The sequence below is a fragment of the Acetobacter pasteurianus genome, from assembly GCF_009914215.2.
In the GTDB taxonomy this organism is placed as follows: domain Bacteria; phylum Pseudomonadota; class Alphaproteobacteria; order Acetobacterales; family Acetobacteraceae; genus Acetobacter; species Acetobacter pasteurianus.
On the sequence record NZ_CP039846.2, the window covers coordinates 2,048,187 to 2,105,857 of the forward strand.

At 51.0% G+C, this 57,671-nt stretch carries 45 protein-coding genes, 1 tRNA gene and 1 riboswitch (2 of these 47 cut by a window edge); of the genes, 21 read left to right on the forward strand and 25 right to left on the reverse strand.

Features of this window, described 5'->3' with window-relative positions:
• The 4 genes from ribB to FCN51_RS23105 all read left to right on the forward strand — a co-directional run.
• Nucleotides 1-470 carry the end of a 3,4-dihydroxy-2-butanone-4-phosphate synthase gene (gene ribB, locus FCN51_RS23090; RefSeq protein ID WP_038506681.1) on the forward strand. It extends 844 nt beyond the left edge of the window, so the window shows 470 of its 1,314 coding nt (coding positions 845-1,314); the start codon falls outside the window, past its left edge; the stop codon is at nt 468-470.
• A gap of 37 nt (nt 471-507) precedes the next feature.
• Complete coding sequence (gene ribH, locus FCN51_RS23095) at nt 508-993, forward strand: 6,7-dimethyl-8-ribityllumazine synthase (protein WP_003630055.1); 486 nt, start codon at nt 508-510, stop codon at nt 991-993.
• A gap of 69 nt (nt 994-1,062) precedes the next feature.
• Nucleotides 1,063-2,073 (forward strand): lysylphosphatidylglycerol synthase domain-containing protein, encoded by a 1,011-nt coding sequence (locus tag FCN51_RS23100; RefSeq protein WP_160256980.1) that lies wholly within the window; start codon nt 1,063-1,065, stop codon nt 2,071-2,073.
• 114 nt (nt 2,074-2,187) lie between these two features.
• On the forward strand, nt 2,188-4,782 hold the full coding sequence (locus tag FCN51_RS23105) for an MMPL family transporter (protein ID WP_160256981.1): 2,595 nt from the start codon (nt 2,188-2,190) through the stop codon (nt 4,780-4,782).
• Nucleotides 4,783-4,885: 103 nt separating this feature from the next.
• Here FCN51_RS23105 and FCN51_RS23110 read toward each other — a convergent pair whose 3' ends face one another.
• From FCN51_RS23110 to FCN51_RS23135, 6 genes are all read right to left on the reverse strand, one after another.
• A complete protein-coding gene (locus tag FCN51_RS23110) occupies nt 4,886-6,145 on the reverse strand; it encodes an NAD(P)/FAD-dependent oxidoreductase (RefSeq protein WP_003624558.1) in 1,260 nt (419 codons plus the stop codon).
• 101 nt (nt 6,146-6,246) lie between these two features.
• Nucleotides 6,247-6,483: a DUF3297 family protein gene (locus FCN51_RS23115; RefSeq protein ID WP_003624557.1), complete on the reverse strand. Its 237-nt coding sequence runs from the start codon at nt 6,481-6,483 to the stop codon at nt 6,247-6,249.
• A 101-nt stretch (nt 6,484-6,584) separates the two neighbouring features.
• Entirely contained in the window at nt 6,585-7,349 is a 765-nt protein-coding gene (locus FCN51_RS23120) for a hypothetical protein (protein WP_160256982.1), read from the reverse strand.
• Between the two features lie 42 nt (nt 7,350-7,391).
• The gene (locus FCN51_RS23125; RefSeq protein WP_003624555.1) at nt 7,392-8,354 is read right to left on the reverse strand and encodes an efflux RND transporter periplasmic adaptor subunit; all 963 of its coding nucleotides are present in this window, start codon (nt 8,352-8,354) and stop codon (nt 7,392-7,394) included.
• A gap of 15 nt (nt 8,355-8,369) precedes the next feature.
• A complete protein-coding gene (locus FCN51_RS23130; protein WP_003624554.1) occupies nt 8,370-8,570 on the reverse strand; it encodes a DUF1656 domain-containing protein in 201 nt (66 codons plus the stop codon).
• A 1-nt stretch (nt 8,571) separates the two neighbouring features.
• The gene (locus FCN51_RS23135; RefSeq protein WP_003630061.1) at nt 8,572-10,656 is read right to left on the reverse strand and encodes an FUSC family protein; all 2,085 of its coding nucleotides are present in this window, start codon (nt 10,654-10,656) and stop codon (nt 8,572-8,574) included.
• A 312-nt stretch (nt 10,657-10,968) separates the two neighbouring features.
• Here FCN51_RS23135 and FCN51_RS23140 point away from each other — a divergent pair, with 312 nt between their 5' ends.
• Entirely contained in the window at nt 10,969-12,117 is a 1,149-nt protein-coding gene (locus tag FCN51_RS23140) for a metallophosphoesterase family protein (protein WP_160256983.1), read from the forward strand.
• The gene (locus tag FCN51_RS23145) at nt 12,114-14,819 is read left to right on the forward strand and encodes an AAA family ATPase (RefSeq protein WP_310255998.1); all 2,706 of its coding nucleotides are present in this window, start codon (nt 12,114-12,116) and stop codon (nt 14,817-14,819) included. The genes FCN51_RS23140 and FCN51_RS23145 overlap by 4 nt, the downstream gene beginning before the upstream one ends.
• Here FCN51_RS23145 and FCN51_RS23150 read toward each other — a convergent pair.
• Nucleotides 14,803-16,269 (reverse strand): carbohydrate porin, encoded by a 1,467-nt coding sequence (locus tag FCN51_RS23150; protein ID WP_160256984.1) that lies wholly within the window; start codon nt 16,267-16,269, stop codon nt 14,803-14,805. The two genes, FCN51_RS23145 and FCN51_RS23150, sit on opposite strands and share 17 nt — an antisense overlap.
• A 134-nt stretch (nt 16,270-16,403) precedes the next feature.
• Here FCN51_RS23150 and moaB point away from each other — a divergent pair, with 134 nt between their 5' ends.
• Complete coding sequence (moaB, locus tag FCN51_RS23155; protein ID WP_185368938.1) at nt 16,404-17,042, forward strand: molybdenum cofactor biosynthesis protein B; 639 nt, start codon at nt 16,404-16,406, stop codon at nt 17,040-17,042.
• Nucleotides 17,035-17,613, forward strand: coding sequence for a DJ-1/PfpI family protein (locus FCN51_RS23160; protein WP_003630066.1), 579 nt, complete (start codon nt 17,035-17,037; stop codon nt 17,611-17,613). Before moaB ends, FCN51_RS23160 begins: the two co-directional genes overlap by 8 nt.
• A gap of 55 nt (nt 17,614-17,668) precedes the next feature.
• Here the strand turns inward: FCN51_RS23160 and folE are convergent, their stop codons facing one another.
• The 3 genes from folE to metZ form a co-directional block, all read right to left on the reverse strand.
• The gene (folE, locus tag FCN51_RS23165; RefSeq protein ID WP_003624543.1) at nt 17,669-18,280 is read right to left on the reverse strand and encodes a GTP cyclohydrolase I FolE; all 612 of its coding nucleotides are present in this window, start codon (nt 18,278-18,280) and stop codon (nt 17,669-17,671) included.
• Between the two features lie 40 nt (nt 18,281-18,320).
• Nucleotides 18,321-18,791, reverse strand: coding sequence for a Co2+/Mg2+ efflux protein ApaG (gene apaG / locus FCN51_RS23170; RefSeq protein WP_003624542.1), 471 nt, complete (start codon nt 18,789-18,791; stop codon nt 18,321-18,323).
• A 120-nt stretch (nt 18,792-18,911) separates the two neighbouring features.
• On the reverse strand, nt 18,912-20,120 hold the full coding sequence (metZ, locus tag FCN51_RS23175) for an O-succinylhomoserine sulfhydrylase (RefSeq protein WP_003624541.1): 1,209 nt from the start codon (nt 20,118-20,120) through the stop codon (nt 18,912-18,914).
• Between the two features lie 110 nt (nt 20,121-20,230).
• A riboswitch (SAM riboswitch) is annotated at nt 20,231-20,310 on the reverse strand.
• A 94-nt stretch (nt 20,311-20,404) separates the two neighbouring features.
• Here metZ and FCN51_RS23180 point away from each other — a divergent pair.
• The gene (locus tag FCN51_RS23180; RefSeq protein WP_160256985.1) at nt 20,405-21,904 is read left to right on the forward strand and encodes a mannose-1-phosphate guanylyltransferase/mannose-6-phosphate isomerase; all 1,500 of its coding nucleotides are present in this window, start codon (nt 20,405-20,407) and stop codon (nt 21,902-21,904) included.
• Between the two features lie 45 nt (nt 21,905-21,949).
• Here FCN51_RS23180 and mutT read toward each other — a convergent pair whose 3' ends face one another.
• The 3 genes from mutT to FCN51_RS23195 all read right to left on the reverse strand — a co-directional run bounded on the left by mutT (nt 21,950) and on the right by FCN51_RS23195 (nt 25,039).
• Entirely contained in the window at nt 21,950-22,942 is a 993-nt protein-coding gene (gene mutT, locus FCN51_RS23185) for an 8-oxo-dGTP diphosphatase MutT (protein ID WP_003624539.1), read from the reverse strand.
• The gene (locus FCN51_RS23190) at nt 22,935-24,053 is read right to left on the reverse strand and encodes an aromatic ring-hydroxylating oxygenase subunit alpha (RefSeq protein WP_003624538.1); all 1,119 of its coding nucleotides are present in this window, start codon (nt 24,051-24,053) and stop codon (nt 22,935-22,937) included. Before FCN51_RS23190 ends, mutT begins: the two co-directional genes overlap by 8 nt.
• A gap of 116 nt (nt 24,054-24,169) precedes the next feature.
• The gene (locus tag FCN51_RS23195) at nt 24,170-25,039 is read right to left on the reverse strand and encodes an ATP-binding protein (protein WP_003624537.1); all 870 of its coding nucleotides are present in this window, start codon (nt 25,037-25,039) and stop codon (nt 24,170-24,172) included.
• A gap of 147 nt (nt 25,040-25,186) precedes the next feature.
• Here FCN51_RS23195 and yajC point away from each other — a divergent pair, with 147 nt between their 5' ends.
• A complete protein-coding gene (gene yajC / locus FCN51_RS23200) occupies nt 25,187-25,552 on the forward strand; it encodes a preprotein translocase subunit YajC (protein WP_014457073.1) in 366 nt (121 codons plus the stop codon).
• A 27-nt stretch (nt 25,553-25,579) separates the two neighbouring features.
• Here the strand turns inward: yajC and FCN51_RS23205 are convergent, their stop codons facing one another.
• On the reverse strand, nt 25,580-27,850 hold the full coding sequence (locus tag FCN51_RS23205) for a primosomal protein N' (RefSeq protein ID WP_160256986.1): 2,271 nt from the start codon (nt 27,848-27,850) through the stop codon (nt 25,580-25,582).
• Between the two features lie 83 nt (nt 27,851-27,933).
• On the opposite strand from FCN51_RS23205, the gene FCN51_RS23210 reads away from it, so the two are divergent.
• The 3 genes from FCN51_RS23210 to FCN51_RS23220 are packed head-to-tail and all read left to right on the forward strand — an operon-like array spanning nt 27,934 to nt 30,807.
• Nucleotides 27,934-28,881 (forward strand): tyrosine recombinase XerC, encoded by a 948-nt coding sequence (locus FCN51_RS23210; RefSeq protein ID WP_160256987.1) that lies wholly within the window; start codon nt 27,934-27,936, stop codon nt 28,879-28,881.
• Between the two features lie 7 nt (nt 28,882-28,888).
• Nucleotides 28,889-29,875 (forward strand): prolyl aminopeptidase, encoded by a 987-nt coding sequence (gene pip / locus FCN51_RS23215; protein WP_160256988.1) that lies wholly within the window; start codon nt 28,889-28,891, stop codon nt 29,873-29,875.
• Nucleotides 29,872-30,807: a retropepsin-like aspartic protease gene (locus tag FCN51_RS23220; protein WP_160256989.1), complete on the forward strand. Its 936-nt coding sequence runs from the start codon at nt 29,872-29,874 to the stop codon at nt 30,805-30,807. The genes pip and FCN51_RS23220 overlap by 4 nt, the downstream gene beginning before the upstream one ends.
• 53 nt (nt 30,808-30,860) lie before the next feature.
• Here FCN51_RS23220 and FCN51_RS23225 read toward each other — a convergent pair whose 3' ends face one another.
• Nucleotides 30,861-31,388: a hypothetical protein gene (locus FCN51_RS23225; RefSeq protein WP_185368936.1), complete on the reverse strand. Its 528-nt coding sequence runs from the start codon at nt 31,386-31,388 to the stop codon at nt 30,861-30,863.
• A 135-nt stretch (nt 31,389-31,523) separates the two neighbouring features.
• Nucleotides 31,524-32,897: an ammonium transporter gene (locus FCN51_RS23230; protein ID WP_020944218.1), complete on the reverse strand. Its 1,374-nt coding sequence runs from the start codon at nt 32,895-32,897 to the stop codon at nt 31,524-31,526.
• A gap of 478 nt (nt 32,898-33,375) precedes the next feature.
• Here FCN51_RS23230 and FCN51_RS23235 point away from each other — a divergent pair, with 478 nt between their 5' ends.
• The 3 genes from FCN51_RS23235 to FCN51_RS23245 all read left to right on the forward strand — a co-directional run bounded on the left by FCN51_RS23235 (nt 33,376) and on the right by FCN51_RS23245 (nt 39,024).
• Entirely contained in the window at nt 33,376-35,109 is a 1,734-nt protein-coding gene (locus tag FCN51_RS23235) for a glycosyltransferase family 61 protein (RefSeq protein WP_160256990.1), read from the forward strand.
• 260 nt (nt 35,110-35,369) lie between these two features.
• On the forward strand, nt 35,370-36,758 hold the full coding sequence (locus FCN51_RS23240; RefSeq protein WP_160256991.1) for a glycosyltransferase: 1,389 nt from the start codon (nt 35,370-35,372) through the stop codon (nt 36,756-36,758).
• A gap of 280 nt (nt 36,759-37,038) precedes the next feature.
• On the forward strand, nt 37,039-39,024 hold the full coding sequence (locus FCN51_RS23245) for a hypothetical protein (RefSeq protein ID WP_160256992.1): 1,986 nt from the start codon (nt 37,039-37,041) through the stop codon (nt 39,022-39,024).
• A gap of 73 nt (nt 39,025-39,097) precedes the next feature.
• Here FCN51_RS23245 and FCN51_RS23250 read toward each other — a convergent pair whose 3' ends face one another.
• On the reverse strand, nt 39,098-40,468 hold the full coding sequence (locus FCN51_RS23250; protein ID WP_160256993.1) for a hypothetical protein: 1,371 nt from the start codon (nt 40,466-40,468) through the stop codon (nt 39,098-39,100).
• A gap of 240 nt (nt 40,469-40,708) precedes the next feature.
• On the opposite strand from FCN51_RS23250, the gene FCN51_RS23255 reads away from it, so the two are divergent.
• The gene (locus tag FCN51_RS23255; RefSeq protein WP_160256994.1) at nt 40,709-42,268 is read left to right on the forward strand and encodes an SGNH/GDSL hydrolase family protein; all 1,560 of its coding nucleotides are present in this window, start codon (nt 40,709-40,711) and stop codon (nt 42,266-42,268) included.
• A gap of 89 nt (nt 42,269-42,357) precedes the next feature.
• On the opposite strand, the gene FCN51_RS23260 is transcribed toward FCN51_RS23255, so the two are convergent.
• The 4 genes from FCN51_RS23260 to groES form a co-directional block, all read right to left on the reverse strand.
• On the reverse strand, nt 42,358-44,589 hold the full coding sequence (locus FCN51_RS23260; protein WP_160256995.1) for an HAD-IIIC family phosphatase: 2,232 nt from the start codon (nt 44,587-44,589) through the stop codon (nt 42,358-42,360).
• Nucleotides 44,590-44,632: 43 nt separating this feature from the next.
• Nucleotides 44,633-46,636 carry an HAD-IIIC family phosphatase gene (locus tag FCN51_RS23265; RefSeq protein ID WP_160256996.1) on the reverse strand — a complete coding sequence of 668 codons (2,004 nt, stop codon included), beginning with the start codon at nt 46,634-46,636 and terminating at the stop codon, nt 44,633-44,635.
• Between the two features lie 367 nt (nt 46,637-47,003).
• Nucleotides 47,004-48,644, reverse strand: a complete 1,641-nt coding sequence (gene groL, locus FCN51_RS23270; RefSeq protein WP_003625762.1) for a chaperonin GroEL — start codon at nt 48,642-48,644, stop codon at nt 47,004-47,006.
• A gap of 53 nt (nt 48,645-48,697) precedes the next feature.
• Complete coding sequence (gene groES, locus FCN51_RS23275) at nt 48,698-48,991, reverse strand: co-chaperone GroES (protein ID WP_026019247.1); 294 nt, start codon at nt 48,989-48,991, stop codon at nt 48,698-48,700.
• A 210-nt stretch (nt 48,992-49,201) separates the two neighbouring features.
• On the opposite strand from groES, the gene FCN51_RS23280 reads away from it, so the two are divergent.
• Both FCN51_RS23280 and FCN51_RS23285 read left to right on the forward strand, forming a co-directional pair.
• Complete coding sequence (locus FCN51_RS23280; RefSeq protein ID WP_160256997.1) at nt 49,202-49,870, forward strand: dienelactone hydrolase family protein; 669 nt, start codon at nt 49,202-49,204, stop codon at nt 49,868-49,870.
• Between the two features lie 143 nt (nt 49,871-50,013).
• Entirely contained in the window at nt 50,014-50,217 is a 204-nt protein-coding gene (locus FCN51_RS23285) for a cold-shock protein (RefSeq protein ID WP_003625755.1), read from the forward strand.
• A gap of 19 nt (nt 50,218-50,236) precedes the next feature.
• On the opposite strand, the gene FCN51_RS23290 is transcribed toward FCN51_RS23285, so the two are convergent.
• The 3 genes from FCN51_RS23290 to efp all read right to left on the reverse strand — a co-directional run bounded on the left by FCN51_RS23290 (nt 50,237) and on the right by efp (nt 54,769).
• A complete protein-coding gene (locus FCN51_RS23290) occupies nt 50,237-53,215 on the reverse strand; it encodes an ATP-dependent DNA helicase (protein ID WP_201762574.1) in 2,979 nt (992 codons plus the stop codon).
• A 111-nt stretch (nt 53,216-53,326) separates the two neighbouring features.
• Nucleotides 53,327-54,157, reverse strand: coding sequence for an inositol monophosphatase family protein (locus tag FCN51_RS23295; protein WP_080587156.1), 831 nt, complete (start codon nt 54,155-54,157; stop codon nt 53,327-53,329).
• A 45-nt stretch (nt 54,158-54,202) separates the two neighbouring features.
• The gene (gene efp, locus FCN51_RS23300) at nt 54,203-54,769 is read right to left on the reverse strand and encodes an elongation factor P (protein ID WP_003625750.1); all 567 of its coding nucleotides are present in this window, start codon (nt 54,767-54,769) and stop codon (nt 54,203-54,205) included.
• Nucleotides 54,770-54,928: 159 nt separating this feature from the next.
• On the opposite strand from efp, the gene FCN51_RS23305 reads away from it, so the two are divergent.
• Nucleotides 54,929-55,018: transfer RNA gene (locus FCN51_RS23305), tRNA-Ser, on the forward strand.
• 530 nt (nt 55,019-55,548) lie between these two features.
• On the opposite strand, the gene FCN51_RS23310 is transcribed toward FCN51_RS23305, so the two are convergent.
• On the reverse strand, nt 55,549-56,124 hold the full coding sequence (locus FCN51_RS23310; protein WP_003625736.1) for a DedA family protein: 576 nt from the start codon (nt 56,122-56,124) through the stop codon (nt 55,549-55,551).
• Nucleotides 56,125-56,481: 357 nt separating this feature from the next.
• Here FCN51_RS23310 and FCN51_RS23315 point away from each other — a divergent pair, with 357 nt between their 5' ends.
• A protein-coding gene (locus FCN51_RS23315) for a UbiH/UbiF/VisC/COQ6 family ubiquinone biosynthesis hydroxylase (RefSeq protein WP_160256998.1) crosses the window boundary here: on the forward strand, nt 56,482-57,671 show its 5' portion. 61 nt of this gene lie beyond the right edge of the window; the window shows 1,190 of its 1,251 coding nt (coding positions 1-1,190); its start codon is at nt 56,482-56,484; its stop codon lies off the right edge, out of view.

A 57,671-nucleotide genomic window follows, 5' to 3' on the forward strand; every position in this document is an offset into this window, starting at 1 on the left:
GTGTGACAGGTGATGCCCTTGGGTCCCTGCGGTGCGATTGCGGTTCACAACTGCACGCGGCCCTTCGGGCCATAGGGAAGGCGGAATGTGGCGTGCTGGTTTATGTGCGCGGGCATGAAGGGCGCGGCATCGGGCTGGTCAACAAAATCCGCGCTTATGAACTACAGGATGCCGGGCTGGATACGGTGGATGCCAACCATCGGTTGGGTTTTGCAACCGATGCCCGAGATTGGCGCGCAGCTTCGGGCATATTGCGCAGCCTTGGCGTAGGCGAGCTGGATTTGCTGACGAACAACCCGGATAAAGTGCGCGCTCTGGAGGCACGTGGGTTTATGGTGCGCCGCCGGATTGGGCTGGAAATTCCACCCACACCGCATAATCGCGCCTATCTGGAAGCCAAGCGCCGGCGCATGGGGCACCATCTTGGGCAATTTGTTGCCGTTGATGCCGAACCGGATGCGGTTGTCTGATTTTTAAACTAAGTGAATGATTAAAGGTGTTTGACTAATGGGTACACGTTCCCCCGTTTCCTTGCCGGATCTCAAGGCACTTTCTCCTGCACCGCGTCTGGCCATTATTGTCAGCCGGTTTAACGAAGTTGTAACCGGCGGCCTGCGTGATGGTGCTATTGCGTGGCTGGCTGAACATAACATTACTGTGAAAGACGGTGATGTGTTTGCGGCTCCCGGTGCCTTTGAAATGCCACTTCTGGCACAGACACTTGCCAAAACAGGCAACTATGAAGGCGTTATCTGCCTTGGTTGCGTTGTAAAAGGGGATACAGCGCATTTTGAATTCATCAGCCTAGGCGCCACAATGGGCATTCTTCAGGCCTCTTTGGCTACGGAAACGCCTATCGCCTTTGGTGTGTTGACAACTTATACAGAAGAGCAGGCACAGGTACGCTCTGCTGATGATATCCACAACAAAGGGCGCGAAGCCGCTGCAGCGTGTGTGGAATCCCTGGCCTTACTGCGCCAGATCAAAGGCTGAAAAAATGAGCTGTGTTAGGCTGCACCAACCGAAAGTGTAAAAGCCAAGCCAAAAAAGGATGGAGGAAGCATGAAGCGGGTCACTCTCATTGCCGGGATTTTCGGTTTGGGGTTGACCCTATGGATGCTGGCCCAGTTTGGGGTGTCCTCCATTTTTTCTCTGGTTATGACAGGCGGTTGGGGCATTTTGGCTGCCATTGCCTTTCATAGCGTACAGGTTTTTCTTTCTGCTTCCGCTTGGCGCACCATTGCAGGCCGCACTTTTGGCCCGGTTCTGCCGTTAAGAGCCTATTTTATGCTTCGCTGTGTACGAGAGGGCATAAATAATCTTCTCCCCGTTGCGCAGGTTGGCGGGGAGGTTATGTCCTCCCGCCTGTTGGCCCGTCGTGGTTTGGGCCTGAAGCATGCGGCAGCCGCAACAATTTGCGATCTGACAATCGAGCTGCTCAGCCAGGTGGTATTCACCCTCAGCGGCTTGGTCATGTTGTTGTTTCTGGTCAAACGCACTGCCGTGACAGACCGCCTGCTGGAAAGTGCACTGGTGCTTTTGGCCATAGGTGGCGGCGTATTTATCAGCCAGTGGCTTGGGGCTGTAGCTTTCATAGAAAAATTGCTTATCCGCATTGCCGCTCATCTGGGGTGGAGCGGTGTTGATAGTATTCGCGGCCTTAATAAGGAAGTGCTCGCGCTGTATAAATCAGGCCGCAATGCGGTTACGGGCCTGATATTGCAGTTTTGTGCATGGGCTTTAGGGGCTGTTGAGGTGTGGCTGATTCTGCACTTCATGGGGCATGGGTGCTCTCTTGCTACCGGATTTGTGATCGAAGGTGTGGGGGAAGCCGCTAAATCGGCCGGGTTTGCCGTGCCCGGTGCCCTTGGTGTGTCAGAAGGGGGCTACATTATGGTTGGCAGCCTTTTTGGTATGCCGCCTGCTGTTGCCATTGCGCTTTCTCTCATCAAACGTTTGCGTGAAATTGCTTGGGGTTTGCCCTCTCTTATATTGTGGCAATGGCTTGAGCATTCGTGGCGTCCTTATGCCGAGCGCCTGCGCAAAATGCCCTTTTCCCGCACGGGTCTGTAAAAAGGAAAACAGAGCCCTGCTTACATCATCACTTGCTTCTGGCTGGGGGGTTGGGCAAACCATGACAGCCCTGTCTGCTTGGGCTGTGATTATTTTGGGATCCTGTCGTTCATCATGCTGTTTGCACCCATAGGTCGTTTCATTACGTTCTGCGCCCGCCATGCCTGGGCTGTTGTGGCGTTGTTTCTCGTGCTTTCGGGGGCAGGCGTTTACGCTGGCATGACCCGTCTGGGAGTAACGACAGATACCAGCAAAATGCTTTCCCCCCGTTTGGAGTGGAAGCAGCGTTCCGATGAAATGGGGCGTTTGTTTCCCCAGAAGGAAAACCTTCTGGTAGCTGTCATTCAGGCCAAAATGCCAGAAGAGGGGCAGGAAACAGCGCGGGAACTGGCAGCCAAGATAAGTGCTGATCATACACATTTTTCTTTTGCACATAGGCCAGATGCCAACCCGTATCTGCTGCGCAATGGCTTGATGTTTCTGGAGCCTCAACCGCTTTCTCAGGTGTTGAATGATACCATTACAGCGCAGCCATTCTTGGCGGCGTTGGCGCAAGATCCTTCAGCACGTGGGTTGTTTGGTGCTCTCTCCCTTATGGCAGAGGGTGTAAAACAGGATCAGGCCAATCTGTCTGGCTTTCAGGCACCTTTGTCTGGGTTTGCCAATACGCTGGAACAGGCTGTGGCTGGGCATGCTGAGGCTATGTCCTGGCAGCAACTTTTGGGCGGCAAGCTTTCTGATCTGGCTGGTAACTACCAGTTCGTTATCACCAAGCCGATCTTGGATTACGGGTCCTTTCAGCCGGGTGGCGCCGCGGCAGATGCCATGCGGCAGGCTGTGAGTTCTCTGGAATTTGTTAAAAATGGGCACGCCAAGGTTTACCTGACCGGGCAGGTGCAGTTGGATGATGAAGAATTTGCAACCGTGGCAGAAGGCATGGTGGCAGGGCTTCTGGGTTCTCTGGCACTTGTCACCCTGTGGCTGACGCTTGCTGTAAGAACATGGCGTGTGGTGCTGCCTATTGTGGTCACGCTTGTTGTGGGCCTGTTGCTGACAACCGGTTTTGCTGCGGTGGCTGTTGGTACGCTCAACCTGATTTCCGTGGCATTTGCTATTCTATTTGTTGGCATTGCGGTGGATTTTGCCATCCAGTTTTCTGTGCGCTTCCGTGCTCAAACACCTACGCAGCCGGGTGAAGAAGGCGTTTTTGAAGCCCTGCGCCTGACGGGTGAGGAAACAGGGCATCAGATTCTTGTCGCGGCTCTGGCAACGTCTGCTGGGTTTCTGGCCTTTACGCCTACAGCTTTTTTGGGTGTTGCCCAGCTTGGTCTTATTGCCGGTATTGGCATGCTGGTGGCCTTTATCTGCACCACCACGCTTTTGCCTGCGTTGTTGAAAATCTGCCATCCACCACTTAACTGCCCCAGCATGGGCTATGCGTTTATGAAGCCGGTGGATATTAAAATCCGCCATACGCGCAAGCTGCTTCTGGGCTTCTTTACGCTGGTAGCTCTGGTGGGTTTGGCTCTGGTACCCAGCCTACAGTTTGATGGTGACCCGCTGCATACCAAAAATCCGAATTCGGAAGGGATGCGCGCTCTTAAACTGCTGATCAACAACCCGCAGAGATCTCCTTACAGTGCAGAGCTTCTGGTGCATTCTCTTGCGGATGCAGAAAAAGAAACCACGCGCCTTTCTGGTCTGCCCGATGTGAATGATGTGATGTGGCTGGGTTCCTTTGTGCCAACCCAGCAGCAGCAGAAACTGGCCCTTATTCAGGACGCTGCTTCCATTCTGTTGCCAACGCTTATTGTGCCACAGCCAAAAGCAGCCCCAACAGCGGATGATCTGCGTAAATCCGCGCATGATACATCTGTTGCCTTGGCGGGTGTGCTGGATAAACTGCCAGCGCAGGATCCGCTACGTCGTATTCAGGCTGCTCTGGCCAAGCTGGCAGAAGCTCCAGATGCCACAGTGCAGGCGGCTAATACCGCATTGGTCCGCTTTCTGCCGACAGAGCTGGATCAGCTACGCACCATGCTTCAGGCAACACCTGTGAGCATTAAGGACGTGCCCGCTGAAATTGCAGATGATTACCTGCTGCCAGATGGCCGGGCTTTGGTGGAAGTGCATCCTAAGGGTGTGATGTCCAATTCCGGCGCGCTGCGTAAATTTGTGGCTTCTTTGCAGAAAGTAGAGCCGCAAATGGCTGGCACAGCGGTTGATATTGTGGAAAGCGCACGTTCCATTGTGAAGGCGTTTGAACAGGCAGCCGGTGCAGCTATTGTGATGATTGCCGTTATTCTCATGCTGGCTCTGCGCCGCGTTAAGGATATGGCGCTGGTGCTGGCACCGCTGCTGCTTTCCGCCTTGATGACGGTTATTCTGATTGTGCTGCTGCCCGAAACCCTAAACTTTGCCAACATTATTGCATTGCCTCTGCTGCTGGGGGTTGGGGTTTCCTTCAACATCTATTTTGTCATGAATTGGCGGGATGGCGTGAAGTATCCGCTGGCTTCTCCCACCGCGCGTGCTGTGTTGTTCTCTGCCCTTACAACAGGCACGGCCTTTGGCTCTCTGGCCCTTTCGCATCATCCGGGCACGGCGAGCATGGGGCGGTTGCTGCTGCTTTCTCTGGGTTGCACGCTGTTGGCCACGCTTGTGTTTGTGCCAGCCCTGCTGCCCAAGCGGCCTATAGACGAGGCCTGATAAAAACAGGCCCCAAGAACTGGGTAACAAAAAAGCCCCCCGAAAATATCGGGAGGCTTTTTTTATGTCCGCTTTCTGAAAGAAAAATCAGAAAGGCAGGTGCTTACTTCTTCACCCATTCAGGATGGTGCGGCATTTCAATATCACGCCCCTTCAACATCATATCCCAGTAAACACGTGGGAATACGGTTGTCTTCAGGAACCAGGCAAAGCGGCTAGGCTTGCGCTGATCGTAAGGGAAGCTGGGGGCAGGTTTGCCGCCGTACAGGAACTCCGCCAGAATAACCTTGCCGTAGGCAACGGTCAGCGGGCAGGCACCGTATCCATCGTAGCTGCCTGTCAGTGGCTTGCCATCCAGAGATGCCAGAACGTTTGCTGTGACTACCGGGGTTTGCGCACGGGCAGCGGCCATGGTTTTGGCGTTGGAGGTGCCAATAACATCGCCCATACCAAAGATGAACGGATACTTGGTGTGCTGGAGCGTGCTGGGGTCTACATCCAGCCAGCCACCTTCATTTGCCAAGGGGCTTTTCTTGATAAAGTCTGGGGCGCTCTGTGGTGGGGTGACATGCAGCATGTCAAACTCTTTCACCACATTTGTAACTTTGCCATCTGGCCCGGTAACGGCAAAGGTTGCCTTGTGTTCCGGCCCGTTTACGGCAATCAGCGTGTGTTTGTACAGCACGTTAATGCCGTAATAGTCCACGGCTTCCTGCAAACCGGGGCGATAGTAACCAACGCCAAACAGTGCATCACCGGTCATGCAGAAATCTACATTGGTGCGGTTAAGCGTGCCCTGCTTGCGCCAGTAATCAGATGCCAGATAGGCGATTTTCTGCGGTGCGCCTGCGCATTTGATAGGCATGGGCGGCTGGGTGAACAATGCCGTGCCGCCGGAAAGGGACTGAATGCATGTCCATGTATATTCCACGGTATCTTTGGAATAGTTACTGCACACGCCGTTACGGCCCAGCGTATCTGTCAGGCCTTCAATCTTGTTCCAATCAAGCTGGAGACCGGGGCAAACAATCAGGCGGTTGTAAGCAACGGTGCGGCCATCTTCCAGCGTCACCATGTTATCATCTGGCTGGAAGGATGCCGCAGCAGCACGCAGCCATGTGCAGCCTTTGGGAATAACGCCACCTTCCTGATCCAGCGTGCTCCGCAGCTTCATTACGCCGGCACCAACCAATGTCCAGCCTGGCTGATAGGCATGGGTGGTTGCGGGGTCGATAATGGCAATATCCAGTGTGGAGCGTTCACGCAACAGGCGCGCTGCAACGGCAATACCGGCCGATCCACCACCCACGACAACAACAGTGTAGCGTAGATCTGGTGTTGTGGAGTTTTCTGTTTGAGTCATGGAAGTCTCCCTGAATCTCACGTTGACGTGGGTGCACTATCCCAAACATCTACAATTTAATAAAGTATTTAATTGTATTTGGGATATGTGTGGAGGGCAGGTCAGTCCTTGACCCACACTTCAACCGGGCCACTCAGCTTCATGGTAAGGGGGTTGCCACGCCGGTCTACCGTTTTGCCTACGGCCACACGCACCCAACCTTCGCTGATGCAGTATTCTTCAACATTTGTTTTTTCTACGCCCTTAAAGCGCACGCCAATGCCCCGGGCCAGCAGGTCTTCATTATAAAAAGGGCTTTCCGGGTTTACGGAAAGGCGGTCGGGCAGGGTATCAGACATTTAGAGAGTCCTTGATATATCGGTTAAAAGTGCACCGACGTTTTAAGGGCTTTCATATTGAAAGACCATGCTCGATCCGCATTTACAGCGCAGAATGCGGGCTAGTGGTTGCCTTGGGTTGAGGTCACAACAATTTTCCCTTTGCCATCACGCTCTGTGGCCAAGGTGCCGGTGGCTTTATCCACTAAAATATTGCCTGCATTTTCAACATGCAGGGCCGCCACGGATGTTTCACCGTGAAATACAGCATCTGCTGTGCTGTTGGATGTAATTTCCAATGCTTCCAGCGTGCCTTGCTGGGCCGTAAAGGCAGCTGAGCCGCCAATATAAACAGCCAGAGCCGGGGCTTGCACTTTCCCGATATTGAATGGGGCAGAAAGCGTAGAACGCAAGCGTGCAGAGTCCGCCAATACAGGAATGGTAATGGCTCCTGTGGAATCAGACACAACATTCAGTTCCGCAGCACGCCCTAGTGTTACGGTTCCACTACCAGCCTGAAGAAAAACAGGGCCTTTACGGTCATCCACCTGAATGGATGCTTTGCCTGTGCTGGTAATAACCAGCGGCATATTCGGCGAGGTAGTGAGCGTAAGATAGGTATCTGCCCCACAGCTTTGCCCTATAACAGATAGGCTGCCATCCGGGTTGGCAGTTAGTTGAATGCCTGCAGGCCATTGACCATTTTCTGGTTCAGGCCGCGTTACGCCTTTTTGGGCGCGGATATGCAGGCTCTTCAGGCAGGGCGCTGCAATATTAAGCGTTGGGCTTTGGTTTTTTTCTGCCCCACAGGCAACGGAGGGCAGAAAAATTGCTAGGCAGAGAGCCGTTGCAGCGCAAACTTCTGAACGAAAAAAAGAATACAGCATGCCTTCTTTCTGCCAGTGCCTGAGGGGTGCGTCTATCCTGTTTTAATGGCGTAGCCCACTGCCACCTGTGCCACCCATTAAGGCATCGTGCATACGGTCCAGTGCCTCAGTAAGTGTATCATGCGCACGTTTGCCTTTGCTGCCCACAACAGTCACCGTGCTGGTCATGCCAGCGGCCAACTGGGTGCCGGGGGGGATGCTGTCTATCTGCACGCGTACGGGAATACGCTGTGCTAGCCGCACCCATGTATAAACCGGATCAACCGATGGCAGGCCCTGTGTTGCAGTGGCTGCGTTGGCCGTGGCAATGCCGCGTGTAAGGCTTACCACATGGCCCCACATGGGTTCACGATACCCCATAAGGTCTAGCCGCACGCGGTCTCCAACATGGATGGAGCGGATTTTTGTTTCCTCAAAATACCCATCCACCCAGTAAGATGAGGCATCAATCACCTCAACATTGGATTTACCAGCCGTTGCGTAATCACCCACACGCATAATGAGGTTGTTGACGTAACCCGTTACCGTGCTGCGCACATATGTACGATCAAGGTTGATTTTGGCTTGGGAAAGATTGGCCAATGCCTGCGCATAAGCGGCTTTGGCAATATCTGCCGTGGCTTGATAAACCTGCTTTTCTTCGCGGGAGGCCGCAGCATCTGTCAGCTTGTCACGACGGAATTCCTGCGTGTCTTTCAGCGCCATATCCGCTTTGCGCTGGTTGACCACAGCCGTTGCCGTTGCCAGCGCGACTTTGAAGTCAAACGGATCAATTTCGTACAGAATGTCTCCAGCATGCACAAACTGGTTGTCCCGCACGCGCACAGCAATAATCTGGCCAGAAACACGCGGGGCAATGTCTGCAACCTGTACACGTACTTGTCCGTTTCGGGTCCAGGGGGCGGCTGTGTAGTAATCCCACAGTACGAAGCAAACAACGGCTGCAATGGCAAGAATGGTCCCCGTTGTGATAAACTGCAGGACGCGGCGGGCGCGCTCAAACACGGTCGGAAAGCCCTTTCACAACAAAATGGTGTAAAGGCCGATAAGGCATATCAGAATGCCAAATTCAGCCAGAGGCAGGTTCCATACCACGCGGCGGGCACGTACTTTGGATAGAACCGGGTTAAGAGCCAGCAGGGTGGCAATAGCCAATCCGGCATGGACAACAAAGGACGAAACAAGCAGCCCGCCTATGTCCAGAACAGGGCGTAATTCCATGTTAGCGGGCCTTCCATTGCTGATCTGGCACAGGGATAAGGTCGTACAGATGCAAAGCGGAACGGTTGTGTTCCAGCAGATGTATAGCGCCAACCATGGCAGATACGGCGGCAAGGGCAGTTGCCATCTGGCCATGAGGCAGGTTGATGGAATGGTCCAGCAAAACGCGTGCTTTGCGCTTCATGCGGTAAAGCGCTGAATCTACGTTGTAGATAATGGTGGCACGGTAGGCAGATTCCGCATCCAGCCGGATGGCGGGAATGGTGGCGGCACGTTGCAGGTGGCGGCGTGCACGTGCCAGTTCCACATTCAACTCATCCAAACTGGCGAGGCGTGAGAAAACACGCTGCTTGGCCTTGTTGTTGGGGAGGTAGCGGTTCCATTCCAGAATGCGGCACAGCCGATCATAATGGCGGCTGATCAGGGCAGAACCGGCTTGTTCACCATGCCCTTCAAACTGAAGCAGCAGATCGTGCCCAATGGTAATGCCAACCCTAAAGCGCCTGCCCGTAGCGGAAGGTGGTAGCAGCAGCACCAGTGAAATAAAGATGATAATAGCTGCAAACAGGTACAGCACGTTGCGGTCTATAAACGCAGAAGGCTCGTAGTTTTGCTGGTTGGCTACACCCAGAATAACAAAGAAGAAAACGCCAGCGTTAAACCCGATCGTGGCTGTTTTGGGGTTCATCAGTAGTAGACAGCCGCCAAAGATAATCGGGAGAATGGCCATTGCCAGAAAAGGCATGTCTGCGCCGTGGGGTAATACGCCAAAGTTCAGCACTGCAGCCACGGCAATAGCCAAAGGTGTGCCAATAAGGGCACCCATGCCAAAACCGCGCGCATTATAAGTGGTGGCCGCCAAAGTGAGAATAATGGCCACCTGAGAAAGCGCGCTATAGGTGGCAGGAATATCAGAGATAATGCAAAGCCCGGCCGCAACAGAAAACCCAATCAGGGTTCGCAGGCCGTTGAGGAGGGCTGCGATAACATCATGATGCTGATCGATCTTGAGTTCCGGCGCCTGTGTGCGGGCACGCTGTCCATGTTGGAGCGCATCTATGCCATCTGCCGCCCATCGCGCATCAGATAGAAGCGCCATGGAGCGTTCAATCAGCCATGCTTCATCTAGCGTTGGCCCAAGCGAGGCTTCCTCTGCGTGGGCTTCCTTGGCCAGATCTTCCAGATCATGCACAGCCTGAAGGGGGGATTCTACCGGAGTGCCGTCACCAAATGATGTGCGGATGTGTTTGAGTATGGGGCCGGAAATGTTGCCACGGCGCAGCACGTTGGCAATGGCACGGCTACAGGTTAGCATTTCCAGTAGCGCCACCATGGCAGAACGCGCACCGGCAAGGCGCAGCTTGGCATCAGCAAGCTCGGTTTTGGCGAATGAAACCTGAGATGTCAGGGCAATAATTTCGCCTGCAAGGCCAGCGCATGTCATGTCATCTGGCACACCGTGGCCGGCTACGGCATCACGCGCAATGCGCTGCACCATTTCACCTGTGCGGCGCAGGTTGGCTGCCAGTTTTTCAAATGCGGTGGGGGAGCCGAATACATCGTTAATGGCGGCCGTGGCCGCAATGCCCACCACAATGGCGGACACACGGTTAACGGTCACATCAAAGATGGAAGCCGGGTTATCAATGCAGCTAATGCCCACAATAGCTACGGTGTAGCCAGAAAGCATGGCCGCATAGGCGCGGAAGTCTCGCTCCAATGTGCCCATAATGGTGCAGAGGGTGAGCCATAGCGCCACACCGCCCAGAAAAACCCCGCGTTCCTGATTAAAGCAGGCGGTGAGAAAAAGAGCGACAAACGCGCCAATAATTGTGCCCGCCAGCCGGTAAAGCGCTTTGGAGAGCACCTGCCCACGTGTGGGCTGCGCCAGAATCATAACCGTAACGGCAGCAGAACCGGGGGAGGAAAGCTGGAGCCAGAAAGCGGTGGAAAGTGCTAGAACAGCAGACAGCCACGTGCGCAGACAAAACAGAAACCAGCCATGTGCGAAGATGCTGCGTGGCAGGGGAAGAAACAATGTCTTCCAAGATCCCATACGGAATGCTGCCGGTGTTTCTGTTGTCATGTCTGTGCTGTTTTTAACCTCTTTGCTTCACATCAGGGGCATGCCACTTCCAGCCAGACAGGGCGGGTTTAAGCGAATCTCGCAGTATCAGCATGCTTCTTAAAATAAAATATAATATTTGGCGTGATGCCATGAGTGACGAGGGGGGTTGCGCTTAACGCGGGTCAGGCCAGATGGCGAGGGTGTGAATTATATCTAACCTAATGATAAGATAAGATGAAGTGAGGTTAAGGGATGGCAGCTCACGATCTGGGTATGTCATGGAAAAGTGAAATTTTTCTGCCAGCTGCGTGATGGAGTGCGCCAGAGTTCATGAAATTTATCCACACATCAGACTGGCAGATCGGCAAAACATTCAGTTTTGCAGATGATGATACCTTGGGCGCGCTACAGGCTGCGCGTGTAGATGTTGTGCGCAATATTGGCGCTCTGGCCCGGCAGGAAGGTGCAGCCTGCGTGCTGGTGGCGGGTGATATTTACGAGCATGAAACGCCAGAAAGGCGGACATTGCATCAGCCTATGGAGCGGATGCGTCAGTTCCCCGATGTGCAGTGGCACCTTATTCCCGGTAACCATGATGCAGATACGCCAGAGGGTGTATGGGCACGTTTAAGGCGAGAAGATGCTGTGCCGGATAATGTGCATCTGCACACGTGCCCGCAAGCTGTGCAGATAGATAAAGCCCATAATGCCTGGCTGTTGCCTGCCGTGCTCAAGCGCCGCCATACGCTTTCTGATCTCACAGATTACATGAATGATGAGGTAACGCCGCCAGATGCTCTGCGCATTGGGTTGGCGCATGGGTCTGTTGTGGGGTTTAGCAATGGGCAGGAAGCCGAGCATAATCCTATTGCGCTGGATCGGGCCAAACAGGCCGGGCTTGCTTATCTGGGGTTAGGGGACTGGCACGGGTTTTGCCAGATTGATGCCCGCACCTGTTATTCTGGCACCCCGGAAACGGACCGCTTTGTAACGGGTGGCGCAGGCGGCGGGGAAACACTGGTGGTAACAGTGGATGGACCATGTGCGCAGCCTGTTATCTCCCGGTATCGCACGGGCAAATATATCTGGCGCAAGCTGGAAGACATTGTGCTGACCAATGGTGAAGATATTGAAGCATTGGAAGCCCGCATAAGAGGTATAAACCCCGATAACCCCAGTATTGTTATGGCATGGCTGGAAGTTTCTGGCCTGCTGGGTGTGGATGATTTGCGTAAATACGAAAGTGTTATTCTCACGCGCTTACAAAGTGCAGTGGCGTGCTTGCGTATAACCGGCGCTCCCCAACTGGCTGCAGGAGCGCAGGATCTGGAACGTCTTGATGCCTCAGCAACCGTAAAGGTGGCAGCACAGGAACTGTTGCAGATGGTGGAGCAAGGGGGCGAGGAAGGTGCTGTGGCAAGGGAGGCCCTGCAAAGGCTGTTCCTGTTCTGGCATGAAGTAGAAGGTGCCGCAGCGTGATTCTGACAGATATCCAGCTTGAATGTGTGCGTCGGTTTACCTCTCCAGTGCGTCTGGAAGGTTTGGGTAAAGGGCTGAATGTGTTGGCCGCCCCGAATGAAGCCGGTAAATCCACTTTGCTGATGGCTCTGCGCGCTGCGCTAACCCTGCGTCATGGTTCCAAAGCTCAGCCCGTCAAAGAGATGCAGCCTTATGGCGGAGGTGCGCCCCATATTGGTGTGGGGTTTGAATGGAGTGGTAAGCCCTGTTGGTTGGAAAAACGCTTCATGAAAGGTACTTTTGCGCGCCTTGATTTGGGGCAGGAACGCTTTGATGGAGACACAGCAGAAGAACGTTTGAATGCTCTGCTAGAGCTGGAAAAAAATGGCAAAAGCGAAGCAACAGGTTTGTGGAATGCCCTTTTGGTGCGCCAGGGGGAGAGTTTTGTTGCGCCAGTTTTAAACAACGCGGGCCGTTCCAGTATTCAGAATTGTCTGGAGCAAGGTGTTCAGGAAGTTACCGGTATTGCCGCAGCGGGGGCATTGCTGGAGCGTGTAAAGGCGCGGTTGGGGCAGTTGCAAACAGCCGCGACCGGCAAACCAACAGGGCGTTACAAGCAACTTCTGGATGATCAGGCCAAAGCAGCGGAAAGTCTGAAACATCTTCATGCCAAGCGTACTGCACTGGAAGAAGATCTGGTTCTGCTGGAACAAACCCGGCGCATGTTGCGTGAGCAGGAAAATCCAGAACGGCAAAAGCAGGAAGAACAGGAACTGCATAAACTGCGTGAAGAACGCGATCGCCTGCGAAATCTGGATGCAGAAGAAAAAGCCGCGCAGGCCAGAAAAGCCGCAGCATTGCAGCAGTTCCAGAATATTCGGGATGAAGAGGAACGGCGGAAAGAATACCGGGCCGAATGCACGCGGCTGGAGCAAGTGATTGCAGCCAGCACGCAAGAGCTTGCAGAACTGGCAGAGCACGAAAAAGCTGCAAATCTGCGGTATCAGGCGGCACAGGCCGAATGCCAGAAGGCTGTGCAGCAGCATCAGGTTCGGCGCGCTATTTTGCATCATGTCATGCAGCAGCGCGAAGTGCAGCACATGGAAGCAGCGCTTTTACGCCAGCGTGAAAACTTAAAGCATGTGCAGGAACGCTTTGCCCAAATAGAGCAGGCACAAGCAGCGTTTGATGCATTGCCTATGGATGAGGCCAAAATTCAGCGCCTGCGTAAGGCAGCCCAAAAAGTGGCAACGCTGGAGCAACAGTTGCAAGCGCAGGCAACGGTGCTGGAAATGGATTTGCTGCCACAAGCGCAGCAGCGTGTTGTGTTGAATGGCCAAGCCTGTGCATCGGGTAAAAGCCTGTTACATGCTCCTGCAGAACTTCAGATAGAAGGCATCGGCCGGTTTATTATTACCCCTTCGGTTGGGGGGGATACGGTTGAATTGCAGCAGGCGTTACAGATAGCCCAAGCTGCATTAACTGATCTTTTGCAACAGGCTGGATGCCTGAATGTGGAAGACGCCGAACAGCAGTATGAAAAGCACTGTCTGGCAGAACGTCAACTCAAGGAAGCCAAGGCTGTTTTTGCCGCCACGGTGCCCAGTAAAAAGGGCGTAAACCCAGATCAGATTTTGCTGGAATTGCGGCATGTTCTGGCGAAGGAGGAAGCCGCTTACGCGCAGAAAAAACAGACCTTGGCGCAAAATCTGGCCAGCCAGATTGGTAGTGCTGATGAGTGTGACCTCAACTGCCAGCCAGACGAAGCCGTACAGCAGGAGCAGGAAGCGGCCTTAGCAGTAGATCGCGCCAGAGAAAAAGAGCGTGATGCCCAACAGGCGCTCATAACGGCCAAAACGGCATTGGATAAAGCCAATGCAGCCCAACAGCAGCACGAAGCCGGGTTGACCCGTGTGCAGCGAGAACTGGCTCTTTGGCAGGGCCGGGAGCCAGATGTGGCACTGGCCCAACGTAAGCAGCTATGCCAGCAGGAGCAGGAGGCTGCACAGGCAGCGGTGGAGCATTGTGAGCACGCACGCCAAAAAGAGCGGCCCTTGGCTGTGGTGGAAAGCGGCATCCAGCGGCGTGAACAGGCCCAGAAAACAGACGGAGAAACTATAGCCCGCCTGCGTGAAGATATACGTGAGCGCGAAACCCGTGTGCGTGGTGCAGAAGGTGAGGGGCTGGATGAACGTATAGCAGAGGCAGACCGACTCCAGCAGCGCCTGAATATGGAAGTGGCAGCCTGCACGCGGGATAGGTCTGCCCTTGTTTTGCTCGATCAGGTTTTAAGCAAGGCAGAGCAAGAGCAAACAGCGCGCTATATGGGGCCACTGGTAAAAACCATGCAGCCCGCATTTTCAGCATTGTTCCCCGGTGCTGAACTGGAAATGGATGCAGATTTTGGGGTGGCTGCCCTTTCACGTAATCAGCGCGAAGATGTGGCAGATCTCTCTGATGGCACGCGGGAGCAGATCGCTGTTCTGGTGCGTTTGGGTTTTGCTGAAATGCTGCATGGGCGGGGTGTTCCGGCCATTCTGGTGCTGGATGATGCACTCAGTTTTGCAGACCCAATGCGGCTGGAGCGTTTGTTTGATGTGCTGGCAGAAGCCGCAACGCGCTTCCAGATCCTTATTTTTACGTGTCATGCGCAACTGTTCGCGCCATTGCGGGGCAGGATGTTAAGCCTGCGCCCGCAGGAAAGTTTTACATCACCACGTTAAACTGAAGTGCCATCACGGCGGCATCGTGGAACACGGTGGAACCGCCCGGACGGTTGATATACTGGAAGTCCGGCTGCAAAGACATGCCATTGGCAACATGTGCGTTGTAAAACACTTCGTAGATGTTTTCGTGCGTCTGAATGCCCCATACCTTGCCCCACTGGTTATCGGGGAAGGGCACGCCAGCAGCTAATGCAGCTTCCTGTTGTAGAACAGAGGCACGGCTCATGGTCATCCACTGGAACATGGCGCCAACGCTATCATTCGGGCGGCCCCATGCGGCCCGAGTTTCCGTCATGCCGGCCCATACGTGGTGAGACATGGCGGTGGTTTTACCATCAGACCACATCCAGCCCGCCAGAGCGATCAGGCCATTGGTGGGGCCATCACCATTCCGCATCAGCATCTGGTCAGCCATAAACCATGCACTTGCGCGACCTGCTTCGTATTGCGGCTGTGCACCAGTTTGCACCCATGCATTGCCGTTTACGTCGTTCAGCAGGTTTTTGTATTTGGAGTTATCGTAGCCAAACCCAGCCTTGTAGTGGCCCACCAGATGATTGCGCCCAAAGGAAGGAAGCCAGCCAATTTCCACCGGAGATGAGAACTTGCCCAAGCCATCCTGTGCCCAGGCCCAGCCAGAAATGCCGCCGTTATAGGCATGGGGAGAAACAGCAAACAGACCAGCCATAATATAGGTCTGTTTTGTGGGCATAACGCGCGCAACAAAACCGAGGTTACCGGATGGCCAATCTCGTGCGCCTTCTGTGTATTTGGTAGGGGCCGGGTTCCCGCACATGGCAACGTTCATGTACATACAAAACAGGGGGGAAGCGGCAAAAAAGCTGCCAACCGGAATCCAGCCCGCGCTGATATCTACATGATTGTGCAGGAAGGCATGTTCACCATACAGGTAAACAAGATGGGCCACCACGTTACCACGTGCGCCATAAATCTGCTGCACGCCGCCCAGTGAATCCCCAATGTAATCTGTGCTCAGGTTACGCCCATGCCCGTTTACCACCATCATGTGGGTCCAGAACCCTTTCATGATGTCAGCATTGGTCAGCTTGCCCCAATCCACATCCAGTTCAACACCTACCTGGCCGGCATCGTCCACGCCTTTCCTGCGGCCACCGCGAAAGTTGCCTGCAAGTTCTTCATGCACGTCTGCCAGAATATGAATGCCGTGGCTTAGCAGCCAAGGCTGTGCGCCCCACCAGTTTCCAAAGAAATGATCCTTGCCATACGGTGCAGAAAATAGCGGGCCGGGATCTTCTACCTGATCGGCTTCATTATCTACCTGCAAGCTGGGCCAGAGACCCACTGCGCTGTTTCCACCTGTCAGCAACTGTGCGTGCGCAGGTAAAACAACGAAAAGAGATAGAACAAGCAGGCAGGTTGGCCATAAGGCGCGAAAAGGAAAATGGAGGTGAAGGCGTTTAATCATGTTCCCTTAATTTTTATTTCTTTCGGCCACCTCATATTTCAGCAGAAAAAAGTGTGGCCTTGGGTTTCGGGATACTGCGGTTCCCGTTTTCTAAAGCAATTTTTATGCGGTTGTAAACGCTGTTGTGCAGTTTAATGGATTTTTTATATAAAAATAGGCCATTATTACGGCCATATGGTGCAGTTCTGCATCAGAATTATGGAGATAAGATTCTCTCAATGTCTAAAATCGATACCAACCTGCCGTTTCTTCCTGTTCGTATTGCAGTGCTTACCGTTTCGGATTCGCGCACACTGGAAACAGATACCTCCGGTGCAGCGCTTGTTGCGCGGCTGGAAGGTGCGGGCCATGTTCTGGCGGAGCGGGCCATTATCTCGGACGATGCAGACAAGATAGCCGCACAACTGCGCAAGTGGATTGCTGACCCACAGGTGGATGTTGTTATTACAAATGGTGGCACAGGCGTAACCGGCCGTGACGTTACGCCAGAGGCTTTTGAAAGCGTGCTGGAAAAACGCATTGAAGGGTTTGGTGAACTGTTCCGTATGCTGTCTTACCGCAAGATCGGCACATCCACCATTCAGTCTCGTGCGGTGGCAGGTGTGGCTGGCGGTACGTATCTGTTTGCACTGCCGGGTTCTACCGGTGCGGTGAAGGACGGTTGGGATGATATTCTGGTTTTCCAGCTTGATAGCCGCCACCGGCCCTGTAACTTTGTGGAGTTGATGCCGCGTTTGCGCGAAGGCTTGAAAGGAAACGGTCATCATGACTGATGATGTCAAACTGCTGATGCTGGCAGGTGATTACGTAGAAGACTATGAAATCATGGTGCCTTATCAGGCCCTGCTTATGGTGGGGTATAAGGTGGACGTGATCTGCCCCGGCAAAAAAGCGGGCGATAAGGTGCTGACGGCCATTCATGATTTTGAAGGCGCGCAGACCTACAGCGAAAAGCCCGGCCATGCGTTTGTGCTGAATGCAGATTTTGATGCCATTGATACCGATGAGTATCTGGGGTTGATTATTCCCGGTGGGCGTGCGCCCGAATATCTGCGCCTGAATGCGCGGGTGCTAGAAATTGTAAAAGCATTTGCCGATAGGCCAATTGCCGCCATTTGCCACGGGGCACAGCTTCTGGCTGCTGCCGGTATTATCAAGGGGCGTGAAGTTTCGGCTTACCCAGCCTGCCGCCCGGATGTGGAGCTGGCTGGCGGCACTTATGCTGATATTCCGGTAACAGAAGCCGTAACGGATGGGGAACTGGTAACAGCTCCAGCATGGCCCGCACATCCAGCGTGGCTGGCTCAGTTCCTTAAGGTGCTGGGTGCAAATGTGAGCATCTAAGGCTCAAAGGCTTTTTCTCTCCCATCATAAACTGGATGGGAGAGAAATTTTTCTTTTAGAATTCGCAGGCGGCAGGGCGGTTGAGCATTGCCATCAGTTCGCGCCGTGTGTCTGAATTTTCCCGAAAAACGCCCAGCATAGTACTGGTGACCATGGAAACACCGGGTTTATGCACGCCGCGTGTTGTCATGCATTCGTGGGAAGATTCAATAATAACGGCAACCCCATGCGGTTCCAGTTCATCATTGATGGTGTTGGCAATCTGGGCCGTGAGCCGTTCCTGAATTTGCAGGCGCTTGGCGTAGGCATCCACCACACGTGCCAGTTTGGAAATGCCTACAACGCGCTGGCGCGGCAGATAGGCAACATGCGCACGCCCGATAATGGGGGCCAGATGATGCTCACAATGGCTTTCAAAGCGGATATCACGCAGCAGCACAATTTCATCATACCCTTCCACTTCGGAAAAGGTGCGGCGTAACAGGGCTGCGGGGTCAATTTCATACCCACAGAAAAATTCGGTGTAAGCGCGGGCAACACGGGCAGGGGTATCGTGCAGGCCTTCACGGTCCGGGTTATCGCCAGCCCAGCGTAGCAGGGTGCGTACAGCCTGTTCTGCTTCGGCTTGTGTTGGGCGCTTGGATGTATCAGACGGAGGCACGCTCATGCCACACTCCAGAAAAAGTATAGGGATATGATGGGGCGGATTAGTGGATCTGGCGGAGCAGAAAAGGGCTGTCCAGACTGAAAGCAGGGATGCTGGCATCAAACCGTCTGCCGCTGCTTTTGTCCTGCATAAGATAATGCCCGCTCATAAATCCGCCCGGCGTGGCAAGGGATGCCCCGGAAGTATATTCATACAGCGCACCGGGCTGAATAACCGGCAGTTCTCCCACTACGCCAGAACCGTGCACATATTCTGTATGCCCGGCCGTATCCGTGATGTGCCATGTGCGTTCCAGAAGCTGCACAGGCTCTGTGCCATCGTTACCAATGCGGATACGATAGGCCCAGCAATAGGAATGCTCATCTGGTTCGGATTGGTCTGGCAGCCAGAACACCTGTACCTGCACGCGCACATTCTCCGTAACAGCCTCATAGACAGGCAGTGAGGAAAAGAGCTCGTTCATGGCTTCTTCTGGATCTTGCAAAAGGGGAGAAGTGGCCCAGTCGGGCATGGAATATCCTGTTTATGGTACGGGATGGTGCTTGCACCTATCACGAACCCATCTGTTATGCCAAGCATTGTCCCTCCTGATACCTTAATGGTGGTTCAGGAGGGACAATGAGGGGTTTATTTAGATAGCCTGAAGGGCCGCAACACCACGGGCCAGATCGTCAATCAGATCTGCACTGTCTTCCAGCCCGACGGAAAAGCGGATGGCGCCATCCGTAATGCCCAGAACAGCGCGGTCTTCTGCGCTCACCTTGGAATGTGTGGTTGTGGCTGGGTGTGTCACCAAAGAGCGTGCATCCCCAAGGTTGTTGGAAATGGCAATCAGCTTCAGCGCATCCATGAAGGCAAATGCGCCTTTCTGGCCACCCTTTACTTCAAAGGCAATCAGGCTTCCGCTGCCGCTCATCTGGCGTTTGGCCAGTTCATACTGCGGGTGGTCGGCCCGGCCCGGGTAGCGCACGCTGACAATACCGGGGGCAGATGCCAGATAATCGGCCACAGCCGCAGCGTTGGCTGCCATGGCGTTAACGCGCAGGGAAAGTGTTTCCAGCCCCTTGAGCATCACCCATGCATTGAAAGGTGAAAGCGCATTGCCTGTATTACGGGTGAAAGGCTGAAGTGTTTCCGTAATCCAGTCTTTCCGGCCCAGCACGGCCCCGCCCAGCACGCGGCCCTGGCCATCAATGTGCTTGGTGCAGGAATAGACAACAACATCCGCACCCAACTGAAGAGGCTTCTGAAACACGGGGGAAGCAAATACGTTATCCACCACCACAATTGCACCAGCCTTGTGGGCGAGGTCTGAAATGGCCTTGATATCCAGAATATCAAGCATGGGGTTGGATGGGCTTTCCAGCAGCACGGCGGCTGTGGGTTGGGAAAGTGCCTTTGCCCATTCGTCCGGGTTACAGCCATCTACAAAAACGGTTTCTACGCCATAACGGGGCAGAAGGTTGGCAACAATCCAGTGGCAGGAGCCAAACAGCGCGCGGGAGGCAACAACCCGATCTCCGGCTTTAACGTGGCTGAGCAGGGCGGACGAAACGGCACCCATGCCTGTAGCCGTTGCCACACAGGCCTCTGCACCTTCCAGATCTGCCAGCCGGCGTTCCAGCGCAGCAACTGTGGGGTTGCCAAAGCGGCTATACTGATAGTGTTCTTCCTCACCGCGGAAGGTGCGGGCGGCTTGTTCAGCGTTGTCATAAACAAAGCCGGAGGTCAGAAACACGGCTTCGCTGGTTTCACCATATTCCGTGCGTTCCACACCAGCATGGAGCTGACGGGTTGCGGGGCGCCACGCTTCAGAAAATGCAATCTTGTTGTCACTCATGGGTCTTTGTATCCGGTTCTGGCGTGTCAGACCAAGCAGCAGACAGGCCCATGTGCCTGCCAGAGCAGCTCAATCTCTTAAATTGACCGTGGAAACCATGACAGCCGGCCAAATGCCGTGTCAGAGCCTCTTTAGCGCGTTTCTTTTACCTCGCCGCAAGCCGGCCTTACAAATCACGAGGGCAGGGCTCAACACCTTGCTGGCAAGCAGGGTAAGCCCGGATATTGGCTATCGTCAAGTTCTGTGCATGCAGCCTTCACAAAACAGGCTTGCGGTGATTTAACTTGGACGAATATTTCAAAAATCTGATGGATTTATGCATGTCCGGCAAGAAAGAAACAGCCACTTCTGTTCATGTAGCCAATGCGCAGGAGGTTGTGCCCGTTATTCTTTCTGGCGGTTCTGGCAGCCGCCTGTGGCCGGTTTCACGCGGGAGCTACCCCAAGCAGTTCTGGCCGCTGCTAACAGAAAAAACCCTATTGCAAGAAACGGCCCTGCGTGGCGTGGCAGCCAAGCTGTGCGGCCCGGTTGTGATCTGCAATGCAGAACATCGTTTTATTATAGCGGAACAGTTGCGCGATGTAGGCGTGCAGGATGCGCGCATTGTGCTGGAACCTGTGGGCCGTAATTCTGCCCCGGCCATTGCAGCAGCTGCTTTTGTGGCAGCGGAAAAAGACCCGGATGCCGTATTGTGGGTTATGGCCGCAGATGCCGCCATAACGGATGCGCAGCGTTTGTATAAGGCATTGGAAAGTGCTGTTCAGGCAGCCCAGGCCGGATACGTCGTCACATTTGGTATGAAGCCCTCCCGTCCGGAAACAGGGTACGGATATATAGAGGAAGGCGCACTACTGCCGGGCCTTTCTGGTGTATGCCGCGTAGCCCGGTTTGTTGAAAAACCGGATGTGCAAACAGCGCATCGGTTTTTGGAAAGCGGCAAGTATTTGTGGAATTCGGGCATGTTTGTTGCCCGTGCCAGTACGTTTTTACATGAACTCCAAAAATACGAACCCGAATTATATGAATGCGTACGTCAAGCTGTAGAAAAACGTCAGACAGACATGGATTTTGAACGTCTGGATGTGGAGAGTTTTAAAAAGTCCCCTGACATTTCAGTTGATTATGCAGTGGCAGAACGCACGGATAAAGCGGCTGTGGTGCCTGCTGATTTTGGGTGGTCCGATATCGGAAGCTGGGATTCCTTATGGGAACTCAGCGCAAAGGATGAAAACGCCAACGCGGTTTACGGCAACGTAATGCTGGAGGATGTGCACAATTCTTACATTCGCACAGATGGGACGCTAACTGTAGCACTGGGTGTTGAAAATCTGACCATTGTGGTGACTCAGGATGCCGTAATGGTTGCGCATAAGGATAGGGCGCAGGATGTTAAAAACATTGTCCAGCGCCTGAAAGCGGAAGGCCGCACAGAAGCAACAGATCATGCCCGCACATATCGTCCGTGGGGGTTTTATGAGGGCCTCACGCAGGGAGACCGCTTTCAGGTTAAGCGCATTGTGGTGAACCCGGCGCAGAAGCTTTCTTTGCAAAAGCATTTCCATCGCTCGGAGCACTGGGTGGTGGTGGAAGGTACCGCACTTGTAACCCGTGGAGATGAAGAAATTCTCGTGCGGGAGAATGAAAGCGTTTACCTGCCCGTTGGTATGCTGCATCGGCTGGCAAATCCCGGCCGTATCCCGCTTACGCTTATTGAAGTGCAGTCTGGCCCCTATCTGGGGGAAGACGATATTGTGCGTGTGCAGGATTTGTATAGCCGGGAATAGGCATGACAGGCGGCTTATAAAAGGCCAAACCTGTTTTGGATATTTTTAAAGCAATGTCTGAAGCAGCGGAATAAATGGCAGGTCGGCTTCGGGCATGGGGTATTTGCGCAGATCTTGCGGGGCAACCCATGCCAGCTTCTGCCCTTCCTTGGGGATGGGCGTGCCTTGCCAGCGCCGACAGACATACAGAGGCATTAGCAGATTAAATGTTGGGTAAGAATGGGATGCAAAGGTAAACGGCGCCAAACAGGCGCGGGACATATCAAGCCCCAGTTCTTCGTGCAGTTCGCGCACCAAAGCGGCTTCTGGTGTTTCCCCAGTTTCTATTTTACCACCCGGAAATTCCCATAGGCCTGCCATGCTTTTCCCTTCCGGGCGGCGGGCGAGCAAAATGCGGCCTTGTGTATCAATAAGCGCTGCGGCGGAAACCAGAACCAGCTTTTTGGGGGCAGACGGTGTGGGAGCTGATGCTGATGCGCGGCGTGCATCCTGCATGTGGCGCGTGGTTTCAAACACCAGCATAGGCTGTTCGCTCCCGCGGGAAGCAAAAACCTGTTTGTCTGTTCCGATTTGCTGAAAACCAACATGTTCCAGCACGCGGGCAGAGGCAATGTTATCTACCGCCACATGTGCGCGGATACTGGAAATTTCCAGATGCGCCAGCGCCCAACTGGTAACGCGTTCGGCAGCGCGCGTGGCAATGCCTTGCCCCCAGTAGGGGCGGCCAATCCAATACCCCAACATGCCAATGCGTGCAGAATTGGCTGGGGTTTGAATACCCAAGCCAATACAGCCAATAAAAGTGCCATCCTTATCCAGAATGGCAAAATGATACCCTTCTCCTTTTTGCTGCATCTGCTGTGTGGAAGCTATCCAGCTATCTGCCAGTTCTCGCGGGTACGGAAAAGGCAGACGGCTGAGCATCCGCACCACTTCCCAGTCATTCACCAGATGGTGGAGGGCAGGGGCATCCTGCGCACAAAGGGGGCGCAGGTGATAGGGCGGGGCTTCCAGTTCGGTCGGGGCAGTATCAGGCATTGGGGTTAGGCGTCTGCGCTGGTTCTGGAGGAATGCCGCATTCGGTCAGAAGCTCACGCAGGGCGTTGATAACGGGAAAAACTTCTACGTTGTGGTCACCACCCAGCTCGCGCCATGCATTCTGCTCCAGTTCCACAATTTCGCGGTCTTCGGCAAAAATACGGTTGGTAAAGGCCACAAGGAAAGGCCATGCGATATCCAGCAAACTACCAATTTTGGGCCGTTTAACGGAAAGCAGGCCAAAAGTGCGGTTGGTCAGTTCATCTGCGCTTTGCGGCACATAAACAATCCACAAATCCATCACCGGGTCTTCATCTCCGGTCTGGATACGCAGGGTTTGATACGGATATTCCGTACGAATGGTCATGACATCGCGATGCTGGAACTTTTCCGAAGAATCGCGGCGTTCACCAAAAATCAGGGCTTCACCAAAAGGCTGTTTGCCGCTGGTACGGGCAAAGCTGTAGCGGGCTTCCACCAGCTTTGGCTCACGCTTCTGGCCCAAAAAGCGCGGCTTCATTTGTCCCATCTGTTTGGAGTGCATGAACTGATGATTCATATCCATCAGGTTTTCATGCATGAAGCTGTAATGGCAGCCAATGGTGGTGCCAAAGTAACGGGTTTTGTAGGCCGGGTTGCTGGCACGGGCCAGATGCGCGGGCAGGGGCACGGTGTCTGCTTTTTCCGGATCACCGGGGAAAACAAAGATCATGCCGTCCTGTTCCCGGCAGGGGAAGGTGCGTACGCCGTTAGGAAGTTTGCCCTTGCCCAGATAGGGCACATCAATGCATCGGCCAGACCGGCCATAGGCCCAACCGTGATAGCAGCATTTAACAGAGGCACCTTCTACCGTGCCTTTGCTGAGCGGCACCTGCCGGTGGGCGCAGCGGTCTTCCAGCGCAAACACGGGGCCTGCATCTGGGCGCACTAGGGCAATAGGCGTGCCGGCATAGCGCGTGCCAATGGTTTTGCCAGGCTTAAGCTCCCGAGACCAAGCAACAGGGTACCAATAGTCCGGGTTGGATCTGACGCGCCGCAGATCTATTTTACCCTTTCTGGCTTCAACAGCCAGTTCTTGGGTGGAGGAATCGGTCTGAGCGGTCTGATCCATTTCGCCTCAAATCACAAAGAATACCTGTGCGGCGCCGTTTTGATGCCGCTGTTGCGAATGCTATCTCAACTCATCGTGACGCAAGAAGCAAGACAGGAGCGCATGGCTGACAGAAATTAATGTTCTGCCAGCTCTGCCGTCAGGTCCTCAATAAACTGGAAAGCCACACGTCCAGAGCGGCTTCCGCGTGTAATTGCCCACTCATTGGCGCGGGCCATCAGGTCCTCGTCAGCAATGGGCAGGTTACGTTCACGCGCATAGCTTTGCACCATGTCTGCAAACGTATCCTGTTCACAAGCATAAAAACCAAGCCAGATGCCAAACCGGTCTGAAAGCGAGACTTTTTCTTCTGTGGCTTCGGAGGGGTTGATGGCGGTTGAGCGTTCATTTTCAATCATATCGCGCGGCATCAGGTGGCGGCGGTTAGATGTGGCGTAGAACAGAACATTTTCTGGCCGCCCGGCAATACCGCCATCCAAAACGGATTTCAGGGCTTTGTAATCCCGGTCTTCCTTTTCAAAGGACAGATCATCGCAGAACAGAATAAAGCGGCGCGGGTTTTCCCGCAGCAGGCTGAGCAGCAGTGGCAGGGTTGCCAGATCTTCGCGCTGAATTTCAATCAGGGCGATCGCGCCCTTGCCGGGGGCGCACGGTTTGCCATCAACCTGATTGGCCAAGGCATGCGCGCCTTTTACCAATGAGGATTTGCCCATGCCACGAGCACCCCAGAGCATGGCGTTATTGGCGGGCAGGCCACGGGCAAAGTGTTCTGTGTTTTCAATCAGGATCTTGCGTTGCAGATCCACCCCGCGCAGCAGATCAACCGGCACATGTGCAACATGTGGCACAGGCAGCAAGCGCCCGCGTTCTGGCAGCCAGACAAAGGCATCGGCGGTATCCACACCTTCCAGCGTGGCTGGTGGAGGAGAAAGCCGCTCCAGAGCAGAGGCAATGCGTTCCAGAACAGGGAGTGTCGGTGTATCCATCTGGGTATCTATCCTGTTTGTCGCCGGTTATTGGTTATAAAATTACGGGCGTAGGGCGTTTTCATCCGCGCAGGTGCTTGACGCACGAGGATTGAAAATTATGGTCACTTTCTCTGTTTTCGCAACACGCCTTTCAGGAAAGTCTGCTTGATGTCCAATTTCCTTATTCCCGCCGCCTACGCCCAGAGTGCCGGAGGTGCCGGTGGGGGCTCTAGCCTGATGTCCTTCCTGCCATTTGTGGCTGTTTTTGCGATTATGTATTTTTTGCTGATCCGCCCGCAGCAAAAACAGCAGAAGCAGCTTAAGGCAGAACTCAAGGCCCTCCGCCGTGGAGACCGGATTGTAACGGCTGGTGGCGTTGTAGGTATTGTTCAGCGCGCCAAGGAAGATTCGGAAGAAGTGGAAGTGGAAATTGCACCAAACGTGCGTGTTATGGTGCTGCGCGGTACAATTTCTACAGTGCTGACGAGCACTGCCAAACCTGCAAACGATACAGCAACCGCAAAAAAGTAAGCTTTCCCCGCTTAATGTGCAGAAACGTCAGAGAAAGGAAACGGGGTCTATATCCACGTCCACTTTGGCGTTTCTGCTCAGATTTACCATCCCCAGCCAACGGCGCAGGATAGGTTGCACCGCAATATTGCGGTGTGTGCGCAAGAGCAGCCGCCTACGGTGGCGCCCACGCAATACGGCTAGTGGGGCTGGGGCCGGGCCAAGCACCTGTATGCCCTCTCCATAAGGGGCAGTGCGGCCCAGTTGGGCGGCGGCTTCGTCTGCGGCAACAGGTGTATCTGCACTTACAATTAAAGCGGCTAATCGCCCGTAAGGGGGCCAGAACCCCGGTTTACGCTGTGCGGCCTCCTGCTGCATGAAGGCATCAAAATCCCCCGAAAGCAGTGCCTGCATTACCGGATGTTCAGGGGCATAGCTTTGCAGAATAACCCGCCCGGGGGAGGACGCACGGCCTGCACGGCCTGCTACCTGATGCAAAAGCTGGATGGTACGTTCCCCAGCCCGCAAATCTGCCCCGCCAAGCCCAAGGTCTGCATCCACCACACCTACAAGCGTGAGATGTGGAAAGTGCCACCCTTTGGCAACAATCTGTGTGCCAATAATCAGGTCCACTTCCCGGCGCGAGATTTTGGCAACGGCTTCTGCTGTAGCAGCGGGGCCGCCAAGTGTATCGCTAGACATCACCAGCAAGCGGGCATCAGGGAACAGTTGGCGTGCTTCTTCCGTAATGCGTTCAATCCCCGGGCCTATGGCGGTCAGGCTGTGGTCTGATCCGCATTGCGGGCAGGCGGGTGGCATGGGTTCTGTGTGATCGCAATAGTGGCAGGAGAGCACCTTACGGTTACGGTGTTCCACCAGCCACGCCGTGCAATGTGGGCACTCCATACGGTGCCCACAGGATCGGCAAAGTGTCAGAGGTGCATAGCCGCGCCGGTTGAGAAACAGCATAACCTGCTCCTGCCGTTCCAGCGTGGCGCCAATATCTTCCACCAGTTCGGGGGAGAGAAAAAGCCCTCTGGGAGGGGGATGATCGCGCAAATCCAGCACGCGGGTTTCTGGCAATTCTGCCCCTCCGTGCCGGCTGGGCAGAACAAGATGCCGATACCGGCCAGCCTCTACGTTTGCCAGTGTTTCCAAGCTGGGTGTGGCGGAAACCACAACAACAGGAAAACGTGCCAGCCGCCCACGCACCACGGCCATATCTCGCGCATTGTAGATCACGCCTTCTTCTTGCTTGAACAGGGCTTCGTGCTCTTCATCCACAATAATCAGGCCGAGATTATGGAAGGGCAGAAACAGGGCAGAGCGGGCCCCCACAATGACAGAGGCAGAACCATCTGCGGCTCCAAGCCACGTAAGCCTGCGGGCACGTTGCCCGATTTCGGAGTGCCATACAGCAGGTTGCACGCCAAAACGGCGGGAAAAGCGTTCCATCCATTGGGCGGAAAGTGCAATTTCGGGCAGAAGAATAAGGGCTTGTTTGCCCTGTTCCAGACATTCGGCAATGGCTTCCAGATAGATTTCTGTTTTGCCAGAGCCGGTTACCCCTTCCAGCAGGGTTACGGAAAAACGATTTTCTGTAACAGTTTGGCGTAAGGCTACAGCGGCACTTTGCTGCTCACCTTCCAGAACGGGTGGGTTATAGTGGGCATCAGGCTGACCAAATGGGCGCTCTGGCCCCAAGGAAACAGGGCGTAGCACGTCTGCATTGGCAAGCCCCTTTACCACGCCAGCACTTACGCCCGTAGCATTGGTAATATCTGTGGTGGTGCGGTGGTTGTCATCTGCCAGAAGGTCCAGCACCTTTTGGCGTGCAGGGGTAAGGCGCAGAGCGTCCAGATCAGGGTTTTCTGCCAAGGCCCATCCCATTGTGGGGGTAGGGGCTGCGCGCATATGCAACCGTAGGGTCATGGCCAGCACCATACCCGGAGGGGTAAGCGTGTAAGCCGCCACCCAATCTATGAACTGGCGTAGTTCTGCGGATAAAGGCGGCAGATCAAGTCGGCAGACCACAGGGCGCAGGCGTGCCGCATCCACCTTTTTCTCTGTGGCTGGTGGGGCCAGATCGGCGGGAAGCGAAGATCTTGTATCCCATACCACGCCGGTTTCCTGCCGCTTCCCCAGTGGGGCGACAACGATATCACCGGGTTGCAAATCCATATCTGCTGGGGCGCGGTAATCAAAAGGTCCGGCAAAAGGCATGGGCAGCAGCACGGAAATGCGTGTGGTGCTGCAAGCACTGGCCGTTAAGTTGCCAGAATCCTGCATAGGTATATTGGGGAAGGGTTTCTGCGCCATCAGGATTTGGTTGTAATGCTGCCCACAAGGAAAGAACAGGGGAGAAAGAGCGCATCAAGCTTTCTGCCCGATAGAGGAAGATCATGACTGCTGAAGAAGCTGTTCAGAAATTTCTGGAGTGGATGGCTGTGGAAAAACAGGCATCTCCCCTGACAATTGAGGCCTATCAAGGCGATCTGGCCCGTTTTTTGGGGTTTATGACTACGCATCTGGATGGCCTGCCGGATATGATCGGCTTGGGCCTGATAAGCCTGCGGGATTTTCGTGCATGGCTGGCGTATGAACAAGCCGAGGCCAGCAAACCAACAGCTCGCAAAACCTCATCAGGTCAGGCTACCCGCACGCGTGCACGCCGTGTTTCCGCCGTGCGGTCTTTCTTTAAGTATCTGGCGCGCAGGCAGGGGGTAGAAAACCCGGCTATCCAGTTACTCAGCACACCACGCACTAAAAAGCCTCTGCCGCGCCCTTTGGCCAAAGATCAGGCTCTGGCTGCCCCAGAAGATATTTCTGATCTGGCGCATACGCCTATGGAGCAGCAGCGAGATGCCGCATTGTTTCTGCTTTTATATGGGTGCGGATTGCGTATTTCCGAAGCTTTGAATCTGAATATTGCCGATCTGGATGTCATGCGCAGCAGCAATGTGCTGCGTATTTTGGGCAAAGGCGGCAAGGAACGGCTTGTGCCAGTGCTGCCTGTTGTGCAGCAGGCGCTGGAAGCGTGGCGCACACGCCATCCAGCCCCAACGCCGGATGCCCCTTTGTTTGTGGGGATAAGGGGCAAGCGCCTCCAGCCCGCTATCGCCCAGAAAGCCATGCGGGAATGGCGGCATCTTTCCGGTTTGCCAGATTACGTAACGCCCCACGCGTTACGCCATTCCTTTGCAACCCATCTGATGGAAGGTGGGGCGGATTTACGCGTTATTCAGGAGTTGCTGGGCCATGCCAGCCTCTCCACCACACAGCGTTACACACTGGCAGATGAGGCCCGCTTGCTGGATGTCTGGACGCGGGCGCATCCGCGTGCACAATGAGGCCAGAATGCAAAATAAGGAACACACCGGCATGATACAGGCGTTGCGTGCACCGTGGCCCGAAATCGAACCCTATGCCCATGGTTATCTGGATACGGGGGAAGGACATCAGATCTACTGGGAGCAGTGCGGCAACCCGGATGGTGTGCCGGTTGTGTTTTTGCATGGTGGGCCGGGTGGGGGGTGTTCACCCTCCCAACGGCGGCTGTTTGATCCGGCACGTTACCGCATTGTGCTGTTTGACCAGCGCGGATGTGGCCGTTCGCGCCCTCATGCTTCGTTGGAAGCAAACACAACATGGGATCTGGTTGCAGATATTGAACGCCTGCGTGAAATGTGCGGGGTAGAGAAATGGGCCGTCTTTGGTGGCTCATGGGGCTCTACACTGGCGCTGGCTTATGCTGAAACACATCCAGACCGCGTAACTGCGCTGATGCTTCGCGGTATCTTTACCCTGCGGCGGGCGGAACTGCTGTGGTATTATCAGGAAGGTGCTTCCTGGCTGTTCCCTGATAAGTGGGAGGACTTTCTGGCACCGATTCCACCCGCAGAGCGTGGGGATATGATGGCGGCATACCGCAAGCGCCTGACATCTGATGATTCTGCGGTCCGTCTGGAAGCGGCCCGGGCCTGGAGTTTGTGGGAAGGGCGCACATTAACCTTGCTGCCATGCCCGGAAATGGAAGTGCAGCATGATGAAGCCGATTACGCGCTCGCATTCTCCCGCATTGAAAACCATTACTTTGTGCACGGCGGTTGGTTAAAAGAAGGCCAGCTTATTCGGGATGTCGGGCGCATCCGCCATATCCCCACAGTGATTGTGCAAGGGCGCTACGATATGGCAACGCCAGTCCGCACAGCGTGGGATTTGCACAAGGCATGGCCGGAAGCCGATTTCCAGTTAATTGACGCCGCAGGCCATGCGTTGTTTGAGCCCGGTATTTTAACGGCGTTGCTGAATGCGACAGACCGCTTTGCGCGGGAGCTGGCATGAAACGCCAAATAGTTGCGTGCGCCCTTATAATAGGTGGCGGGGTCAGTGTGTCGCTTGGTGGTATTTCTGCAGCTTATGCTGCAGATGGATGCCATAAGCTGGTAGCACGGGTGGCGTTGCGGAATGATCAGGGCTTTCTGAACATTCCTGTCAGCGTGAATGGTCATGCTGTCAGCATGATTGTGGATACAGGGTCGGAGGGGAGCCTTATCTCACCAGAGGCCGCCTCACTTTTTGCTGCCCAGCGGGATAAAAGCGTGCACACGGTTGTGCGGGGCACCGGGGGGATTGGGCGGATTGTACCCAATGCGATCGTAAGATCCTTCCGTGCGCAGAATGTTGAATTTGGCCCTGTTTCCATTCCGGTAGATACATTGCCCGCAGTGCCTCAAACCGAGCCTGAAGTAGAGGGCCTTATGGGGGGAGATCTGCTCTCCCGCTATGATGTGGAATTCAATGTCGCGGGCGGAACACTGTCTTTCTGGTCTGCCAATTCAGCAGATTGTAATGGGCCGGAAGGGTGGCGTTACATTTATCGTGCGGTGCCGTTGCAGGCAGCAGGCCAGCGGGTGGTGGCGGAAGTTACGCTGGATGGCACAAGGCTGAAGGCGCTGGTGGATAGCGGGGCACGATCCCGCATTGTCTCAATAGGTGCGGCTGAGCGTATTGGTGTTTCTCGCCAAGCTTTGGCGGCTGATCCGGGTGGAATGACAACCGGGGTAGATGGGCACCAGCAGATTTATCACTGGCACAAGTTTCATCTGTTCCAGATTGGGCAGGAACAGGAAAAATCTCCGGTTCTTACGGTTGCTCCCGTGCATGACACCGTAGATATGCTTTTGGGATCAGATTGGTTTGCCGCGCATCGTGTCTGGATATCTTATCGCACACATACACTGTATGTGATGCCAGCACCGCAGGCGCACCGTTAATATAAAAAACAAGAGGCAGAAGAAGATGATTTCTCCTGCCTCTGGCCCTTAGATTATTCGCCTTTCAGGCGTTTGTTGCATTCGCTGTAATAACCGCCGCCTTTCTGAATCCATTTCATGTTGCCATTGGCATTGCTGGATTTGTTGGTGTGGTATTGATCCAGGCAGGTTTTCATACGGGCTTTACCAGCGCTGAGCTTGGAATACTGAGGATCGACCGCAGAAGGGAAGGTCGCGCCAGAAGCACTTACAGCAGCAGGTGCAGCCGGTTTGGCAGCTTCTGGTGTGGTTTCTGCTGGTTTGCTGGCGGCGGCTGGAGCTGTTTCTGCCGTTGTGGCATCACAGTTGGCGGCTTTAAATGCTTTAAATGTCTGGCCGTTAAGCGTGTTTTCCGCTTTAGCTTCCTTGAATTTGGCGTGGCATTCCTTGGCCGTCAGTGCATGGGCGCTAGGAGCGGCAAGAGCAGTTGCGCAACCAAGCAGTAATGCAGCCAAGCCGGTGCGTGCAGAAAAGTTCATAAAATAAAACCTCATGCAAAGGGGCGAATCAAAAAACGACCCGATGCCGTTTTTCACTCCCATAAATAATAGTATCGCAAACTGTGGCAGCGAAATGAATGGGGGATGCTATTTTTATAAGAAAAACAAAAACCCCCTCCCAAATAAATGGGAGAGGGCTTTGTATAACTGGTAGAACCCGAAGTGTTTGCAAAAGGGTTAGTCGTTAATACGTTCCCCATGTAGGGACATATCGAGACCTTCCAGTTCTTCATCTGGTGTAACGCGTAGGCCGATAACCAGATCAACCACTTTCAGAATGATGAAGGATACAACAGCACACCATACAATGGTTACCAGCACGGCTTCTGACTGCACAATAAGCTGATGCACAGACCCCGTAATGCCGGAGGGGTTTGAATCTGTTGCAGAAAGCGGACCATAGGCAAACAGACCGGTCAGCAGCGCACCAACAATACCGCCTACGCCATGCACGCCAAAGGCATCCAAGCTATCATCATAGCCCATCATGTGCTTCAGGGATGTGGCACCCCAGTAGCAGACAACGCCTGTAATCAGGCCGATAATCAGCGCGCTGCCCGGCAGCACAAAACCAGCGGCAGGAGTGATGGCGACCAGACCACCAACAGCACCAGAAATGACACCCAGCACAGTTGGTTTGCCCGAACGCAGCCATTCAATCAGCATCCAAGATACGCCAGCACCAGCAGCAGCAATCTGGGTGGCAGCCATGGCCATGCCTGCGCGCCCATTGGCACCCACAGCAGAACCAGCATTGAAGCCAAACCAGCCAACCCACAGCAGGGAAGCACCGATAACGGCATATGTCAGATTGAAGGGGGAGAGATCATCCTGCCCGTAGCCTTTGCGACGGCCTAGCACCAGAGCGCACACCAAACCTGCAACACCCGCGTTGATATGCACGACTGTGCCACCGGCAAAGTCTGCCGTGCCAAGGCCACCCAGCCAACCAATAGGGCTCCAGACCCAGTGCGCGATAGGGGCATACACAATCAAGGACCAGATGATGGAGAACACGCACATGGCGCTGAACTTCATGCGTTCAGCATAGGCACCGGAGATTAGGGCCGGGGTGATGATGGCGAATGTCATCTGGAACATCATGAAGATGCTCTCAGGAATGGTCATTGTCGTGGCGTTGGGGGAATCTGCGCCAAGGGTAAAGCCGATATCCGCACCATTGTGAATGTTGGCGCCAATACCGTTCAGGAACATACGGCCCAACCCGCCAATCCACGGAGACCCAGTGGTGAAGGCGAGGGAGTATCCAGCAACCATCCAGACAATGGAGATAATGCAGCACAGCGCAAAGGACTGCATAAGCGTTGCCAGCACGTTTTTCTTACGTACCATGCCTGCATAAAACAGGGCCAGACCAGGGATTGTCATCATCAGCACAAGGGCGGTGCTGACGAGCATCCATGCTGTATCACCGGTATCGATAGCTGGTGCAGAATCAGCAGCAAAGCACTGTGTACTGAATATGAAAGGAAGAGCTAACGCGCAAAAAACGTTGGTTTTGTTTTTGCGTATCGTTTTCGGGATCAGCATGCGGTGGTGTTCCCTGCAGAGAAGGATAGGTGAATATAGTATCTGTTTCGAAATGATATGCGTTTTTGATTGGCAGGGCAAGATCGCTTATAGCCTTTTGTAAGGAGCCTTTTTTGGGGCCTTAGGCTGCCAAGTTATTTTTTAATAACATCACCTTAATCAAAGCGCGGCTAAAATAAGATGGAATGGCGTGAGTGCGCACATTCTCTGCGGATTAATATTTGTTAGATAAATATTAATCACTCTGTCTGTTGTCTTTTATTGCTTGGCTTTAAGATGCGGTGATGGTGGCTGCTTGATCTGAACAAATGGGGTAAACCCAAATGTGTGGATAACACCTAATTAAAGTAACAGATTTTATAGATGTTTCATCTGAGAGCAGAGTGATTTTTTGAAATGGTTGGGTATTCCTATTTTCTTTGTTCTATTTTATAAAAAAAGAAAATCATTTTGATATGCTGAGCAAGGAAATATAGTTATGTTTAAGGAGAGTATATCTGTAACAATAGTTGAGTCTGGTGTTAACGTAAGGAATATACTTCAGAATTTCCTAAAAGATAAAAATGTTAATGAAGTAACACAAGAGAGTGATTGCGGCTTATACCCAGATTCTGATGTTCTGATTTGCTCCCTTGAATTAACGCACGCGGAAAATGCTCAGGATGCTATAGAAAAAGCCAAAAAATATTTGGAAAAATATCCTGCTGTTATCTTTTGCGAACCGAGTTCTTGCTCCCGAGATAAATTAAAAGACTTGGGATTTAAAAGTATTCATGAAAATTTCTCAGAAAACAAAATGTTTGGAGAAATAAATTTTCAGTTTTTTGAAAATTTAGGTCTCCAGTCTCATGTTACATCTGTATCTGAATATGGATATGAAGCTGCGTATCATGTGAGATCTACATATCTTGTACCAGTAGAAAGCACCGGAGGGGTAGATTACGATGGCATAAGCCGTCGCCCGGATTTACCCATAAGATTTCCAGTTTTTAATGTTGAATTTTTTGTTCTTTCTAAATTTGATGCACCTGCAATCAATTTGGCAGCTGATGTAGAACTTCTGCAGTTTAAGACGCTCCAGCCTAACGCCAGCGCAGGCGATATGCTTTTGACGAACTTCAAAAGCCCGCATGAAATTGGCGAGGTCTGTTATGAAACGAGCGATGAGAGCATTGCTGAACTTAGGGAAAGAACAAAAGATCCAATTTACGTAAATGATGATAATGCAACAAATGATTTGTTTCGTGCGAAAATAGATGAGTGGTTGAAGCTCACTTCCTTTGCGTTTGAAAAGCAATCTGTTGTTAAGCTTGATAAATGCATTATTACAGGGTGTGGATTTCTATATTCCCACAACAACCCTGTAGCACGTTCAGATTATTTGCTGCCATATTTAACAGCCTCCATTTACAACCCAATTTGGGGCAGCCTTCAAAGATCACACCCAATGCGGAAGGTTGAAGGCCCAGTAATTGTTGCCTTTAATCATTTATATACAAATTATTATCATTTTTTGGCTGAATGCTTGAATGCAACATATCTTGCTTACAAGCAGTTGGCTTCAAGAGGTGTGGAAAAAATAAGCATAGTTACTTTTAAGTTAAAGGGATTTGCGAAAGATTATTTTGATATCCTGTTTTCTAAAAATGAAAACATTTCGATTATAGAGCTTACTGAATCAGAATATATACATGCAGATGAGGTTTATTATGCCCCAGAATTGTTAGGGTTTACTACGCCTCAGCCCTGTCTGATTGCAGAAAGACTGGATTTTAAGAATGCTATTCTTTCCCATAGTGGGGTGGAAGTGCAAACAAATCCTACAGATATCATTTACATTTCTAGGCGTGATACTTCGGCCAGAAGAATATGTAATGAGAACGAATTGATGCTCTCGCTTGAAAAGCTGGGCGTCAAAATTGTGCAGCTCACAGGACTTTCTGTTAAAGAGCAAATAAGCATGTTTGCGAATGCTGGTTTGGTGATTGGTGGCCATGGCGCTGGTATTTCCAATTCCTTGTTCATGCAAAAGACCTCAACCATGCTTGAATTAATTCAGGCCAGTTATCAGAATGTTGGCCCTATGCGTTTAGCTCAAAGCTCCGGCGCTCAATATGTTTCCATGCTGTTCTTCCAAGATGGGGAAGGGGATTCATGGTATGTTGATATAGATAGAGTGTGCCGTTACGTAAAAAAGTATAAAAATTCTTAATATTATTGAATTGCAGTAATATTCAAACATCCGCAGGCTTCGTATTAAATGTGGCCTGCGGATTTTTTGTTTCTCACAAATCTATCTATCATTTTTGCAATGTTTTTCATCACGGATAAGTGTGTGAAGTGCCATTGCAGTGTTTTCCTATAATTACAAAACAGAAAGATTTTGAACCTTAATTGGCTCTAGTTTTTAAAAGTGCTCTAGTATGATAAAATTAGTTCTAGATTAAATAAAATTGTGTCAGGGGTCCGATAATGTATGTGATAGTCAACTACCATCTTCAAGTTGTTGGTGCCGTAGATAACGGGGGTGATTATAAAGACATCAAATTATATAATATTGATGACGACTTCACGCCCATTCTTGTAGATAAAAAGAAGTTTTTCTTTAATGGAGAAGAATGCTTCTTTTCCTCCTATAACAAAAAATTTGTACTGGCGAACCATCAGGAAGCATTCCCTGTAGAAGTGAATTTTTGTGGAGAAAATGAATTTTATTTATCCATCAATGGTGGGTTTGTTTCTTCCAATACAACGTCTCTTTTTGTTCAAGCGTTTTGCGGAGAGTGGGAGCGCTTTTATCTGATAGACGAAGAAAATTTAAGAATAATACGTTCTGCATTTAAAAATGGTTTTTATATTCAGGGAAACAATACATATGTTTCTCCAGAAAAATTAGATTATGATCATAAATGTATTAAGTTTGATAATTATGTTTTTGATTTAAAAAGCATCGTCAGTGCCAAAAAAGTTGGCATGAACAAATTGATGCTTCCCAGAGAAGGTCTGGGCCTGTTTATTATGGAATTATTTAATCCACTGGCATACTACTCATGCTTTGGTAGTGGAGAGATAATTGCCTGTATGGAAGAGTCTATTTACTCTTTATTTACGATTGGCAATTTTGTAGGCGATATACTGGTTATAACGGATCAGGAAAAAATTACATTTTCTGAAAAACTACAGCCATATTTAAATAGAATACATCTGCAACAAGCAAATGCTTATGACTTTTTCGATTTTACGATATCTAGGTACATGGTCTATGACCTGCCGATAATGGATAAATATTCTCCAATCATGTACATAGATTGCGATATCATTATAAATGAAGATGTGAATAAAATTTTCCATAGCGCTATGGGAACAGATAAAGTCTTATTCAGTGAGGAATTTAAGGTTGATACTGCCTCGCCTTGGTTTGGTGGCGTGCATTGGTACGAAGCAGGGCAAGATTACAAATTGATGGATTATGGAATTAACTCAGGCATTTTCCTGTTTAAATCCATAGAAACAGCAAAAGAATTACTGTTTACAGTTGTTCAGTCCATGCTTCATTCTCAAAAGGTAAAGCTGAGTAGAGAGAAGGGTATTTTAGAAACACTTGATCAACCTAATCTGAACTATGTTCTGATGGCTCATTTCCCTAATCATTTTGATGTCGAGATACTTACTCAGCATGTGTCTCATGCAGCTAATGAAAATTTTGCTAATATACCGCTGCTAGGGTTTGCCCATTTTAATGGAGGTTTAGGTAATTTTGGATCACGAGTAGATCTGATGCGTAAATATGTGGAATATTTACAGTCTAATCCAAAAGGCGATATCGAAGTGGTTGAGAAAAACTACCTTTCAATATCGTAATACCTCATCTTTTTGCTATTCGGTAAACCGGATAAGAGAAGGCTAAGATGTCGTGATTGGCTTCTTTGATTTATCTTCGATGCGAGAATGTGCTGAAGATTGTCTTAGAAGCCGGTCAGGATTTAAATCATTCCAGATGCATATATTCATAGAGAATTTATTTTGGGTTATTAAAACTTCTTATAATAGTTAAACAAAATAATACGATATTTATTAAAGAAGCCATAATGCTTCGTTTCTGATATAATGCAGTTGATAATATAATTTCTGGAGCGGCATTATGAGAACTAATATATTTTTGATTTTGCTTCTGAGTTGTGTGGCATTTGAAGCAAAATCGCGAGACCTGCAAATAGAAAGCAACGCCGATAGTTCTCAGAATACGATTGCCTCTGTCGCAAGAATTGCAAAACAAGCAATACCGGCTAGTGCAAGGGGCAAGCCATCGGGTGTGGCGCCATTGGATAGCCTCGGTTTGATGAATGCAGCCGTGAGCGGGAATGTAGATAATGCGATAATTACGAAAAGCCCAGAGGACGTCGTACGTACGATTTCGGATAAATTTTCTGATTATCTTTCGTTAAAAGATATTGGAGTTGCATTGGATAATGAAAATTCAGAAACTGATATTGTAAAAATTAACGAGCTCTGGAAAAAAACACCCCGTCAAACAGTATTTATTCCGAACTCTTATTGGCCTTCTATAAACGGCAACGCTATTGTTCCGGCTACTCCCAGCGGTAATTTTGTTGTGCAGGGGTTAGGGAAGGTGCATTTATGGCCATCTTACCCAGTGACAGATCATGGAATTGGATTTCCAGCTCCTTATTTTGGAGACGGTGTCACGTCCATTCTTTATGGTGCTAATTCTTCAGTTTCTTTTAATCGTGTTGATGCTCATGATATTGGGTTTAATTCTGGCTTGCCAAACACAGCATTTAATTATGTAGCAGACACTAGTAAAGAACCAGGTAATCCGGGGGCTCCCGGAATGTTAAATATAAGTATTCATACAGTTGCGGAAAAGCATAAGCACGGTATGGAATCTGGGGTGAATGATATTTTTGATAGCTTATCATTCGGCTCTTACGGTGATGATGATGTTCAAGATTGGCATCACATGGGGGTATACGGAACGGATTGGACCTGGAGCAATATTCGAGAAGTAAATCAATATGTGCCGTTTTATTTTTCAACAAAAAGAGACGGTGTTTACGATCAGGCGACGTATATAAACGAAGAAGATTTTGCAACAGGTGGGCCTGAAAATAGTAAGGGCGCATATGATCCTACCCAGTATAACCGTAAGATGTTTTGGTTAGCTCATGGTTACGGCACAATGGGGTTCGGAACCGTGGATAAAGCAGGCCATAAAACTGCACATATTGCAGGTGCTGTAACATGGAAGCCATCAACGTCCTACCATCGGTATCAGGAAATTATTGTCGCGGATTCTACAGGGCAACCGTATACATTTTACGCTCTATCTAAAGATTATAACGTTCTTTCTGGTCTGCCGGATAATGCGCGTTCTGGTGCCTCTATGCCCCACTGGGTATTTGCAAATGAGGCCACTGTTGCAGATGGAGGTGTTATCTGGACATGTGTAGGCAAATTTACAGCTGATTTAGGCGAGGTGTTTGGTATCAGTGGTGACAATTCACCACAAACAGGGTGGGTAGCGCGTATTGGCACGCTTATGTCGGAAGATACGGATTATATCTATAATGCTATCTTTGATATGTCTAAAGCCGCGTTTGATCCAAGTGTAACGCATGTTTTTGCGCGTATGCAAAAAGATATGTTTCTTGATTTAACAGCAGATGGAACTCAAGCTGGGCAAAATAATAGGTTGTTCGGATATGGTGATGGGGTTGGACTGGAATATAGGCTCAGTTCTTCTGTAAATGGGGCCCGTGAAGATACGGTGCCGTTTGCCATTTCCGATACAGGGAATACTCATATCTCTTCTCTATCTATAGGGAATGATTCTAAAAAAATTACAGATACGCGTAGCATTGTATTTGCAGAAAATGCTGAAGGTGGAAATCCTGATCATCAAATGAGCCTGCGTGCTTCTTCCTCAAGTGCGCACTTGTTTGCCGATAATATGGATCTTGGAAAAATAACAACTAGCGTCTCTGTCCCCAAATCAAGCCATGCACCATGTCATGCTGGGGAAGAAGCGCAGGATTCTAAGTATTTTTATAAATGTGTAGCTTCCAATCAATGGAAACGTATCGCTTGGGATAAAGAAAACTGGTGATAATAAAAGCGTTTTTTATATAAATAAGAGTGGAGGGGGATTTCCCCCTCCATTCTTATTACTTAAATATGTTTTATGAATTTGGAACAAAACCTAAGAAACGTTCTACAGTCTGCCCGATAACAATATCAGGATTTACATTTTTTACGTAATCTTTATTGATATCTGGCTGCGTGACGAGATGAAACTCACGGAAGAAAGTAGAGAGCCAATAACCAAGTGATGCTTGGGATTCATAATCGTTCATAAATGAATTACCAAAGCCAACAACTTTTTCTGCAAACGGCGCTTTATCATTTTTGAAAACAACACGCCCCCCGGTAAATCTACCAGGCTGAGGCCATATTTGTTCCAATACTTCCCGGCCTGCATGGAAAATGGGGTGAGGCGCACGGGAACATTTTTCGTAAAGATCCTGCCCGAAGAAGCGCTTACCAATATCTCCGGTTGTTATGTAATCAATATTAAATTGGGCAGGGACATTATAAGAAGGGGAAATTTTTGTACAAATATCCTTAAATAGAGCATGACCTCCCATAGGCTGAAAATGCGTATCTATTTTACGGAAGGCATTCGAAAAACCTATTTTTTCAATGGCCTGTAAGCCCGAAACATAATGATCTGTTAAATTGTTCTGGTTGATTTTATACTCTAACATTTGCAACAAGGGTGAAGGGGAGGACCCCATTCCATCATATTGCTCACGCATGACGGACAGTTTGTCTGGGATAACAACCTCAATAAAACGAGCGCCAATGCCAGAACAAAAATCTCGGCGTTCTTTAAAAAGATTTATCCATTTTTCGGCACTTTCTTCCACTTCTTTTGAAGCATATTCATGATCATATATGCTCAAAACATTATTGGAGCCGCGGGTTAGGAATAGATGCCCATTTGTGCCAACTTCACATTGTAGATCAGGAGATACTGTTCCAACTTTTATATAAAATGGGGAAATGTTTTTCTGAATATCATCATGCTGAGGCAAAGGAATTTTATTATTGTTTAAAGATGAAATGGAAGCAAGTTCTGCATAATATATATTGTCATCAATAGATTTTTTCTCATTAAAGATATACATTTCAAGTTCATGAGCATCCATCTGTTGAAAATCTTTCAATAGATGGGAGAAGACCTTAAATTTTATAGATTTTATAACGTCACTTCTAATTTCTATCTCAGTTTTTTCTGAATCTTTTTTGTAAAATACTTTTATATTCCCAGAAAGTACATCATAATAAGAAAAAGGTTCTGTTGTTTCTATAGTAAAGGCACAGGCACCCAGACCGGCTGATTCCAGATCATTTCTGGCAAGGTTGTTTTCACCAAAGCCGATAATATGGCCATTTTTTTCAATCTCTATTTCTATCCGGTTTCCATCATCATAGATCCATCCTGAAACCATGTTAGGTTCTGCAAACCAATCAATTGTACTTTGTGCCATTTAAAGATTCCAATATGTATCAACGATGAAGAGTATTTTTATTTTGTGTTTAAAAGAAAATAAAGATAAAAAATCAGCGGTTTTCTTAAAAGCAGAGAGTTGTTGTTTTCTCTTGATATTGAGCTTTGAGGCGTTTGATGAAATAGGCAAAGACATAATTTATAACGTCTTGGGGTTTGATTAGGCTTAGAATAAAAACAGTTCTTATCTGATTCGAAAAAGGAAAATGGGAGTCGTCAAATGGAGAAAAATATTAATAAAGTTATTTTAGAAAAAATTCAGAATGACAAAGAAAGCGGAGATAAAATGGTATATTTCCCTTTCGATGAAGAAATTTTTATTGATAAAGATTCAGAACTTCTTCAGGAAAACGATACCATTTGGATTGGCAGCAATGTTAAAATTCACGGCCCCAAACGGAAAGCTGTTCATCCGCCGCATTTGGGCACTCCCTCTATGTTTCCGCCAACTGTTACAGCTAGGCATTTAAGGAATTTTCACCGGGCGTGTGCAGAAGGTGAGGCAACAGTTGTATGTATGGGGGATAGCATCTTATCTGTTGGCGCAGATTTAGTTTCTCCATTTGAGAGCCCGTGGAATACTCTAAGCTCTGTTTTGTCAGCACAGAACCCAGATGCCCGTTTGAAATTCTATAATAGGGCTATAGCTGGCACATCATGGGTGGATATGAATAATGAGCAATATCCAGTGCCTATGTGGTGGGACATTGCAGAAAATAAATCATGGCGCGATAGCATTGTAGAGTTGGCTCCAGATCTATTGTTTTTGTATTCAGGGGGAAACGATCAATACAATTTCAATCAAAAGGCATTCCAAGAACTTCTAAAATTTTTCAAAGAAAATTTAAGTCAGTGTGATATCATTTTGTGTGTCACGTTTCTGCCTTCCACCGCTGCATTGGTAAATGATTATGTAGATAATCATGTTCAGGAAGGCATTATGTTCGTTTCTGAATATGTAAGAAATTATGCTATAGCGCACAATTATGGATATTTGGATTTTGGGCGTTGGCATGCAATGTGCAGGGATGGTGTTGACCCCTGTGCAATTACGTTAACCAAGGTTACCCCTGATAAAAAAACTATTTTGCAGGAGTGGGGCAAAGAAATTAGCCCGATAAAATATTTTATATTCCCTGAAGTACACAATGATAACGGAGTATGCGCCAACGCTTGTACAGATTGGGTATTGTGTTTTACTATAAAAGAAAATCCGCACTCTATTGTTTTCCCACTTTCTTCCGTGGGTGCCGATTTTAGAAGTGGTAGTTCTAATTATGGGGCTTTATTGTTCAATGAAGATAAGATCGTTTTTCAATATGCAGATGGCGTCTCTAATCCGGTTTATTCAATAACTTCCGATATCCATGTTCCAGAATTTCCCCTTACCATCTCAATAGGGGTTAAAAAGAATAACTTGAAGATATCCGTATTAACTAAGAAGAAAAATGGATGGGCTCCATCTATAGATTCAGATTATAGTAATGAGCTGGGTTTTGAGACCATTTTTGAAGGGAATATTGTACGGTTTGGCGGGTCTTATACCCCATACATACATTTCCCTCATCATAGGCCTGCAATGATGATTCATAATCTATGCATCGCTGATACAACGCATATTAATAATAATCAGCGGCGCTTTATGCCTATTGTGACAGACGCTGAACTTTATGAACCATCTTATGCAGCAGGCGGCTCTGGCGCTTATCATATGAATGCGTACGGGGTTATGAAAATATTGGCCCCAGTAATAGAAAACCAACAGTGGTACAAACCCTGAGCATAGAATTGCGTATTATTGGAAAGTAAAAATATATGGAGGATTAAAATCCTCCATATATATAAATAATACAGGCTGACAGTTATATTTTAGTTAGTGGTTTTTGTAATATGCAAAGGCATGAACGGGACTTCATCACTATCCAAAATGAAAGCGCGCGTACCGTCAGACGGAGCCAGTTCCCGGAACCCTGCACGTAAATAAACTTCCCGGCATGGTGTGTTGTCTGGTGTTTCCTTAAGCGGGGCCGTAATATCTACTTCGTTTTTGTGTTCAGAACGCAGGAGGTGCACTGCTTCAGCAACAACAAATTCCTCAATTTCCATGCCCAGCACACGGCAGCTCATAACGTATTGAACAATCTCTGTGCCCTTAACATAGAGAACCCCAACCAGCCCGTAGTCGGTGAATCTATCTTTTACGCGGAAGCACAGGAGCTTCCCGCCAGATTTCAGGAAATCGGCAATTTCTTCAAAAGACCAACGCTTGCCAGTTGTATTGAACTGATTGGTCTTGTTGGTCAGCTCCAGAGCACGGCCAAATTCAGGCTGGTCTGTGTTGGTAATGATCGTAAAGCTAACCTCGCAGTTAAGAGAGGCCAGGAAGTCATCTCTGTCCATAGACGAGCGTGTTTCTTCACGGTCTATCTGGCTACGGATCATTTCTTCCCGACGGCTGGATTCCTCAGTCAGGCGTGCCACCTGTGTTTCAGCAGCCCACAAAAGAATGCGGCGGGTAAGATAAGGGTTACCCCCAATAGCTCTGATTTCAGGGAAGGCAGATGTAACCGCAGCGCGCTCAACAGGGTTATCATCTACAAACACAACACTTTTGGGCTTAATGTTGAATTCTTTGCAGATTTCAGAAATGTTTTGCGCTTTCGGTGTCCAGTTGATTTTCACCGATGCAAAATCATCTAGTGAAACAAAGCTTGGATCAACAACGTCTGCCCATCTTTCTTTTACATAGTCATGATCATTCTTGGAGCAGATAGCGACCAAAATACCGCGTGCGCGTAGATGGTGGATTGTTTCCCATATTCCCAAGGGCCAGCCATCTGTACGGGGCCATGGGCGTGCTTCTGGGCGGTAGTGCTCAGCAATCTGCCCACGCCACAATGTATTATCCAGATCGAATATAACGGCCTTAACCTGATCAATCTGCTTTACGCTGCGGTAAGTGCTCACGGCTTGGCGGAAAACCGCATCTACAAAGGCATCTCTTTTGATGGGGTAAGACTGTTCCAGCGGAGGAATGGGCTCATTCCTGGCAATGGACCCAAAATCATCCCAATCTTGATATGCCACAGCACCATGAGAGTAGAAGTAGATCATATCATCCAGCACAAATCGCTTTCCGATAGAGCTGGCAACGGCATCTATATCTACAAGATACGCATTATTATATTCGGCAACTTTTGCACTCAGATGCTCATTGAGCCGCCGTACAAGAGCAGCAATATCATTCATGCTACCGCGCCCATGTATACTGGAAGCGCTGTTCATCTGTGGTACGATGAAGTTGGATACAAAGGCCAACAGCCCATGCTGTTTGTTATAGACCATTGCTGCATCCAGCATGACATCAATAACAGCAAAAGCATCTTGCAGGAGTGTATTTGCAAATCCTGCTTCGTTAAAGCGGAAACCCCATATAATACGATCCGTTATAACCGAGCGTAGGGGGATCTGGATGTACTGGAAGTCATATTCCCCAACAGGAGCGGGGGGAGCTGGAGGCAGCACGCTGACAAAATTATAGGGCACATAGTCAAAAGTAATGTCAGAATGGCGCTTTTGAAATTGTTCCAGATAAAGTGCAGTCAGGCATGAGCCAATGAGCAGCACCTTTTTGATTTTTGTTGGTGTTACTTCAAGATCGGCAGGGAAAAGGTATTCTGGGTCAGGAATGCCAGAGGGTTGTGCTTGCGCTGGTATTGCTGCAGGTGCAGCAGATACGGCCGGAGCTTGTTCTGGAGCGGGTTCCGGTGCGTTATTGGCCGGGTTTTGCTGCAATATAAAATGTGTATTTGAATCCTCAGGCGTTTCTAACAGCATTGTTAGAAGGCCTTCCTGGTTTTTAACAACCTTTGCAGCACGCCACATCAGCTCTCCATTTTCCTTTAGAAGTAGGAGTTTGTGGTCTTCTATTCTCCAGAAAGCCTCATTCGGATGAGAATAACCCGCAATCTTTCCATCCGGCGCAAGCTTGAGAGTTGTCGTGAGAGGAGACTGTCCTTCCCCACCAAAAGTCCACGTCATTTCGGTAAGGGATGGAGACAGAACGGTGGATTGTCCGCGAAAAGTTTTGGTTTCTATCATGACAGTCTCAAGGTACCTTAACAGTGGAATTTATGGCGATACTTTACGCCGCAGACGCAGGTAAAAGAGAGAGAATTTTATCTGATATTGCTTTGTAGGCTGGGCGGTCAAAATGAGCTCCGCCAAACATGCCATCTTTCGCTAAATCATCTTCAGAACGAACGATATCGTTTACATCAATGTAATCAAATTTATATTTCTCGGCCAGCGGACGCACAATGGAATTGATTTCTGCAAAAAATTCCAAAAGCTTATGATCACGCCCTACGGCCTGATTTAGCCCAATGATGATAACCTTTTTCTGTGCTGCCATCATGCGATTGAAAATATAACGCAGGTCTTTCAAGAATAGATTTTTGTTAAAACCACCAAGGAAAACAAATTCATTCCTAAAGAAGTCCCACTGCTCTTGTGATACGTGTTCTACGCCATATTTATTCACAAGATCATCGTAGGGAACAGCCGTATAATCAAACTTATCTTTGGGGCCGCCAGGCAGATGGTAGGGCAGGCCGAAATGGCCCATAGGCACAATCATGCCTGTGGTTTTGGACTGATAAAGGCCGTGGAAAGATTCCTGAGAAAAAGACAGAACATACACATCTGATGTTTCTTCAAGAATATCAGTTTTAAAGCGTCCATCAGGTATGCCGGGAAGATGCGCAATAATTTCCCTGTTCCGATCGTCTTTCAGATCACGCGTGAGGGCAACAAAGCGAGGGGAGGCGATAATTTCCCAACCTTCGTAAGCGTAGTTCAGCTCTTCAAGCGTATCGACTTTTGTGCGCAAGAAATTGGAGGTCATCATCATGTCGCATGCGCCGCGGATACAAACTTTTAGGCGCTTTGCTGAGTGTGATGATGTTTCTGTCGCAGTATCTACATCGTCAACAACATTGATCCAGTCAACAACCGGGTCTTCAAGTTTAGAACCTACTTTACCTTGAATGGGAACGCGGCGTTTCCCCAACTTCTGCCATACAAACTGTTCAACCCCCATGTTCATGGTGCGGCAGGAGAACAGGAAGTGCAGAAATTCATCTTTCCAAGAAAGGTAAAATCCGCAGATGCCATAATTCCCGTAGGCATCGGCAACTTTTACATAGCCAACATCCGTATCAAAATCGGCTTCTACTTCTTCCTTAAAGCGCAGCCGTGCCTCTTCAATATCTTCCGGCCACCGGTTTTTGGTGAAATTGAGCTGGTTGGTCCGGTTCACAAGGTCATGAATACGCGGGAACTCTGCTTCAATATCGGAATGAAAGCTAACGCGAATATCGCTTTTACGTAAAAAAGCCTCGTTATCGCCGCCAGTTGCAGCCATATCCTTGTGCTTGGATTCCAGGACCTGATAGCGCTTGAGGCGGCTATGCTCTGGGTCTGGTTTGCCTCTAAAGCGTGGATTATCCAGCAAAGTTTCTAGGACATCGGGTTCAGCCACATTGAGTTCTGGGACAAAATGCTTGGCTTCGTTCAGATTTGTAACGTTATCATCAACGAACATCACTGTTTCTGGGCGAAGCTGGATTTTTTCGATAATGTCCTTAACCAGCGGTCCTTTCGGGCCCCAGGAAATGCGCGGGAAAACAAAATCATCCCATATGCCAAGCTGCTCTAGGCGCGCCTTAACGTCTTCAAACGTATTGCGTGAGCAAATGGCATTTACAATGCCGCGGCCATTCAGTGTTTTTACAATATCAATATTGCGCTGAATGGGGGAGATTTCACCTTCGGATAGGGTGCCTTCCCAGAAAGTATCATCCAGATCCCAAATAACCAGCCGAATACCTTCTTCCTTTGCTGCCGGAGCAGAAGGTTTTGCAGTTTTGGCGTCGGGCTGCTTGGGGGCTGGTGGTGGCGCTACTTTTTTAGGTTGTGCTGGAATGGTAGGGGCAGGAAGTTCGCTGGCCAGAAGAAGATGGCTGGGGATATTTGCTTTTGATGCCTGCAGCGCGAAAAAAACGCCCCATTGCGGGTCATTATGAGGAAAGCTTACGAGGGTAATGGAATCTTGATTGTTAAATATACCTTCGAATTTCCAGATCATTTTCCCGTGGATATCGAAAATTTCTAATAAATTTCCGGTCAGTTTCCATGAGTGTTCGTTGGAATGTGTGTAGTCTTTGATCAGACCATCAGCCCCAAATCGAAGAGAAGTCGTGAGAGGAGGGTGATTAAGAGGTCCCCAAGTCCATACAGTGGATTCAAGTAATGCTTTGGTTACGCTAAAATGAACTGCCACGGTTACCTCTCATCTGAGCCAATGTTTTTCATAATATCGATATTATAGTTAGTATACTGTAATTCAGGAGAGACTGAAAGTTTCAAAAAAAAACTGCCCTCCTTTCAGAGAGCAGTTTTCTTCAAACTGGCGATACGGCAAGTTTATTGCCGTATCGATAGGTTGGAAGGACTTAGAAGTCCATACCACCCATACCACCCATGTCAGGGCCGCCAGCCGGAGCGGCTTTCTTTTCCGGGCGTTCAGCAACCATGGCTTCCGTGGTGATCAGCAGGCCAGCAACAGATGCTGCATCCTGCAGAGCGGTGCGGACAACCTTGGCCGGGTCGATAATACCGGCTTCAACCAGGTTCTTGTATTCGCCAGCCTGAGCGTCGAACCCGAAGTTGTAGTCGCTGTTTTCCAGCACCTTGTTTGCAATCACAGCACCGTCTTCACCAGCGTTGTGAGCGATCTGGCGCAGAGGAGCCTGCAGAGCGCGGCGGATGATGTCACCACCAACGCGCTGGTCATCGTTGTGGTAGTGCAGGCCTTCCAGCTTCAGCGTAGCGCGGGCCAGAGCCGTGCCACCACCCGGAACAATGCCTTCTTCCACAGCAGCGCGGGTTGCGTGCAGGGCATCGTCAACGCGGTCTTTGCGTTCTTTCACTTCCACTTCGGTGGAACCACCAACGCGGATCACGGCAACACCGCCAGCCAGTTTGGCCAGACGTTCCTGCAGCTTTTCGCGGTCGTAGTCGGAAGAGGTTTCTTCGATCTGTGCACGGATCTGCTTAACGCGACCCTTGATGTCATCGGCTTTGCCAGCACCATCAACAATGGTGGTGTTTTCTTTGTCGATGTGTACTTTCTTGGCGGTGCCAAGCATGTTCAGGGTAACGGTTTCCAGCTTGATGCCCAGATCTTCGCTGATGACCTGACCACCCGTAAGGATAGCAATGTCTTCCAGCATAGCTTTGCGGCGATCACCAAAGCCCGGAGCCTTAACAGCAGCAATTTTCAGGCCACCGCGCAGCTTGTTGACAACCAGAGTTGCCAGAGCTTCACCGTCAACGTCTTCTGCAATGATCAGCAGCGGACGGCCGGACTGCACAACAGATTCCAGCAGCGGCAGCATGGGCTGCAGAGAAGACAGCTTCTTTTCATGGATCAGGATGTAGGGGTTTTCCAGATCCGCTGTCATCTTTTCCGGGTTCGTCACGAAGTACGGAGAGATGTAGCCGCGGTCAAACTGCATGCCTTCAACAACATCCAGTTCTGTCTGGAAGTGCTTGGCTTCTTCAACCGTGATCACGCCTTCGGAGCCAACTTTCTGCATGGCTTCGGAGATCATCTGACCGATTTCAGATTCACCGTTTGCAGAAATCGTACCAACCTGAGCGGTTTCCGCCGGGGTGGTTACTTTCTTGGCGTTCTTCTTCAGCTCTTCGATAACAACGGCAACAGCCTTGTCGATCCCGCGCTTCAGATCCATCGGGTTCATGCCAGCGGCAACTGCCTTATGGCCTTCACGCACGATAGCCTGAGCCAGAACCGTAGCTGTTGTGGTGCCGTCACCAGCAATGTCGTTGGTTTTGGATGCTACTTCACGCAGCATCTGAGCGCCCATGTTTTCGAACTTGTCAGCCAGTTCGATTTCCTTGGCAACGGAAACACCGTCCTTGGTGATACGGGGAGCACCGAAGCTCTTGTCCAGCACCACGTTACGGCCTTTGGGGCCCAGCGTTACTTTTACAGCGTCAGCCAGAATATCCACACCGCGCAGCATACGCTGGCGTGCGTCTGCACCAAACTTTACGTCTTTGGCAGCCATTGAATTTCTCCTGTGAAGATCGTTCTGAAATTAAAATGCGGATCAGCGCAAAATCAGGCGGTTACCACGCCCATGATGTCGCTTTCCTTCATGATCAGCAGCTCTTCGCCGTCGATCTTCACTTCCGTGCCGGACCATTTGCCGAACAGGACGCGGTCACCAGCCTTAACATCAAGCGCTACAATCTGGCCCTGTTCATTCCGGGCACCCGGACCAACTGCAACCACTTCGCCTTCCATAGGCTTTTCCTGAGCTGTGTCAGGAATAATGATTCCGCCAGCGGTCTTCTGTTCGCCTTCAAGGCGACGGACAACTACCCGGTCGTGTAAGGGACGAAACTTCGTCATTATGGATCGCTCCACATTCATTTTTGGGATGGTGCCCTTAACAGAAAGCAGCCCCATCCGCTTTGTCGCGCGTAACATAACGCCGCGTTACGTTAGCACTCCCACCCCGGGAGTGCCAGAAAAGGAGATAGGTCTGCCCAAAGGCAGAGTCAAGGAATGTGGATAAAGTTTCTTTTTGCTGTAACCTGAGAGCACATAGGAGGTGCTTACATGGGTCATATCACAACACTTCAGGCTGCAGATGGACATGAGTTTTCTGCATGGGAAACCGAAGGCAGCCATCATCCTTACACACTTGTGGTGCTGCAGGAAATTTTTGGTGTGAACCACCATATCCGGCAGGTTTGTGAAAACTTTGCCAAGGCAGGATTTCACGTCATTGCGCCAGCTTTGTTTGACCGTGTGAAACGTGGAGTAGAGCTGGATTATTCAGCAGAAGGTGTGAAAGAAGGCCTAGCACTGCGGGCACAGATTCCGCTTGCCAAAACATTACTGGATATTCAGGCGGCGGCCTCGGTATTCAAACCCCGTAAGGTGGGCATTATCGGCTATTGCTGGGGCGGCACATTGGCGTGGGAAGCTGCGTGCAAAACCGATGATTTTGCGGCTGCTGTTGGCTGGTATGGCGGCAGTATTGCCGCCAGCCGAAACGAGACTCCGCGCTGCCCGGTGCAGCTTCATTTTGGTGAACAGGATGCAAGTATCCCGCATACTGATATTGCGGCTATTCGGCAGGCGCATCCGGAAGTTGAACTTTACGTGTACGACGATGCAGGGCACGGATTTGGTTGCCCGGAAAGAAGCTCTTTTAATGCCAAAGCTTATCAGGAAGCGCAGGAACGCAGCGTTGATTTCCTGAAAAGCAATATGAATCCGTAAGGCTATTTCCCTGTCCCGACCGTGGCCCGTTATCGAATTATGATTGACAATTGCGGCTGGTCATGGGGGGATGGGGCATATCCTGAACCGCACACGGTGTGCAGCAGGACAAAACGTTGAGAAGAACAAGGACTATCCCGCTCATGCCGACCGGTACAGTAAAATGGTTTAACGCCACCAAGGGTTATGGCTTTATTGCCCCAGATGATGGCGGTAAAGATGTGTTCGTGCATATTACCGCAGTACAGGCAGCGGGTTTGCGTGGCCTGAATGACGGACAGAAGGTTTCTTTCGATCTGGTTGAAGAACGCGGCAAGCAGGCTGCAACCAATCTGAAAGTAGATTGATTTTTTCAGGCAGGGCCGATCAGTTTTGATCGGCCCTTTCTGTATCTGCCAAAAAGGCAGCAAGTTCTCGCGCTGTATCTGCCAACCCAAGGCGGCGGACTTCCACACCTTCGGGAAAAGCACTGAGCAAGCGGGTAGGGGTGCGCCTGTCTAGCAGGACAAATACCCCGCGATCAGACTGGCGGCGAATAAGCCGACCAAAGGCTTGGCGTAACCGCAGGCGTGCAATTCGTTCATCAAAAGATTTCGGATCACCTCCAGAAAGGTGAATGCGGCGTTCACGGTGCAGAATATCTGGCCGGGGCCACGGCACACGTTCAAAGGCGACTAGCCGTAACGCATTGCCGGGTACATCCACGCCATCTCGCATGGCATCTGTGCCTAACAGACAGGCGTGTTCTTCCGTTCGAAAAATATCGACCAGCGTATTGTTGTCCATCGCATCTACATGTTGGGCGTAAAGCGGCAGACCGTTTTCTTCCAGTGTTGGGGCAATACGATCGTACACGCCACGTAAGCGGGAAATGGCCGTAAACAGCCCTAAGCCACCACCGCCGGATGCCAAGAAAAGCGTGCGAAATGCGGCGGCGAGATCAACAATGCTGCTGTTGTCTATGTCCGTTACAATATAGGCGCGTGTCTGGCGGGCATAATCAAACGGGCTGGCCAGGCTGGCGCGCAGAGGTGGAGAAGGGAAGTGATTGGCCCCGGTGCGTGCCTCCGCTGCCTCCCACGCCTGTTCTGCGTTATCGCTATCTGGTTCGTTTGTTTGCTGGTCACGCAAGGTGGCTGATGTAATCAACATACCTTGTGCGGGTATAGCCATGATGCCAGCAAACGGAATGGTGGGGTCTAGCCAATGGCGGTAAAGGCCCACATCCTGTTCTCCCATGCGCTGTTTTTCGCGCCGCTCAACCCGGATAAAGTGCACGTGGGAAGGTGTGGTATCGGGCTCAGGTGGTGTGTCTAGTGCGCTCAGCATAGCAATCCACGCATCCAGCCGCGAGATAGCCCTGCGGCGTAAGGCGCGTGTCATGGCCTCTATGCGCCCGCGTGTTGTGGAATCCAGCGTTTCGGCATCTTCTTCCAAGCGCGCGTGCAGGCGCTCCACCAAGGTGCGTAGCGGCTCAACAAGGCGTGTTAAGGCGCGGGTCAGAAGATGCCCGGCTTCTGCCAGCTCTGGTACCAAAGGGTGCAGATCACATTCAAGGGCAGCATAAACGTGCTGTTTTCCACCTTCCTGTGTTCTGGCAAGAGCCTGTTGCCGCAGGAGCCGCAGAAAAACTTCTGTAGGATTTTCCAACACCGGCTGAGGAGCTTCTGGTTCAAGCGGAAACAGCCCGATATCTTCCGGGGGTTCTGGCGGCGGTGGTTCATCCGCCTGTTCCTGCCCTAATCGTGAAGACCAGCCGGGGGCGGGAAGGGCCGTTGCGGCCATAAGCGCCGCTTCCAAAGGTGTTTCCAGTTTGGGATGGCCGACAACCAGATCATCCAGACGCCGCTTTAAACCACGAGCGCGGGAGCGCCGTCCTTCCGCCCCCAGCAGCCAACGCCGTAGCTCAGCCGCTTCCAGCCCGGAAAGTTCGGCAGAAAAGGCGCTATCTGCCGCATCGGCCAGATGGTGGCCTTCGTCAAATACATAACGGGAGGGAGCCGAGGGATCATCCGTTTCATCGGCATCGTCGCTCATACCTGCCTGCGCGTAGGCAGCCTGCGCCATGACAAGAGCATGGTTGGCAATAACCAGATCAGCTTCACGCGCGCGGCGGATGGAATGTTCAACAAAGCAATGCTGATAATGGGCACATGCGCCGTGAATGCACTCGCCGCGTCTGTCTGCCACGCCTATCAGATTCCCTTGGCCGAACAGATCACCAAACCAGCCGGGCAGGTCACCGCCAAACAGGTCTCCATCCGCAGTGGCCAAGCCCCAGCGGGCCAGCATGATAAGGGCGATGGTAATACCGGCCGGGCGTGATGCCGCAGTGTTAACGGCTTCTTCCATGTTCAGCAGGCACAGATAGTTTTCCCGCCCTTTGCGGAGCACAACGCGTTGCCGATGTGTGGCCTGATCTGGGTAAAGCCTGCGGGTTTCCTGCTCAATTTGCCGTTGCAGGTGGCGCGTATAGGTACTGACCCACACCGCCCCCTTATTCCGTTCCGCCCAAAGGCTGGCGGGAGCAATATAGCCTAAGGTTTTGCCGGTTCCTGTGCCAGCTTCTGCCAGCACAATGGCAGGATCTCCGCGCACATTGCGTGGTTCAAACGCCCCGGTAGCGACTGATGCGAAGTCGGCTTGCCCGGCGCGGATTTCGGCATCCTCGCCCAGCATTTTGGTCAGTTGCTCGCGTGCTTCTACGGGTGAAATGGGGTGAGATGCTGGGGGAGGAGGAAGCGGTGTTTCCTCCCATTTTGGCAAAAAACGCCAGATACGCAGAGCATCCCCTGGCTGAAGCATTGTCTCGGGTAATCTGCCTTGCGGGGTGAGTTTGTCATGCAGCCCCAAGGTTTCGGCAACTGTACCGCTCCAGATCCATCCAGCTTGACCCAATCTTACAGTGAGAGCAGCAAGATGCTCCGCTGTTGTGCCGTTGTTCTGACGTGCCAGATTGGTAAGGAGAAGGGAAAGAAGGCGAGGCAGAAGGTCAGCTTCTGCGGCGCCTATGTCCTCATCCTGCATGCCTAAGGCCAGCGCCAAACCGCGTGGGGTAGGGGCCACAGGTGTGGCGGGGTGCACAAAGGCAAATAGCTCTAATAAATCCAGCCATGGTGCTGGTTGCCCCGGAGGCGGTAAATCTAACCGCCGCGCCAATGCTGGCGCATGAATAACCAGCGGACAAGGCATGTTTTGCAGGTTTTGCCTAACATCCTGCGCAGACAAATGGAGAACCTCTCCATCTTCCGTAAGAAGGGAATAGGCTCCCTTATATGCAACCAGTGCTGGGGCATCGTAAGCGGAGGGGAAGGATGTCTGCATGATAAATACTAGATGATCCATTCCGGCGCGGAATGCCAGAGCTAGAAATCAAAAAGCAACATATGAAGAACAAAAAAGCCCGCCTCACTTTAATGAGGCGGGCTTTTTAGATGGTAATCTGGGGCAGAAAAGTTAGTTGCCGTCTTTAAGGCTATCTGCCACCACTTCCAGAAGTTTGCTGTGCAGGTTGCCATTGCCAGCAACAATCATGACATCGTCAGGCAGATCATCCAGATCAACGCCTGCGGGGTCTGTCGCCTGCCCACCGGCTTCACGCACGATAAGGGCACCGGCGGCACAATCCCACGGTTTGATGCCGAATTCCCAATACCCTTCGTAACGTCCGGCAGCTACCCATGCCAGATCAAGCGCTGCAGCACCAAAGCGGCGCACACCGGCTACGCGCGGCATAAGGGCACCCAGCACACGCGCAAACGGCAGGCGCATACGTGCAGGCACCTTGGCGAATGGAATGCCCGTGGCGAACAGGGATTCCTGCATGTCACGCCGTGCGGATACACGGATACGGCGTTCGTTCAGATAGGCACCCGTGCCTTTTTCTGCCCAGAACATTTCACCCGCTGCCGGGTTGTAAACCAGCCCTGCGGCCAACTCAATACGCCCATCAGGCAGGCGGCGCTGCAAGCCAATGGAAATAGCCCAATGCGGAATACCGTGCAGGAAGTTGGTGGTGCCATCCAGCGGGTCTACCACCCAACGCCATGTCCAGTTATCGCTGCCGGATTTGCCGGATTCTTCCATAAAGAAGGCATAGCCGGGGCGGGCGCGTTCCAGCTCTTCCCGCAGGGTCTGTTCTGCACGCAGATCAGCTTGGGAAACAAAGTCTCCCGGCCCTTTGATGCTGACTTGAAGCTGCTCGACTTCGTTAAAATCGCGCAGGAGACGCTTGGCCGCCTTCTGGGCTGCTGTTTGCATCACCATCATGACGGGGGAGAGACGCATGGCCACTGTAGTTTTGTCCTGCTCTGGAGAGAAAAACGGAAGGGATCAGTCTTTGGCGCGTTCGACGTAGGAACCGTCTTCCGTCCGAACCACAATACGTTCACCCGATTCAATAAAGGGCGGCACCATGGTTTTTACACCATTGGAAAGTTTTGCGGGCTTGTAGGAGGAAGATGCCGTCTGGCCTTTTACAACCGGATCAGCTTCCACAACTTCCAGCGTAACCTGCGGCGGCAGATCAATACCTACCGGGTCACCTTCAACCAGGTGCAGGTTGATGGTCATGTTATCCTGAATGAACGGAGCCTGATCACCCAGCAGATCCACAGGAACGGTCAGCTGGTCATAGGTTTCGGGGTCCATCAGAACCAGCAGTTCGCCATCGGTGTAGGAATACAGGTATTCCTTGTCTTCCGTCATCAGGCGTTCAACGCTATCAGCGGTCCGCCAGCGTTCGTTGGTTTTGTTGCCGGTTTTCAGGTCGCGCATTTCAACCTGAATAAATGCTCCGCCCTTGCCGGGGGTGATGATCTGCTGTTTCAGCACCGTCCAGCGGCGGCCATCATGCTCAATCACCTGACCGGCGCGGATCAGGTTTGCCTGCTGTTTCATAATTCGTCCCTGAAAGGAATGTCCATTAAGGATGGGGCTTGTACAAGCCTGACGCCCGAAGAGCAAGTTTGCTGCACTTGATATATCGTGTTTTCTCCCGCTGGACAGGGTGGCCATATCCTGTTTATAAGGCGGCAGGTCCTCAGATGGATGACATGAGGATGGGTGTCCGAGTGGTTTAAGGAACTGGTCTTGAAAACCAGCGTGCGGGGAACCGTACCGTGGGTTCGAATCCCACCCCATCCGCCAACTATAACTTCTCCAAAATTTTTAATATCTTTGTAAAACGCTCAGTTTTGCTCCCGTATCAGGGCTTCCATGTAAGTGGAAATGGGCAAACACACTTTCTCGGCTAGACCTTTAGAGTCTTCCGCTTTTGCGGAGCCGAGCAGGAAGAGAGCATATTTTTTGTGAGAAACAGCTCAGCTTGAGCAAAGAAGAACGCAGAAAACCCGTACTTTTTAGATCATAGGAGCCATACAGGTTCTGCGTTTATGTGTTTTTAGTGGGTTTCTGCGGCTTTTTTCTCGGTCGCCAGGCATCCATGCCGCAGACAGTGGCGGTGCAAAAATTCAGTCTTGTTGCCCCATGAATTTTCACGCTGCCAAGGTGACCATTTGTGGCCAAGAAGGCGGCATATCAGGCGGGATCTGAACCATCTCATCTTATGTGCTTTCTTTACCTTACGTGTTTGCCAATGGAATTTGGAAAGCGAACAGAGGCAAAGGCATTTAAGGTACAAATGTATAATTTTCTAGGGCAGCGCCAGCATATGCCGTTCAGGCTGGTGGGAACTGCCCCGTCTTTGCTTCGGCAAGGGCACGCTGCATCAGTTTCTTCTCATTCTTTTTGAGGAAGATGGCGCTCCCGATAATAAAGATAACTCCTATAACGCCCACACATGTTCCGACTGTGCCAGACAATTTGGTAATCTGATTACCCAGTATGTATGTGCCGATAGCGTAGCCACCAGCCCAGCAAGTGCCACCAAGGGCGTTAAACAGCATAAAGCGCGGCCAACGCAACTGGCATGCGCCTGCAAGCAATGCCACAAACACGCGCGCAACAGAGATAAAGCGGCCAAAGAAAACAATGGCATCGCCATGATGGTGAAACAGATATTCCCCTACCAGAAGGCGATCAGCTGTCAGGCCAATTTTGGCACCGTGTTTTTGCAAAAGGGGTAGCCCAACATGGCGCCCGATCAGATAACCCAGATTATCCCCAATAATGGCGCCCAGAACCGCAGCCGCAGTAATGCCCTCAATACCCAGATGGTGGGTTTTAAGGCTGTAAAGTGCAGCCGTGATAATGCAGGTTTCCGCCGGTAAGGGCAGGCCCATGCTTTCCATCATGACAATGATGGTGACAATTCCATATCCATAATGCTGCAGCAGATAGTCGAGATGCTCAAGCAGGGGGAATAATCCTTAGAGTGTGCGATGAAGGTAAAAAAGTTGGCAAACCATGATGGAATCCAAAAAAGCAGGCTAGTGGCTTTCGTGCATGGCAAGATTGCACCTTAAGCCATTATGGCTTTTCTGGGTGGGATGAAGATTTTCGGGCGAACCTAACTCTCTGTAATTTCATGTCTTTTTGGGTTGTTTGATACAAATTCATTACAAGCGTAGGGGGCTGGTGTATAGACTGCTCCTTAATTGGAGAAGATGCGCCCAGAAAGTATGGCGCTTGTGAGCTAAGGAACGAAACCCATGCATCAGACAGCCCATGCCGAACATGCAGCGGCAGCACACGCGCAGATGCCCATTTCAGATGTAGATGTCTGCATTATTGGTGCTGGGCCTGTTGGGGGAACCTTGGCCTGCCATTTGGCGCAGGCGGGTATCAAAGTGGCCGTGGTGGACAAGGCGGATCTGCCCCCCATGGAAGACCCGGATTTTGATGGCCGAGCCTATGCTATTGCTGCTGGCCCAAAAGCATATCTGGAAGAAGCCGGTGTGTGGGAAGCTCTGCCACTGCCATCCTGCCCGATTGAGGATATTCTTGTAACGGATGGTCGGCCGGGTGAGCCTGCATCGCCGTTGTTTCTGGAGTTCACGCGTGAAGATGCCAATCAGCCATTTGGGTGGATGATTGAGGCACGTTCTTTGCGCGTGGCTTTGAACGCCAGCCTGCATACTACGCCAGAAATTACACTGCTGGCCCCGGCTGAAGCCACCATTGTGCGGCGCAAGGAGGGGGCAACAGTAACCCTGCATGATGGGCGCAGCTTTAAGGCAAAACTAATTGTTGCAGCTGATGGGCGTAAAAGCCGTTTGCGCTCTCAAGCTGGTATTCCGCTTACCCGTTTGTCCTATGGTCAAACGGCCATTGTTTGCGCCATTGCGCACGAATTTCCGCATGATAACAGCGCGCTCGAACATTTCCTGCCTGCAGGGCCGTTTGCGCAACTGCCTTTGCCGGGCAATGAGGAACATCCTTACATGTCCGCCATTGTGTGGAGTGATCACGATGGCTTGGCAGAGCGTTTTGCAGCATTGCCGGATGATGTGTTTGCCATGCAGCTTCAGCGCCGGATGGGCAATAACCGTTTAGGGCAGGTGAAGCCTGTTGGGCGGCGGTGGACGTATCCTCTGTCTGCCCAGTACGCTCAGCGTTATACGGATACGCGTATGGTGCTGGTGGGGGATGCGGCACATGGTATCCACCCCATAGCCGGGCAGGGGCTTAACCTGGGTTTTCGCGATATTATTGCGCTGAGCAAGATTTTGATTGCGGCACATAAGCGCGGTAAGGATTTGGGAGCGCCTGAGCTTTTGGCGCGTTATCAGGCAGAATGCCGCCCGGCCAATATGCTTATGCTTGCAGCAACCGATGTGCTGGACAGGCTGTTCAGTAACAATAACCCAGTTTTAAGGTTTGCGCGCGATGTTGGTATTGC

What these genes read in the sequence shown, in the direction of transcription:
- metZ (WP_003624541.1), bottom strand. Translation starts at nt 20,120, where the DNA reads ATGAGTGACAACAAGATTGCATTTTCTGAAGCGTGGCGCCCCGCAACC.
- FCN51_RS23265 (WP_160256996.1), bottom strand. Translation starts at nt 46,636, where the DNA reads ATGATCTGGAAATTCGAAGGTATATTTAACAATCAAGATTCCATTACC.
- FCN51_RS23295 (WP_080587156.1), bottom strand. Translation starts at nt 54,157, where the DNA reads ATGCGTCTCTCCCCCGTCATGATGGTGATGCAAACAGCAGCCCAGAAG.
- folE (WP_003624543.1), bottom strand. Translation starts at nt 18,280, where the DNA reads ATGAGCGTGCCTCCGTCTGATACATCCAAGCGCCCAACACAAGCCGAA.
- FCN51_RS23130 (WP_003624554.1), bottom strand. Translation starts at nt 8,570, where the DNA reads ATGGAATTACGCCCTGTTCTGGACATAGGCGGGCTGCTTGTTTCGTCC.
- FCN51_RS23120 (WP_160256982.1), bottom strand. Translation starts at nt 7,349, where the DNA reads ATGCTGTATTCTTTTTTTCGTTCAGAAGTTTGCGCTGCAACGGCTCTC.
- FCN51_RS23160 (WP_003630066.1), top strand. Translation starts at nt 17,035, where the DNA reads ATGACTGATGATGTCAAACTGCTGATGCTGGCAGGTGATTACGTAGAA.
- FCN51_RS23140 (WP_160256983.1), top strand. Translation starts at nt 10,969, where the DNA reads ATGAAATTTATCCACACATCAGACTGGCAGATCGGCAAAACATTCAGT.
- mutT (WP_003624539.1), bottom strand. Translation starts at nt 22,942, where the DNA reads ATGCCTGATACTGCCCCGACCGAACTGGAAGCCCCGCCCTATCACCTG.
- FCN51_RS23195 (WP_003624537.1), bottom strand. Translation starts at nt 25,039, where the DNA reads ATGGATACACCGACACTCCCTGTTCTGGAACGCATTGCCTCTGCTCTG.
- FCN51_RS23310 (WP_003625736.1), bottom strand. Translation starts at nt 56,124, where the DNA reads ATGATGGAAAGCATGGGCCTGCCCTTACCGGCGGAAACCTGCATTATC.
- efp (WP_003625750.1), bottom strand. Translation starts at nt 54,769, where the DNA reads ATGAAACAGCAGGCAAACCTGATCCGCGCCGGTCAGGTGATTGAGCAT.
- groES (WP_026019247.1), bottom strand. Translation starts at nt 48,991, where the DNA reads ATGACGAAGTTTCGTCCCTTACACGACCGGGTAGTTGTCCGTCGCCTT.
- FCN51_RS23205 (WP_160256986.1), bottom strand. Translation starts at nt 27,850, where the DNA reads ATGGCGCAGAAACCCTTCCCCAATATACCTATGCAGGATTCTGGCAAC.
- FCN51_RS23190 (WP_003624538.1), bottom strand. Translation starts at nt 24,053, where the DNA reads ATGGATCAGACCGCTCAGACCGATTCCTCCACCCAAGAACTGGCTGTT.
- FCN51_RS23250 (WP_160256993.1), bottom strand. Translation starts at nt 40,468, where the DNA reads ATGGCACAAAGTACAATTGATTGGTTTGCAGAACCTAACATGGTTTCA.
- FCN51_RS23235 (WP_160256990.1), top strand. Translation starts at nt 33,376, where the DNA reads ATGTTTAAGGAGAGTATATCTGTAACAATAGTTGAGTCTGGTGTTAAC.
- FCN51_RS23225 (WP_185368936.1), bottom strand. Translation starts at nt 31,388, where the DNA reads ATGGGAGTGAAAAACGGCATCGGGTCGTTTTTTGATTCGCCCCTTTGC.
- pip (WP_160256988.1), top strand. Translation starts at nt 28,889, where the DNA reads ATGCAAAATAAGGAACACACCGGCATGATACAGGCGTTGCGTGCACCG.
- FCN51_RS23230 (WP_020944218.1), bottom strand. Translation starts at nt 32,897, where the DNA reads ATGCTGATCCCGAAAACGATACGCAAAAACAAAACCAACGTTTTTTGC.
- FCN51_RS23260 (WP_160256995.1), bottom strand. Translation starts at nt 44,589, where the DNA reads ATGATAGAAACCAAAACTTTTCGCGGACAATCCACCGTTCTGTCTCCA.
- FCN51_RS23115 (WP_003624557.1), bottom strand. Translation starts at nt 6,483, where the DNA reads ATGTCTGATACCCTGCCCGACCGCCTTTCCGTAAACCCGGAAAGCCCT.
- groL (WP_003625762.1), bottom strand. Translation starts at nt 48,644, where the DNA reads ATGGCTGCCAAAGACGTAAAGTTTGGTGCAGACGCACGCCAGCGTATG.
- FCN51_RS23290 (WP_201762574.1), bottom strand. Translation starts at nt 53,215, where the DNA reads ATGGATCATCTAGTATTTATCATGCAGACATCCTTCCCCTCCGCTTAC.
- FCN51_RS23240 (WP_160256991.1), top strand. Translation starts at nt 35,370, where the DNA reads ATGTATGTGATAGTCAACTACCATCTTCAAGTTGTTGGTGCCGTAGAT.
- moaB (WP_185368938.1), top strand. Translation starts at nt 16,404, where the DNA reads ATGGATTTTTTATATAAAAATAGGCCATTATTACGGCCATATGGTGCA.
- FCN51_RS23245 (WP_160256992.1), top strand. Translation starts at nt 37,039, where the DNA reads ATGAGAACTAATATATTTTTGATTTTGCTTCTGAGTTGTGTGGCATTT.
- FCN51_RS23105 (WP_160256981.1), top strand. Translation starts at nt 2,188, where the DNA reads ATGCTGTTTGCACCCATAGGTCGTTTCATTACGTTCTGCGCCCGCCAT.
- FCN51_RS23150 (WP_160256984.1), bottom strand. Translation starts at nt 16,269, where the DNA reads ATGATTAAACGCCTTCACCTCCATTTTCCTTTTCGCGCCTTATGGCCA.
- FCN51_RS23220 (WP_160256989.1), top strand. Translation starts at nt 29,872, where the DNA reads ATGAAACGCCAAATAGTTGCGTGCGCCCTTATAATAGGTGGCGGGGTC.
- FCN51_RS23110 (WP_003624558.1), bottom strand. Translation starts at nt 6,145, where the DNA reads ATGACTCAAACAGAAAACTCCACAACACCAGATCTACGCTACACTGTT.
- FCN51_RS23280 (WP_160256997.1), top strand. Translation starts at nt 49,202, where the DNA reads ATGGGTCATATCACAACACTTCAGGCTGCAGATGGACATGAGTTTTCT.
- FCN51_RS23135 (WP_003630061.1), bottom strand. Translation starts at nt 10,656, where the DNA reads ATGACAACAGAAACACCGGCAGCATTCCGTATGGGATCTTGGAAGACA.
- apaG (WP_003624542.1), bottom strand. Translation starts at nt 18,791, where the DNA reads ATGCCCGACTGGGCCACTTCTCCCCTTTTGCAAGATCCAGAAGAAGCC.
- FCN51_RS23100 (WP_160256980.1), top strand. Translation starts at nt 1,063, where the DNA reads ATGAAGCGGGTCACTCTCATTGCCGGGATTTTCGGTTTGGGGTTGACC.
- ribH (WP_003630055.1), top strand. Translation starts at nt 508, where the DNA reads ATGGGTACACGTTCCCCCGTTTCCTTGCCGGATCTCAAGGCACTTTCT.
- FCN51_RS23285 (WP_003625755.1), top strand. Translation starts at nt 50,014, where the DNA reads ATGCCGACCGGTACAGTAAAATGGTTTAACGCCACCAAGGGTTATGGC.
- FCN51_RS23210 (WP_160256987.1), top strand. Translation starts at nt 27,934, where the DNA reads ATGACTGCTGAAGAAGCTGTTCAGAAATTTCTGGAGTGGATGGCTGTG.
- FCN51_RS23255 (WP_160256994.1), top strand. Translation starts at nt 40,709, where the DNA reads ATGGAGAAAAATATTAATAAAGTTATTTTAGAAAAAATTCAGAATGAC.